We start from the raw sequence: 57,671 nt of genomic DNA on the forward strand, positions 1-57,671 counted from the left end.
GAGAATGGGAGTAAAGTCGAATCCCATTCGGCGTGCTGCTTTTTCCAACACTTTTCCTTTTTCCGTCTGCCCATTGTTATAGTATAAGATATTGGGTCTGCGAATCATAACAATCCCTCCAGGCAGTTTTCATATTTTCATCATATACTATAAGTTATGAATTTTCAACGGGGTTCTTACATCTTTTGTAAATATTAAGGAAGCAGATAAAAGGCTCCGTTTGAGGGAATCATAAGGAGCAATTTACGAAAACATAAGAAGATGATAGAATAAGAGGAGTAAAAAAAGAGGATGGAGAGATGCCAAATGAATGGACTGGAAAAGTATGAAAAAATCCTGAAACAGAGCTGTCTGTTCCGGCAAAAGGACGCAGAGGAGCTGCAGGAACTGGGCAGGCTTCTTGGGGGAAAGATACAGGATTACGGAAAAGGGCAGCAGTTACTGCATGAGGGAGACACGATCGGACAGCTCGGAATCGTGCTGGAGGGGGAAGTGCGGATCGTCCGGATCGATATGGATGGAAATGAAAGGCTTTTTCAGAAACTGATTCCCTCCTATATGCTGGGGGCTGATATTGTCTGCACGCCCAGCCGTCAAAGCCCATATTCCGCTTACTGCAGCCAGGATACAAAAGTGTGGTTTTTTGACTGGATGCCGGGACATGAAAAATGGGAGGAGGAGCTGGAACGGAGACTGATGGAATTTATAGCCAACGAAAACGTCAGAAAATTTTACAGGATTGATATCCTCTCCACAAAAAGTGTGCGCAGAAGGGTACTGAAATACCTGCGCATACAATGCCGGAAGACAGGGAGTAATACGGTGGAGATTCCCTATTCCAGGGAGGAACTGGCAAATTATCTGTGTGTAAACCGCAGCGTGCTCTCCGACGAACTGGGCAGAATGCAGGAGGAGGGAATCATCACCTTCCGCAAAAACCGTTTTACACTCTGCAAAGGGGGATCGTGACGCCCGGTTAACGGAATCCCTGCCGCCGCTGCCTTTCGGCACGGTCGGCGCAGGAGTTTCTTCCTATAATAAGCAGGTGAGGAAGCAAACTGTGAAAATATATAAGAAACAGGGAAGAAATACGGCTGTATCCGTAAAAATGGCCGAGAAAAACCACATATAACAATTTTGCATGGTAAAGTAGTAACAAGAAAGAACTTTAAATTTCCATAATTTGGGGAAGTATTGACAGTTGTGTCTGCATTAGAGTATACTTAATACAATACATTTTGTTACTTTGGGACTGTAAATTGAGAATATGAGGGATAAATTGTGGCGAACATCAGTGTACATCTTTTGGGAAGACCTTATGTTGAGGTGGACGGAGAGCGTGTGAATTTTCCATACAAGAAAGCAGAGGGATTTTTCTATTATCTCTGTGTGAAGAAGACAGCTACAAGGGAAGAAATCATATACGTGCTCTGGGGGGCAGACAATGAAAATGTGGGAAGAAAGAACCTGAGGGAAGCAGTCTACCAGATCAAAAAGCTGCTTGGCAAGGAAATCCTGGTGACAGCAGGCCATACCAGCATCTCTCTGAATCCGGAGTGTATGCCGGATATTGACTGGGACCATATCAGTGAAGAGAATATTCTGGAGAACGAGGAAGAAGGATTTCTCTCCCATTTTATGATAAAGAACAGTTATGAATATGAAGAGTGGATCACCTCCATGCAGGAGCAGTATAACCAGGCATTTATCAAATGTGCCAGGGAAAAGCTGTACGACGCGGATGCCACAAAGGATGTGGATCTGATTCAGAAATACAGCAACATTCTGTTAAAGCATGATCCCTATAATGAGAAGCTCTACTATGAGATCATGGATATCTATGCGGTGAATGGAAACTATAATATGGCGATCAAGCTGTATTACGATTTGGAGAAGGTTCTGGCAGATGAGCTGGGCGTGGAGCCGTCCCCGGAGATCAAGGAACTGTTTCACCGTATTTTCAATGTTAAGGGAAACACCACGGTGGAGTCTGCTGCCTGGAACGCGCCGTTTTTGGGCCGTACCGCTGAAATATACCAGGTCAGTGAGTGTATTGTGGGAACCGGCAAGAGCCGCCATCCCCAATGTGTGGCCATCAGCGGGGAGGACGGAGTAGGCAAATCAGCGCTTCTGGACAAGGCAAAACAGATGGTGCGGGGCTATCAGATGATTCCATTGTATGCTGCCTGCTACCGGGAGGAGTCGGAATTTTTCCTGCGCCCCTGGAATGACATATTCTGGGAGGTGGAGCAGTGTGTGGAGAACGGACTGCTGGAGCGCTCCATCACAGAGGAGGAGCAGGCACAGCTTGACCGTTTCTTTAAGGGAAGCATCCTGGGGGATGAGAAGCCGCTGGGCAGGCTGACATATCAGCTTATGGAAAAAGCCATCCTGGACATGTTCCGCAAAATCGTGGAAAAGCACAAGGTAGTGCTGTTCTTTGACGATATCCAGTGGATGGATGCCATGAGCTTCCAGCTTCTGAACAGGATTCTCCTGACGCTGGGCACAGAGAGGATCCTTCTCATGTGTACTTATAACCAGAACAATGATGTGGAAGTTATGGAATCCCTGGAGAAACTCATGAAGAAAGATTATCTCCATGTTATTTCTCTGAATCCCTTTACGGAGGAGGAGACCATGGAGCTGCTCCACAAATATCTGCCGGAGCTTAACGGGGATGAGCAGAAGCTCAGGAGTATATTCCAGATGACTGACGGAAATGCATTTTTCCTGATGGAGCTGGTGAATCTGATAAAGGAAAAGGGATATACCCTGGAAAAATCCCAGAAGACCAACAATGTGATCAAAGCAAGGCTTGCAGGCCTGCCGGAGACGGAAAATGAAGTGCTGGACTGCATGAGCATGTTTCCTGAGAAGATCAGCATTGAGGAGATAGAGCTGCTGCTTCCGAAGATGGACAGGCTGACCCTGGTCCGTATTCTTGAAAAGCTGCAGGAGCGTCATCTGATCAAGGAAATACTTGTCGGCTGGAATGTGTACTATAAATTTGAACATCAGGTCTTCCGCCAGTTCATATACGAGCGCCAGAGTGAGGGAAAGAAGCGCATGTACCATCAGATGCTGGCAGAGTATTATGAGTCAAAGGCTGAGGGGAAGAAAAATTTTGGGTATCTTCCAATGACGATTCACCACTATGAGAAGTGCCATAACATGGTGAAAGCGTATCAATATAAGATTAAATATCTGAAAGAGTATTATACGATTGTCAATGAGAACTTTCCTGTACTTCATTGGGAGATGGAATATGGCGACGACAATTACGGAGTAACCTTTGAGGCCAATGAACTTCTTGAACTAGCTCAGAAGGTGATCCAGTTTGACGAGGATTCTCATCAGCTGCAGGAAATGAAAAAGGAAATGTACTATGTCAAGGGCCGTTTTGACATCGCTGTGGGAGATTACGCATCCGGTATCCGCAATATTGAGGAGAGCATGAAGCTGGCTGAGATGCTGGAGGATAAGAAATCTCTCCTGAATAATTTCAAGCAGATGATTTTCTACGGGATCCAAGTGGAAGACCTGGAGCTGGTGAAAAAATATGTGGACGAGGGCCTGTCCCTGATCAATGTGCAGGAACCGGACGAGAGAGGGGCTTTCATGAGGCTGAGAGGCTGGTATCTGCTCCATGAGGGCAGATATGAGGAGGCCCGCCAGACGCTCACAGAGGCCCGCCAGATATTTGAGGATTACAGTGGAAGAGATTCCCGCTATATTATGAGCATTGCGGCGTGTTATAATTATATCGGGGATGCCTGCCGTGCCACCGGTGATTACCAGTCAGCACTTTCCTACTATAAAATAGCCATCGAAAAGGGAACCGGCAAAGTGGTGACCAACGGACTTGGACAGTTCTATTCCAACGCGGGGCAGATCTATTACCTTCTCGGAAAGATCAAACTGGCCCAGGAGTATCTGGAACAGGCAGTGGCATGTTTTGAACGCCATGGATATTACTGGGGACTGGAACGTGCGGAAGCGTACATGGCTTTAGTCCTTTTGGAAAAGGGAGAGGCAGAGGAAGCCAGAAAGCATTATAAAAAGGGCGTACAGCTCTCACAAAAAATGAATAATCCGACCACTGTGAAGGTTTTAAAGGAGATCAAGAATAAGGCGGGATTCTGAGAAAAGGTTCCCGCCTTAAAAAAATATTTTAATTTAGCCTGATAACACGAAAAAATATTGTTCGCCAATGACGGAATAATGACCGTGACACGAGGAATTTGACGATGAAAGATAATTGTCAGACAATTGTGTTTGTGGATTTTGACATTTATTGACGCTTTTTTGACACGGAGGTGTGTATAATTGCACTATAAAATATAAGGAAAAGAGGGTGCGATATGAGCAATATTGTAATTACTGGTAAAGACCTCACACTGGAACAGATTGCTTTAATTTGTCGTGAGAATGTAAAAATCGAGTTAGCCGAGGAGGCAAAACAGAACATTATCGAATCAAGAAAAGTGGTTGATGACCTTGTTGCGGAAGAGAAGGTCGTTTATGGAATCACAACAGGATTTGGTAAATTCAGCGACGTTGTAATTTCTCAGGACCAGTGCAAGGCTCTTCAGAAAAACCTGATCATCACTCATGCGGTAGGTGCTGGTGATCCGTTCCCCATTGATGTTGCAAGAGGTGTGATGCTGCTTAGGATCAACAACCTGGTAAAAGGATTTTCAGGCATTCGTCTGGAGACTGTTCAGACCATGATCGATATGCTGAATAAAGGTGTGACTGCGTTTATCCCGGAGAAAGGTTCCCTTGGAGCATCCGGAGACCTGGCACCGTTATCCCATATGGTTCTGCCGATGCTGGGCCTTGGTATGGCTTATTACGAAGGAGAACTTCTTCCCGGTGCAGAGGCTATGAAGCGTGCGGGAATTCCTACGATTGAACTGTCCGCAAAAGAAGGACTGGCTCTGAACAACGGAACACAGGCAATGACAAGCGCCGGCTCCCTGGCACTGTACGATGCGCTGCAGCTTCTGAAGGTTGCAGATATCGCTGACTCTCTGTGCTTTGAGGCGCAGAATGGTGTTGTAAGTGCTCTGGATCACCGTCTGCATGACGTACGTCCTCATTCAGGACAGCTTGCAACAGCCAGAAACCTGTTAAGACTTCTGGAAGGCAGCAAGAATACTACGGTTCAGGGTGAGATCCGTGTACAGGATGCATATTCCCTGCGCTGCTCACCGCAGATTCACGGCGCCAGCAAGGATGCAGTGAATTATGTACTGGATCATGTAAATATTGAAATTAACTCTGTAACAGACAACCCGATCATCTTCAAAGAAGATAAGAATGGTATCTCCGGCGGCAACTTCCATGGACAGCCTATGGCACTGAGCTTTGACTTCCTGGGAATCGCAGTTTCCGAGCTGGCTAACGTATCTGAGAGACGTATTGAGCGTCTGGTCAACCCGGCATACAGTGACCTGCCTGCATTCCTGACACCGCACGGCGGCGTTTGCTCCGGATTCATGATCGTTCAGTATTCTGCAGCAGCATTAGTATCTGAGAACAAAGTTCTTGCACATCCGGCTTCTGTTGACAGTATCCCGTCATCCGCTGGTCAGGAAGACCACGTATCCATGGGTACCATCGCTGCCAGAAAAGCAGGAGAGATCGCTAAGAACGTAAGACGTGTTCTGGCTATGGAACTTATGGTTGCATGCCAGGGTATCGATATGCGCGGCAATAAAGGCCTGGGCAAAGGAACACAGGCTGCTTATGACTTAGTCCGCAAAGCAGTAGCCACATTAGATGAGGACCGCGAATTATACGGTGATATCAACTATTGTGAAGAAATTATTAAGGATGGCTCTCTCGTCAAAGCGGTAGAGGAGGCCCTTGGCGGAGCTATAGAAACAAAATAAATTCTTAAACTGTCCTGCAAAAAATAATTTGAGAAAAGAGGGGTAAGTCTTAATGGGAAAGAACGAAAAGAAAGAACGTACAGTTCGTCTTCCGAATTTTTTTGAAGCTATTATTCCAATTGTTGTCATGATGGCACTGATGCTTTATGGCTTCGTAGGAGGAAGCGGATACAGTGATGCCCACATGCCGTTACTGGTATCTATCGTAGTGGCCTGTATCATCGGCTGTCTCTGCGGACACAGCTTCTCCGACATGCTGGCTGGTATGTTGGACAGGCTGAGTGCTACAATGGAAGCGATACTGATTCTTTGTACAGTCGGTATCCTCGTGGCATCTTTCATTATGTCCGGTACAATTCCGGCCCTGATCTATTACGGCCTGGATTTACTGACACCTAAGCTTTTCCTGCCAATCGGCTGTATTATGTGTGCGGTTGTTGGTCTGGCATGCGGTTCTTCCTGGACTGCTACTGCTACCATCGGTATCGCCTTTTTAGGTATCGGTGCCGGCCTGGGAATCAATCCTGCTATCACTGCAGGTATGATCATCTCCGGCGCTTATGTTGGTGATAAATTTTCACCGCTTTCCGATACTACAAACCTGGCGGCAGCGGTTTCCGAAACCGGCTTGTTTGACCACGTTACGGCAATGGTTTCCACCACAGGCCCAACGTTTGTGATCGCTTTGATCTTATACACGATCATGGGTCTGAATATTGATACATCAGGATTTGACGCCTCTGTGGCAACAGATTTACAGGCAGCTCTGGCAGAAGGCTTTAACTTAAGCCCGATTCTGCTGCTTCCGATCGTTGTTATCGTGGTGGTTTGTATTATGAAAGTACCGGGACTTGTGGGTATTTCAATCTCTGTGGGATGCGGTGTTCTCTTTGCCGCAGTTTTCCAGGGTATGCACAGCTTAGGAGAACTGTTCGACGTTCTGCATTATGGTACAACATTTGAATCCACCAATGATTTAGCGAACGACCTGCTGAGCCGAGGCGGTATGGACCACCAGATGTGGACCATTAACCTGATTCTGCTGGCAGTAGCCTACGGCGGTGCGCTGGAGCGCTGCGGATGTGTAGATACACTGTTCGGAGGCCTGAAGAAGAGACTCCACTCTGTGGGAAGTCTGATTCTGGCAACACTTCTGACATCCTTATTCTGCGATGCTACCATGTGCGACCAGTTCCTGGGAATTGGTGTACCGGCTCCGCTGTATGTTGACAAATATGACGAGATGGGTCTGGGACGTAATATGCTGTCCAGGACTTTGGAGGACTGCGGTACTCTGTGGGCAGTTATGTTCCCGTGGACGGGCTGCGGCGCTTACCAGATGGGTGTTCTGGGAGTGCATCCGTTCGCATACTTCCCATTTGCGTTCGTTAACCTGCTGAACCCGATCCTGGCTGCAATCCTTGCGTTCCTGGGTCGTAACATCTTCTGGGCTGACGGTGCTTATACGAATATTTTCGGCAAAACGACAATGCGTAAACCGGCCGCTGCTCCTGCAGATAAGCACGAGCTTGCAGTGAAGAATCTGGAAGCTATGCGTGCAGCCGGCAGGGCACCCAAAGCACAGGCATAATTTATCCGTTGTTGACTGAAAGGAGTATCATTTTGAGTGTTGAGCATCTTCCCTGGGACTCTTTAGAAGGACCGATTTATCATGCAAGGGAACTGAAACCCCGTAAGCAGTGGGTAACATACGGCTGCTGGATCTTGTCCGCAGCTCTGATCATTGGAGGTATTGTGACGCCTTACCGCGTAGCCGCCGTATTTGGTGTGCTGTACATACTGACGCTGTTGATGAAAAAAGATACAGTCATTACCGAGAGGGGACTGGAGATTTTTTATCAGATGAGGATTACCACACATTATGACTTCTGGAGCTGGAAGGAGATTGTTTCCGTGATTCGGGAAGACAGAAAGCATCCGGAACTGGTGGCGCTCCATTTTGGCAGGGGCAACAGAAGTAAACGCCTGTTTTTCACAAAGGCGGATGCGAAACAGATAATGGTGCTTGCAAGAAAGAAAAACTCCAGAGCCGTGGTGTCAGATGCTGATCCGCGGCAGATGGCCGGATACAAAAAGAAGAAGTAGATATTTGTGAATATGTCCAGGAAATCTGTTTTATCAACAGGTCTCCGAATTATAGGGAAGGGAAAGTAAACTCCTCTTACTTTCCCCGGACGAGAGGCTGCGCACTTATGAATAACATAAGTGTGCAGTCTTTTTAAAAGAGATTTTTAACAAATTTTTAAATTGGACAAAAAAAGACTAGATTTATAGGAGAATATGTGATAGAATCAGTGTAATTCAGGAGATAACTGGAGAAGCTATATACAGGAGGTATAAAATATTATGAAGAAATATGTATGCGAACCATGCGGATATGAATATGACCCTGAGGTAGGAGATCCGGAAAGCGGAATTGCTCCGGGAACCTCATTTGATGACCTTCCGGAAGACTGGGTATGCCCAATCTGCGGTATGGGAAAAGATGTATTTATTGAGGCTTAATAAAAAAGGCTGCCGCGTATAACGGCAGCTTTTTTGCGGACTTAACTGTCCACCAGTTTTCCGCCGGGCAGCTTCCGGATCTCCTCCGCATCATTGTAGCTGCTCACAATCTCTTTCAGCCGGAGAATGGAGTCTGTCAGGTATTTGTCCTTGTGGTACACAAAGGAGAAATGCCGGTTCCATTCCTTGTGAGGACCTGTGAATACATACATCTCACCGTTCTGGATCTCCTTTTCCAGAAGGCGGATGGAGATGACTGCCATACAGTTGTTGATCTGTATGGCATTTTTTATGGAATCAGGGGTGCTCTCCTCAAATACGGTATGGATGTCAAGGCCATGGCGCACAATGAAATTCTCAAACAGTTCCCTGGTACCGCTCCCGGGTTCTCTTTTTACAAAGTCATGTCCGTTCAGTTCATTGATGAATAAAGTGTGGCGGCCGAAAAAGAGGTGGTTCTGTCCGCATGCCAGCACAAGCATGTCGTCAATGAGGGGAATGGATACCAGATCCCGGCTCTTGACACGGCCTTCCACGATACCCACATCCAGCTCCATATTCAGAAGTTTTTGTTCTATGATCTGGGTATTGTTCATATAAGAATAGATATCAAGGTCGGGCTGCTCTGCGCGCAGGTCCCGCACCACCCTGGAGAGGATTCCGCTGCCAAGGGTAATCGTGCCGCCGATACGGAGCTTTTCCCGGCGGTTTTCCTTCTGCATGCTCTCCTCCAGGCTTTCAAACTGGGTGACGAGCTGTTTGGCAGTGACATAGAGCTTTTTTCCATCCTCTGTGATGTAGAGCTTTTTTGACAGGCGCTCAAAGAGCAGTGTCTGGTAGTGCTCCTCCAGTTCCCGGATCGCCTGGCTGACGGAGGGCTGGGTGATGAAGAGCTGTTCTGCTGCCAGGCTCATTTTACCGGATTCTGCCACGGCCAGAAATATCTTCAAATGTCTGATGGTCATAAGACGTCTCCTTTATCATAGGTAAATCCTATTAATTATATAAAATTATATTACTTTTCTTATACATGTGCAAGTGTTATACTAATCATAAACCAAAGAGAGCAAGTTGTAACTGTTCAAATCAGGTCTGTGTATTGACTGCGTTGACCGTGCATAAGAGTAGTTACGCAAATTTGAGAAAAGAAGGTATGGGCTATGAAAGTATTGGTTATCGGCGGCGTGGCCGCAGGCACAAAGGTTGCGGCAAAATTAAAAAGAGAGAGCAGAGAGACAGAGGTATTGATTCTTACCAAGAGTGAGGATATTTCTTATGCGGGCTGCGGACTTCCTTATTATGTAGGTGATGTGATTCATGAGAGAAGCCAGTTGATCGTCAACACACCTGAGAAATTTGCAAAACTGACCGGAGCGGAAGTTGAGACAGGTATTGAGGTGACGGGTCTTGACCGTGAAGGCAGAAAAGTGACTGCCAAAGACCTGAAATCAGGTGAGACAAAAGAATATACATATGATAAACTGGTAATAGCAACCGGTGCGTCTCCAGTTGTACCGCCCCTTCCGGGACTTGATATGAAGAATGTATTTATGATGAGAACGCCTGATGACGCGGAGGCCCTCAGAAAAGCAGCGGAATCCGGCACGATCAAGCGTGCAGTGATCGCGGGCGGTGGATTTATCGGTCTGGAAGTTGCGGAGAATCTTCAGAGCCGCGGCATCCGCACCACAGTTCTGGATATGCTCCCGCACATTATGCCGGGATTTGACCCGGAGATGGCAGAGTTTGTGGAGGACCATCTGGCAGACCAGGGAATCATGACACTTCTGGATACGAAGCTGGAAGGTGTGGAAGGTGACGGGACTGTTGAGAAGGTTAAGACATCCAGAAGAGCGATCAAGGCAGATGCCCTGGTACTCTCCCTTGGTATCCGTGCAAATACAGCATTCCTGGCAGATACGGGAATTGAGCTTGCGCCAAACAGAACGGTTCTGGTAGATGACCATATGAGAACCAATGACGAGAATATTTATGCTCTCGGTGACTGCTCCATGGTCACCAACCGTATGACACATGCAAGAGCATGGTCACCCATGGGTTCCTCTGCAAACATTGAAGGCAGGATCGCAGCACAGAATATTGCCGGTGCTGATGTTTCCTATCCGGGCGTTCTGGGAACAGGCGTGGTAAAACTGCCGGGACTGAACGCAGGCCGTACAGGACTTACAGAGCAGGTGGCTAAGGAAGCGGGACATGATGTGGTTTCCGTTGTAGCTGTTGTAGATGACAAGGCACATTATTATCCGGGTGCAGACTCCTTCCTGGTCAAGATGATCGCAGATAAAACGACCGGTGAATTCCTGGGAATCCAGGTATTGGGAAAGGGCGCTGTGGATAAGATGGTGGATATCGCTGTAGTGGCACTGAGCATGAAGGCCACTGTGCAGCAGCTGGAGCATCTGGATTTTGCGTATGCACCGCCGTTCTCAACAGCGATCCACCCCTTCGCACACTGCATCAATATCCTTCTGAACAAAATGTCCGGTTCTTTAGATACCTTTACGCCGGTTGAGTTCGCAGAAGGCAAGGCAGAGGGCTACAAAGTGATTGACGCATCCCTGAAACCGACTCTGGAAGGTGTGGAATTTATGAATCTGGAGGAGATTGACGGTGAAGTGGAAGGTCATCCGAAGGATGAGAAGATGCTTCTTGTATGCGCAAAAGGTAAGAGGGCATATATGCTGCAGAACCGTCTGAGATATTACGGATACACCAATACCAAGGTTCTGGAGGGCGGAAGCACATTCAATGGAGAAGATCTGACAGAAGACTGAAGAATGATGTAAAACATAACAGCAGGAACGCACAAGACAGGCAAGACCAGAAAAGATAAAAAGTTGGAGGAAAGTAGAAATGGCAACATTAACAGTGAGCAAAGAAGATGAGAAAAGAGTAAAGGCCCTGGGCTTTTTGAACAACAAGGGAACGGATAATTTTTCCGCCAGGATCATAACCAAGAACGGAAAAATCACAGCAGAACAGCAGATATGTATTGGTGAGGCAGCAAAACTGTTCGGCAACGGCGGGGTGACATACACCACACGTCTTACCGTGGAAGTTCAGGGAGTCCCATATGAGAAAATTGATGAGTTTCGTGCCTATATCCAGAAATGCGGGCTGGACACAGGCGGTACCGGTTCTAAAGTGCGCCCTGTAGTATCCTGTAAAGGAACCACCTGCCAGTATGGCCTTCTGGATTCCTTTGGACTTTCCGAAGAGATTCATGATGAGTTTTATGTAAACTGGCATGATGTAAAACTGCCTCACAAATTTAAAATCGCAGTGGGCGGATGTCCAAACAACTGTGTGAAACCGAACCTGAATGATTTGGGTATTGTCGGTCAGCTCATTCCAAACTTTGATCAGGATATGTGCAGCGGATGTAAGAAGTGCAGCGTTGTGAAAATCTGTCCCATTGATGCTGTGAAGCTTGTGGACGGGGTCATGGAGCTTGACCGGGAAAAATGTATCAACTGCGGACGTTGTATCGGCACCTGTCATTTTGACGCCATTGAGGACGGCACCTACGGATATAAGATCTATCTGGGCGGAAGATGGGGAAAGAAGATCGCCATCGGAAAGCCTATGAGCAAGATCTTTACAACCAAGGAAGAGCTTATGAGTGTAATTGAGAAAACCCTTCTTCTGTACAGGGAACAGGGAAAGACAGGAGAACGTTTCTCTGATACGATTGAGCGTCTTGGATTTGAGAATGTGGAGGCACAGCTTCTCTCCGATGAGATCCTGGAGAGGAAAGAGGAAATCCTGTCTGCCAAACTGCACGAGGTGGGCGGAGCTACCTGCTAAGATGCCTTACCGGCTGCATAATGACAGCTATGAAAAATGTCTTTCTGCATTGACAAAAGAATTATGGATTGCTATGATTAATAGCAAAGAAACGAAGAGGGTATCTTTTACAGACACCCTCTTTTTTCTCTGCGGGCAGGTGCGGGAATGCGCTGCCCGGGGAAAAGAAAATGAAGACACAGGATACAGAGCAAAGGAGGCAGCAGCGATGAAATTTACAAAGATGCAGGGAATCGGCAATGATTATGTGTATGTGAATTGTTTTCAGGAGACAGTGGAAAATCCGTCGGAAGCGGCAAAGAAGGTCAGTGACCGGCATTTCGGCATTGGGTCTGACGGGCTGATCCTGATCAAACCCTCAGAAAAAGCGGATTTTGAGATGGAAATGTACAATGCGGACGGCAGCCAGGGCGCCATGTGCGGCAACGGCATCCGTTGTGTGGCAAAATATGTGTATGATTACGGCCTCACAGACAAGACAAGGATCAGTGTGGATACGAAAAGCGGCATCAAGTACCTGGATCTGACTGTGAAAAACGGCAGAGTGGCTCTGGTGAAAGTGAATATGGGAAAGCCGGAATTCCATACGGAGAACATTCCCATGAAGCACAGAAAAGAAAAGGTCATCCGTGAGCCGTTGGCTGTGAAGCAGCAGGTCTATGAGGTGACGGCAGTATCCATGGGAAACCCCCATGCGGTGGTGTTCATGGAGGATGTGAAAGGACTGGATATTAAGGAGATTGGTCCTTATTTTGAGAAACACGAGGCATTTCCGGAGGGTGTCAACACAGAATTTGTCCGTGTTTTAGATGAGAAGACCGTGGAGATGCGGGTCTGGGAAAGAGGCAGCGGGGAGACCCTGGCCTGCGGGACAGGAGCCTGTGCTGTGGCGGCAGCCTGCGTGATGAACGGATATACAGAGGAGGAGGTAACGGTAAAACTGCTGGGCGGTGACCTGAAGATTTTCTGGGACAGAAAAGAGGACACCATCTACATGACAGGTCCTGCGGAAGTGGTTTTTGACGGTACGATCGAACTATGAGATTTCGTATGACAACAGAGGACAAGCGCTTCTACGGAAATGTGATGCGGCTTGTCATGCCTATGGCACTTCAGAACCTGATCAACGTGGGGGTTACCTCCACGGACGTGATTATGCTGGGAAGAGTGGGAGAGACAGCGCTTTCCGGCGTTTCCCTGGCGAACCAGGTATATTTTATCCTGTCCCTGATCTTCTTCGGACTGACCTCAGGGGCCTGTGTGCTGACTGCCCAGTATTGGGGAAAGCAGGATACCCGGACCATTGAGAAGGTCATGGGCATGTCCTTCCGCATAGCGATCCTGTCCGCTGCGGTATTCACGGCGCTGGCGCTGTGCGTGCCGGATCTGCTGATGCGGATCTTCACCTCAGACGAGGCGATCATTGCGGAGGGTGTGAGCTATCTTCGGATCGTGGCGTTTTCCTACATACTTGCAGCGTTTACCAATGTATATCTGAATATTATCAGGAGTATTGAGCGTGTAGTGATCGCGACGGTGGTATATGCCACATCCCTGTCCGTCAATATTATCCTCAATGCGGTTTTTATTTTCGGTCTTCTGGGTGCTCCCGCCCTGGGGGCTGCAGGTGCGGCTATCGGCACGCTGTGCGCGAGAGCTGTGGAGGTCATTATTGTCGTATATTATGCCCGGAAGAAAAATGATGTAGTGCGCATCCGCATAAAGGATATGTTCAAAAGATACAAATGGCTGGAAAAAGACTTTTTCGTGTATGCCTTCCCTGTGCTTCTCAATGAGTTTGCCTGGGGCGCAGGCATGGCTGCCATCTCGTCCATTGTGGGGCATCTGGGCAGTGCGTCTGTGGCTGCTCATTCCGTGGCACAGGTGTGCAGACAGTTATCCATGGTCATTGCATTCGGTATCTCCAACGCCACTGCCATCATGATAGGCAAGGCGATCGGGGAGAAGAAAGAGGCGCTTGCCAGGGATTACGGCAGCCGGTTTGCAAAGCTTTCCCTTCTGTTCGGAGCAGCGGGCGGTATCCTGATCCTTGTGATCTCGCCCTTTGTGTGCAATATGCTGAAACTGACGCCTCTGGCGAAATCCTATCTCCAGGTCATGATGGTGATCATGTCCTACTATGTGGTGGGACAGTCCTTCAACTCCACTTTGGTGGTAGGCGTGTTCAGAGCCGGGGGAGACACTATGTTCGGGCTGTTCCTGGACGTGGGAATCATGTGGCTGTGCTCCATTTTCGCTGCGGCTGTGGCGGCCTTTGTGATACACGTACCCATGCCATGGGTTTACATAATCCTGTGCAGCGATGAGGTGATCAAAGTGCCGTTTTCCTGGAAGCGATATAAAAGTTATAAATGGCTGAATAATATTACGAGATAAAAAATATTGAAGCCTCAAGGCTTTCGTGGGGATATTGGATTAAATTCATCTGGATTTTGTGCAATATTCCCACTTCCCTTTCAGAAAGAAACATGATATACTTTGTGATACAAAATCTGGTAATAACAAAAGAATAAAATAATAAGTGACACAAGATGTAGTGCTGCAATGAGGTGAAGGCAATGATTTATGTAATTAAGAAAGATGGAACAAAAGAAGAATTTGACGTTCAGAAAATAGTCAGGGCAGTCAATAAATCCGCGGAAAGGATCATGTACAGCTTTACGGAGAAGGAGATTGACTTCCTGTGCAGATATGCCACAGACAAGGCGGAGTCCCTGGGGAAGAAAGAAATTACGATCCAGGAAATGCACAATATTGTGGAGGGGGCTTTGGAGCAGGTAAACCCTGCGGTTGCCAAGAGTTACCGGGATTACAGAAATTATAAGCATGATTTTATCCACATGATGGACGAGGTCTATACCAAGAGCCAGTCTATCCGCTATATCGGGGACAAGAGCAATGCAAACACAGACAGTGCGCTGGTTGCAACCAAGAGAAGCCTGATATTCAATGAACTGAACAAGGAGCTTTACCGGAAATTCTTTATGAACCGCAATGAGCTGCAGGCATGCAAGGACGGCTATATTTATATTCATGACCAGTCTGCAAGGCTGGATACCATGAACTGCTGTCTCTTTGACGTGGCAAATGTGTTAAAGGGCGGATTTGAGATGGGCAATGTCTGGTACAACGAGCCGAAGACACTGGACACTGCATTTGACGTTATGGGGGATATTATCCTGAGCACCGCTGCCCAGCAGTACGGCGGTTTCACGGTGCCGGAGGTGGATAAGATCCTGGCCCCTTATGCAGAGAAAAGCTACAGAAAATATAAAGAAGAATTTTTGAAATATGTGGACCCGGAGTGGGAGCATGCACAGGACAGGGCTGAAAAGTACGCGTATGACAAGGTACACCGCGACTTTGACCAGGGCTGGCAGGGGATTGAGTACAAGCTCAATACCGTCGGTTCTTCCAGAGGAGATTATCCTTTTGTGACTGTGACACTGGGGCTTGGAACAGAACGTTTTGAGAAGATGTGCAGCATTTCCCTCCTCAATGTGCATAAAGAGGGGCAGGGAAAAGCGGGACACAAAAAGCCGGTACTGTTTCCAAAAATCGTCTTTCTCTATGATGAGGAAATTCACGGAGAGGGCGGCGTAAGCGAGGATGTGTTTGAGGCCGGCATTGCGTGTTCGGCAAAGACTATGTATCCGGACTGGCTGTCTATGAGCGGGGACGGCTATATTTCCAGTATGTACAAAAAGTATAAAAGGGTGATCAGCCCCATGGGATGCCGTGCCTTTTTAAGCCCCTGGTATGAGCGCGGCGGCATGACACCTGCGGATGACAAGGATGTGCCTGTATTCGTGGGAAGGTTCAATGTGGGTGCAGTCAGCCTGCATCTGCCCATGATCCTGGCAAAGGCAAGAGCGGAGAACCGGGATTTTTACGAGGTGCTTGATTTCTATCTGGAAATGATACGCCAGCTTCATATCAGAACCTATGACTATCTGGGAGAGATGAAGGCATCCACCAATCCCCTGGCCTACTGTGAAGGCGGCTTTTACGGCGGGAATCTGAAACCCTCAGACAAGATCAAACCGCTTCTGAAGCCCATGACAGCTTCCTTCGGCATCACGGCCCTTAACGAGCTGCAGGAGCTGTACAACGGAAAATCCATTCGGGAGGACGGGGCCTTTGCCCTGGAAGTACTTCAGTATATCAACAGCAAGGTGACGCAGTTTAAGGAGGAGGACGGAAATCTGTATGCCATCTACGGTACCCCGGCAGAGAGTCTCTGCGGTCTGCAGGTGGAGCAGTTCAGGAAAATGTACGGTATCGTGGAGGGTGTATCCGACCGTCCCTATGTAAGCAACAGTTTCCACTGTCATGTGACGGAGGAAATGACCCCGATTGAGAAGCAGGACTGTGAGGGCCGTTTCTGGGAACTGTGCAACGGCGGCAAGATCCAGTATGTGCGTTATCCCATAGGGTATAACACGGATGCGATCCGTGCTTTGGTGAGAAGGGCAATGGCGCTGGGATATTATGAGGGTGTGAATCTCTCTCTGGCCTACTGTGATGACTGCGGACATGAAGAGCTGGAGATGGATGTCTGCCCGGTCTGCGGTTCCACCAACCTGACGAAGATAGACAGGATGAACGGGTATCTGTCATACAGCCGCGTACATGGCGATACCAGACTGAACACTGCCAAGATGGCGGAAATTGCGGAGCGTAAATCCATGTAATGATGGCTGCCCTTTTTGGGGCAGCCTTTTTGCGCGGAATTTTGAGGTTTTGTGACGTTTTTCCATTTCCTTTTTTTTAGAATTGTGGTACGATTAATTGGATTTCGTTTTGTGCGGAAAACGGGAAAAGAGTAAGACACAGGGGAGAGAAAGGACGGAAAAACTATGAACTCTTATACTTATTTACTGGACCTGGCGCTTATACTGCTGAGCACCAAGGTCTTCGGACTGCTTACCAGAAAAGTGAGGATGCCCCAGGTGGTGGGTGCGCTGCTTGCGGGACTGCTGCTGGGACCGGCCTGTTTCGGGATACTGAAGCAGACAGAGTTTATCCATGAGGTGTCGGAGATCGGCGTGATCGTGCTGATGTTCTGCGCAGGCCTGGAGACAGATATTGATGAACTGAAAAGGAGCGGCAAGGCATCCTTTGTCATTGCGCTGTTAGGTGTACTGGTACCGCTTGCGGGAGGTCTTGGAGTGGCCTGGTTCTTCAACAGGCCGGGCATGATAGAATCCAATGCTTCGGCAAGTATCATGCTGCAGAATATTTTTATCGGTGTTATCCTTACCGCTACCAGTGTGAGTATCTCAGTGGAGACCCTGAAAGAGATGGGCAAGCTGAACACCAAGGCCGGAAATGCCATTCTGGGTGCAGCCATTATTGACGATGTGCTGGGGATTATCGCGCTGACAATCATCACAAGCCTGGCGGATTCCAGTGTAAATGTGGTGGTTGTGTTTGCGAAGATCGTGGGATTTTTCGTGTTCGTCGGTGTGGGAGGCTATCTGCTTCACGTTATTTTTAAAAAGTGGGTGAAGGGTTACGAGAGGGATCTGCAGCGGTTTGTCATTATCTCATTTGTGATCTGTCTGCTCTTTTCCTATTGTGCAGAGAAGTTCTTCGGAGTTGCGGACATTACAGGTGCATTTTTCGCAGGTCTGATCATTACCAAGACAACGCATACCAATTATATTGCAAGGCGGTTTGGGATTTTATCCTATATTCTGCTGTCCCCGGTATTCTTTGCCAGCATCGGTATTCAGGTGGAGCTTCCGGATATGAGTCCCATGATCCTTGTCTTTGCAGTGGTTCTGGTCATCGTGGCAGTGCTCACGAAGATCGTGGGATGCGGAATAGGAGCCAAAGTCTGTCAGTATAAGAACAAGGACTGTATCCGCATCGGTATGGGCATGGTGTCCAGGGGTGAGGTGGCGCTGATCGTGGCAGCAAAGGGCAACGCTGTGGGTCTGATGTCCTCCTCTCTTCTGGGGCCGGTTGTTGTGGTGGTGGTCATCACAACCATCATTTCACCTATTTTACTTAAGCTGAGCTTCAGTGAGAAGAGCGGCAAGGTGGAATATGAGCAAAATGAATATGCAAGGCTTATGGAAGAGGCTGAGGCGGCCGGAAAAAGTGATGCATCCCGTTATGTGGGCGGAAAGCAGCAGGCAAAATAGAGACGGAAGGAAGTACGACAGATGAAGCTGAATCAGGCGGATATATTGCAGAATTACCGCATAACCAGCGTTCAGGAACAGGAAAAAATCCAGCGGCGCCTGGAGGCGCTGGGAATCCTGGAGGGCACAAAGGTAGTGGTTCTGAACCGAAAGCGTAACGGTTCCACTATTATCAAGGTGAGAGGGAGCAGATGGGCGCTTGGCAATGAGATCGCGGAAGGGATAGAAGTGGAGGAGCTGAAAGGATGAAAGAGGAGATTCGTGTAGGCTTTGCAGGAAATCCTAACTGCGGCAAGACCACTTTGTTCAATGCATATACAGGCGCCAACCTGAAGGTAGCCAACTGGCCGGGTGTTACGGTGGAGAAAAAGGAAGGGGAGACATCCTATAAGGGGCAGAAGATGAGGCTCATCGACCTGCCCGGAATCTACAGCCTTACCTCTTATTCCATGGAGGAGATGGTATCCAGAAAGGTCATTCTGGGCGGAGAGGTGGATGTGATCGTAAATGTTGTGGATGCCTCAGCCCTGGAGAGGAACCTGTACCTCACGCTGCAGCTTCTGGAGCTTGGCAAACCGGTGATCCTGGCTCTTAACATGATGGATATTGTGGAGGAGCGGGGGATGGAGCTGGATCTCCACAGGCTTCCCGAGATGCTGGGCAATATTCCTGTGGTTCCGGTATCCGCCAGGAAGAGAAGCGGCCTGGATGTACTTCTCCATGCAGTAAAGCATCATTATGAGGAGCAGGTGGCTGACCCGGTTGTCACCTATAAACCGAATATTGAAATGAAGATCCAGGAGGTTTCCAGGCGTATCGCAGTGGAACATCCGGACAGCGAGAACATCCGCTGGCACAGTATTAAGATATTGGAAAATGATGAGCAGATATTTAAGGACCATCCCATTGATGTGTCCGATCTGCTTGACAGGGATTATGAAAAGCAGATCATCAATCAGAAGTATGAGTATATTGAGACTGTTTTAGAGGAGTGTGTCTTCTATAAAGGCAACAGGGAGTCCCTGACAGAGAAGGCAGACAGGGTCCTGACCCATCCCCTATGGGGTGTTCCCGTCTTCCTGGGAATCATGGCCATGGTGTTTTTCCTCACGTTTACCGTAGGGGACATAGTCAAGGGGCTGTTTGAATCCTGGATGGACCTGGCGTTTACGGTGGCGAGGAGTACATTGGTGAATCTGGGAACCGCAGACTGGCTGGTCTCCCTGATCGTGGATGGTATCATGACGGGTGTGGGCGGAATCCTGACTTTCCTGCCGAACATTTTCATATTGTTTCTGGCTCTTGCTTTTCTGGAGGACAGTGGTTATATGGCCCGCGTGGCCTATGTTATGGACGGAATCATGGGTAAGGTGGGATTGTCCGGCAAGGCGTTTCTTCCCATGGTGCTGGGATTTGGATGTACGGTTCCCGCTGTCATGGCGTCACGCACATTGGAAAACCAGGAGGACAGGAAGAAGACCATTCTTCTGACGCCGTTTATGTCGTGTTCCGCCAGGCTTCCCATTTACGTTCTGTTTGCAGATATGTTTTTTGGAAAGCACGCCATGATGGCGGCATTTTCCCTCTACGCGCTGGGACTTCTCATGGCTATAGCCATAGCACTTGTCATAGGAAAGTTGTGGAAAAGCAGTGAGAAGGCAACCCTGCTCATTGAGCTGCCTGATTATAAGGTGCCAAATGCCAGGACCATCAGGATTTATGTGTGGGAAAAGGTAAAGGATTACCTGACGAAAGCAGGTACTACGATCTTTGTGGCCTCCATTGTCATCTGGTTTATTTTAAACTATGGTATCCATGGCATGACCGCGGATGTGACGCAGAGCTTCGGCGCCCAGATCGGCAAAGTGCTGGCGCCCCTTTTAGTGCCTGCAGGACTGGGAACATGGCAGATCGTGGTGGCCCTGATCTCCGGTCTGTCGGCCAAGGAAGTGGTAATATCCAGCTTCTCCGTGCTCTATGGAGTCAACAATGTAAACTCCGTACAGGGCATGGCTGTGCTCAGTGCATCCCTGGGGTCAGTGGGATTCGGAGCCCTGAACGCCTATTCTCTGATGGTATTCTGCCTGCTGTATACACCGTGTGTGGCAACACTGGCGACCATTAAGAGAGAGACGCGTTCCTGGGGATGGACGCTGAAGATGGTATTCTTCCAGCTTCTTCTGGCCTATGCCGCCTCTGTGGTGGTTTTCCAGGCAGGAAGGCTGCTGTCCTGAAGTTTCCTAATGACAACTTTGTAAAAATAATATATAGTAGGGGTGCGGTACCGGGCTTCGCAGGAGGCTTAAGTGTGCGGCACCTCTTTTGGAACAGGAGGAAATATGGCAGTGACCATAATACTCGCCGCTGCGGTGGCAGTCTATGCCGGGTTTGTGATCCGGAAAAAAGTCAAAGATATAAAAAACGGGAAATTCTGCGGCTGCGGCGGAAACTGCAGGGAGTGCGGCAGGGGCTGCGGCGGGCAGAAGAAGAACGGAGATGAGAAATGAAGATTTTATTGATGGCAGTCAATGCCAAATATATACATTCCAATCTGGCTGTGTACAGCCTGCAGTCCTATGCTGCCCGGCATGGTATCCGGGCGGAGATTGCGGAGTATACCATCAATCAGCAGAAGGATGAGATCCTGCGTGGCGTGTACAGGCAGAAGCCGGAGGTGCTGTGTGTCTCCTGCTATATCTGGAATATCTCCTTTGTGGAAGACATTATGGGAGACATCAGGAAAATACTTCCGGAGACAGATATCTGGGTGGGCGGGCCTGAGGTCTCCTACGACGCGGAGGCATTTTTAGAGCGCTGTCCCTGGGCCTGCGGTGTCATGTGCGGGGAAGGGGAGGAGACCTTTCTGGAACTGGCCTCTTACTACGAAAAGAGAACAGAGAAGGAAAGCAGCGGGCCTGCTGCCATCCGGGGGCTTGTCTGCAGACAGGAAGGGCAAATCGTGCGAACGCCTTCCAGACCCATTATGGATATGGACAAGCTGGTATTTCCCTATGGGGATATGGCTCTGTTCTCACACAAGATCATTTACTATGAGAGCAGCAGAGGGTGTCCCTTTTCCTGCAGCTACTGCCTGTCATCCATTGACAAGAAACTGCGGTTCAGAAGCCTGGACCTGGTGCTTGATGAGCTGCAGTTTTTCCTGGATGAAAAGGTGCCGCAGGTGAAGTTCGTGGACCGGACATTTAACTGCAAAAAAGAGCATGCAATGGCAGTCTGGACATATATCAGGGACCATGACAACGGCGTGACGAATTTTCATTTTGAGATCGCCGCCGATTTATTGACGGAGGAGGAGATCAGCCTGATCGCCTCCATGCGGCCGGGTCTGATTCAGTTGGAAATCGGAGTGCAGTCTACCAATGAGAGAACAATCAGGGAGATCAGGAGAAAAACCAGCTTTGACAAGATAGCGGAAACGGTCAGGAAGGTGCAGAAGGGCGGAAATGTACACCAGCATCTGGACCTGATCGCGGGTCTTCCCTATGAAGATTACGAGAGCTTCCGCCGTTCCTTTGGGCAGGTCTACGACCTCAGACCCCAGCAGCTTCAGCTTGGATTTCTGAAGGTGCTGAAAGGGTCTTATATGCATGAGATGGCAGAGGCCTATGGATGTGTCTACCAGGAGGCAGAACCCTATGAGGTCCTTAAGACAAACTGGATTTCCTACGGGGATGTGCTGAGGCTGAAGGGTGTGGAAGAGATGGTGGAGGTCTATTACAACAGCGGTCAGTTTATCCGCACGGTAAAAGCCATGGAAGAACTGTTTCCGGATGCATTTTCCATGTATGAAGCGCTGGCAGATTTTTACGATGAGAAGGGATACCAGGGAATCTCTCATACACGGATACGGAGGTATGAAATCCTGCTGGAATATCTGGAGGAGAGGCAGCAGGCGGATACGGAGTATTTCCGGGAACTGATGCTGTTTGATCTGTATGCAAGGGAGAATTTGAAGACCAGGCCGTCCTGGGCCTGTGATATGGCACCATATAAGAAGCGGCTGCAGGCGTTTTACAGAGAAGAGGAAGAAAATCCCGTACTGCTTGCTGACTACAAGGGGTATCAGGCCAGGCAGACTATGAAAATGACACATTTGGAAGTGTTTCACTATGATATACTGGGCGGTGAAAAGAAGAGAGGGGAATTCCCGGTACTTTTTGACTACAGGAGACGGAACCCGCTGACGTATGACGCCGCCATGTGTGCTGTGAATCTGGAATCAGGAATTGACTGTCAGGGAGAAGATTATGACAAAAAGGACAAAAGAGATACTTGATAAACTGGATGAAGTCTATACAACAGAATATAAATGTTATCTGAACCATGAAAATCCGGGCCAGCTTCTGATCGCCACCATGCTCAGTGCCCAGTGCACAGATGCCAGGGTGAATATAGTGACCAGGGATTTATTTGTAAAATACCCCAATATGCAGGCGTTTGCCGATGCGGATCTGAAGGAACTGGAGCAGGATATTAAGCCTACGGGATTCTATCACAACAAGGCAAAGAATATTATAGGATGTGCGCAGATGATCTGTGGAAAGTATGGGGGAGAAGTGCCCAGTGCGCTGGAGGATCTGGTACAGCTTCCGGGAGTGGGGCGCAAGACGGCCAATGTGATCCGGGGAAATATTTTCCACGAACCCAGCGTAGTGGTGGATACTCATGTAAAACGTATTTCCAAACGTCTGGGATTCACAAAAGAGGAAGACCCGGAGAAGATTGAGATGGAGCTTATGAAGGTTCTGCCAAAGGACCACTGGATTCTCTACAATATACAGATCATCACCTTCGGACGGCAGATATGCTTTGCCAGGAATCCAAAGTGTGAGGAATGCTTTCTGACAGATTACTGCAGGGAATACAGGGAGCGGCAAAAAAAGAAAAGGAAATAGACGATATGGATGCATATATAGCTCTGGATTTGGAGACCACAGGCCTGTCCCCAAAATCGGACAGAATACTGGAAATAGGTGCCGCCAGGGTGGTAAACGGAGTGGTTGTGGACAGTTACAGCACCCTCATTGATCCGGAAAGGGTGATTCCCGGGAGGATCACAGAGCTGACCGGAATCACGCAGGATATGGTAAAGGGCATGCCGAAGATAAAGGACGCGGTCCCGGGGCTTGTGGCATTCTGCGGGGAGCTGCCGCTTCTGGGCCATAATATCATGTTTGACTACAGCTTTATAAAACACAGCGCAGTCAATAACGGATTTACTTTTGAAAAAGAGGGAATTGATACTCTGAAGATTTCCAGGGCGCTGCTTGCAGATCTTCCGAGCCGCAGTCTCCAAAGCCTCCGGCTCCACTATGAAATACCACAGGAAAATGCCCACAGGGCTCTGGATGACGCGCTGACGGCACATCTTCTCTACCGGAGACTGAAAAGCGAATACGGTGAGGAGAATTCGGAGCTTTTTGCGCCGAAAATACTGAATTATAAGGTGAAAAAGCAGGGGCCGGCCACACCGGCACAAAAACGCCACTTGCAGGAATTAGTAAAATATCATAGAATAGAGCTTAGCACAGAAGTGGAGAGCCTGACTAAAAATGAAGCCTCCCGACTGATAGATACCATTTTAGGGTCTTATGGAAAGATTATGAGGTGATATGACAATGATGAATATGAACAATAATAAGGTAAAGCGCGTGGTAGCAGGCATTGTGGCGGGAATTCTGGTTCTGGCTATGGTACTTCCCATGGCATTGTCCTTTTTAAGCTGACAGACAGAGAGGACAGAAACATGAAGATAGGAAAATTACCGGAACCGGTGCTGATCCGTTCCGTTTTAAAAGAAGTACAACATAGAAGGCCGGAGGTCCTGGTTGGTCCTGCGGTTGGCCAGGACTGCGCAGTCCTGGAGCCGGCCAAAGGGGATGTGCTGGTATTCTCCTCCGACCCCATCACCGGTACCATCAAGGATATGGGCAGCCACAGCGTGCATATCACAGCCAATGACCTGGCAGCTTCAGGGGCAGAGCCTCTGGGGATCATGGTGACCATTCTTCTGACTCCCGAGACAGAGGAGGCACAGTTAAAAGAGATGATGCGCGGCCTGGAGTCAGCCTGTGAAGAGCTGAATATCGAGGTTATGGGGGGACACACAGAGATCACGGATGTGGTGAAGCAGCCGCTCATTTCCATCACAGGTGTGGGCAGGATAAAAAAAGAGGAGGTTCTTACAACCTCCGCCGCCAAACCGGGACAGGATGTTGTCATAACGAAATGGATCGGTCTGGAGGGCACATCCATTGCGGCAAAAGAGAAAGAGAAGAAGCTGCTGGAGCGCTTTGCACCTTCTTTTGTGGAGACAGCAAAGAGGTTTGACCGGTATCTCTCCGTGGTACCGGAGGCAAAAATTGCTAAGGCATGGGGTGTATCAGCCATGCATGATATTACGGAGGGCGGCGTGTTCGGCGCACTCTGGGAGATGGGCAGCGGCTCAGGCACAGGTCTTGATATTGATCTGAAGAAGATACCCATCCGGCAGGAAACTGTGGAGGTGTGTGAGGTACTGGGTCTGAATCCCTATATACTCATGTCCAGCGGTTCTATGCTGATCACAACAGATGACGGATTCGGTCTGGTCAGAAAGCTGGAACAGGCGGGAATCCACGCTGCAGTTGTGGGAAAAGTCACAGACAGCAATGACAGGATCCTCAGAAACGGCGAGGATACCAGATACCTGGACAAACCCCAGAGCGATGAGCTCTATAAAATATATCTTGGATAAAAATCCGCAGGCCGGCTGAAATAAGGTTCTGGAAAAAAGAGGCGTAATGATATGGCAAAATTAAACATTGTACTTTTTGAGCCGGAGATCCCGGCAAATACAGGGAATATCGGAAGAACCTGTGTGGCCACAGGCACCAGGCTGCATCTGATCGAGCCTTTGGGATTTAAATTGAATGAGAAGGCAATCAGACGTGCGGGAATGGATTACTGGAAGGACCTGGATGTGACCACTTATATTAACTATCAGGACTTTCTGGAGCGCAATCCCGGGGCGAAAATTTACATGGCTACAACAAAAGGCCCTCAGACGTATGTGGATGTCCGTTATGAGGAGGACTGTTACATTATGTTCGGCAAGGAAAGTGCCGGTATTCCGGAGGAGATTCTTCTGGACAACCAGGAGACAGCGATCCGTATCCCCATGATCGGTAATATCCGTTCCCTGAATCTGGCCAATTCTGTTGCCATTGTGCTGTATGAGGCGCTGCGGCAGAATCATTTTGACCATATGCAGTTAGAAGGGCATCTGACAAAGTATGACTGGAAGTAAATAGAATATTCCGTGAAAAACGGTGAGAAAACAGAAGACGGCAGACAGACGGTACCGGCCAAAAACCCGGTTCCGGCTGTCTGCCGTTTTTTAATTTTTATTTTCTGTCCCTTTGGAGAGGGTGAAGATAAATTCCGTACCCACACCTTCTGTGCTTATGACATTGATGTGCTGGTTGTGGGAGTTGATGATCTCCTTCACAATGGAGAGCCCAAGACCGGTGCCTTTTCTGTCTTTTCCTCTTGAAGGATCTGTCTTGTAGAAACGGTCCCAGATTTTTGGGAGGCTGCTTTTGGGTATGCCGCAGCCCGAGTCCTTGACAGAGACAAATACGGTCTCATGCTTTATGGTGGTCTCCACCTTGATGATGGAATCCGGCGGGCTGAATTTGCTGGCATTGTCTATCAGGTTGTAGAGAACCTGCTGTATTTTACCCATATCCGCGGATACATACAGGGTCTGCCCGGTGAGCAGCAGTTCAATGGAAATGCGTTTTTCACGGCAGATGCCCTCAAAGGCGGCGGCGGTAGTCTTGATGGTATTGTTGATATCAAAGTTTGTATATTCCAGCATTCTGCCCTTTTCGTCCATGTCGTTCAGGGTGAGGAGGCTCTGGGTCAGTTTGTACAGGCGGTCTGTCTCGTACACCACGATGTTCAGATATTTATTCTGAAGCTCAGGCGGAATCGTGCCGTCCAGAATGGCTTCCGTGTAACCTTTGATGGAAGTCAGGGGGGAGCGGAAGTCATGGGATACATTGGAGACAAATTTTCGCTGGTATTCCCCTGTCTTGTCAAGCTCATCGGACATGTAATTCAGGGTCAGAGCCAGATAGCCCATCTCATCCCTTGTGTACACCGGGATATTGTGCTTCAGGTTACCGGAGGCAAACTGATCAGCTCCTGCGATGATCTTCTTCAGCGGGCGGTAGACCATGAAGGAAAATACAGCCAGCATGAGCAGCATGATCAGAAGTAGGATCAGGATCAGAAGATAGATAATATTCATCACATCGTTCTCCTGCTCCTGCAGAATGGACATGGGAAGATGCATGGCCACATATCCCTGAATGGACATTTTCCAGGTGACAGGTACCATGACACTCAGATGATCCTCTGCAAACTGGTCGTAAAAACAGCCGATCTGGTAGTAGGAGCCGCTGGAGTGCCCGGGATTAAAATGCTCTATGGTCCTGGTCTCATCCTCAGAAAAATCATCGGATGTACTCAGGAGAATCTCACCCTGGGGACTGATCAGCCAGATCTCCGCATCCTGATAGATGGACAGGGTTTTCAGGTTCATGGCAACGCTGTCCAGAGTCGCCTGTTCCTGATAGTATTTGGAGGCTCTGTTTTCTGCGATGGAGGAAGCCTCCCGGTATAAATCTCCGCTGTAGACATCCTCCAGATGGTTCTCCACCATGGAGGGGCCTATCATGGAAACTGTGAAGAAACCGATAAACCCCAGAATCAGGAAGAATGCCACAAACTTGATATAAAGCGATTTTTTCATCCGTTTTTGACCTCGAATTTATAGCCGATACCCCATACGGTGCTGATGGACCAGGCGGGGTGGTCCTTTATTTTTTCCCTCAGACGTTTGATATGTACGTCCACGGTTCTTGTGTCCCCGATATACTCATATCCCCAGATATGGTCCAGGAGCTGTTCCCTTGTAAAGACCTGATTGGGGGAGGCAGCCAGGAAATACAGAAGCTCCAGTTCTTTTGGCGGCATATCCACCTGTTTTCCGTAATATACAACAGAATAGTTGGTCAGGTTGATAGCCAGGTCAGGATACTCCACGTATTTGCCTGAGGGCTGGTTTCCCGGAGCCACAGTGGGCTGGTAGCGGCGGAGGACAGCCTTCACCCTTGCAACCAGTTCCTTGGAGTCAAAGGGTTTGATCATATAGTCATCCGCGCCCAGTTCCAGTCCCAGGACCTTGTCGAAGATCTCCCCTTTTGCGGAGAGCATAATGATAGGAACATTGGATTTGTGGCGGATTTCCCGGCAGACCTGATAGCCATCCATTCCGGGAAGCATTAAATCCAGTAAAATGAGGTTAGGGCCGAAGGAAGCAAATGCCTTCAGCGCCTCCTCACCGTCATTGACAATCATGGTGTCAAAGCATTCCTTGGTGAGGTACAGAGAGATAAGCTCTGCAATGTTGTTGTCGTCGTCAACGATCAGTATTTTCTGTTTCGCAGCCATGATATACCCCCTATGGTTTATTTCTTGAATTCTACGATGGTGACTCCGGCGTCCCCTTCGCCGAATTCAGCCAGATGATAGTCCTTTACATATTTCAGGCGTTTGAGGTAGTTGTGGATGCCTTTCCGCAGGGCGCCTGTGCCCTTGCCGTGGACAATGCGGACACTGTTTAAATGTGCCAGGTATGCGTCATCCAGGTATTTGTCCAGTTCAGCCACAGCTTCGTCCACGGTCTTGCCGAGCAGATTGATCTCTGTGCTGACTGAGGCGGATTTGTTCATCTTTATCTTGCCGGCGCCTGTTCTCGAAAGTGCCGGGCCGGTGATGACCGGTTCGTCCAGAAGCTGCAGATCGGAAATGTGTACCCTGGAGCGCAGGATGCCCATCTGTACAAAGAGCATGCCCTTGGCATCGGGCTTGGAGCTTACGGTTCCCTTTACATTCATACTCAGAACCTTGACGGAATCGCCTAGGGACAGATCCTGGGGGCGGAGCGTGGATGCTTTTTTGGGAGGTGTCTTAAGCGCCACCTTTTTGCCTGCGGAATCCATTTTTTTACGCAGTTCGGAGCGTCTCTGTTCCAGTTCTTTTGCGGAGAGGGTTTCCTTTCCGGCTTTATTGAAGACTTTCATAGTCTGGTCAGCGTATTCCTTGGCTTCCCGAAGAACACGGTGTGCCTCCTCATTGGCCTCCGCCAGGATGCGCTCTTTCCGCTGTTCCAGTTTATCCTGTTTTTCCTCTAACTGGGCTTTGAGGGCCTTGATCTCCTCTTTGTAGGAGGCGATCTCTTCCCGCTCAGTCTCAATGGTGATGCGGCTCTGTTCCAGGCTGGTCAGTACATCCTCAAAGGATTCGTCCTCCTGGCTGATCTGTTCTCTGGCACGGTCAATGATATATTCCGGCAGTCCCAGCTTGCCTGAAATGGCAAATGCGTTGCTCTTTCCGGGAACGCCGATGAGCAGGCGGTAAGTGGGACGCAGGGTCTCCACATCAAATTCACAGGAAGCATTCTCCACGCCGGGGGTGGAGAGGGCATAGACCTTTAATTCGCTGTAGTGGGTGGTTGCCATAACGCGCACACCGCGGTCATGGAGGGAGGAGAGAATGGCAATTGCCAGAGCCGCGCCCTCTGTGGGGTCTGTGCCGGCGCCCAGCTCATCAAAGAGCACCAGGGAATCTTTATCCGCTTTTTCAATAAAATGCACCACATTGGTCATGTGGGAGGAGAAGGTACTGAGGCTCTGCTCAATGCTCTGTTCATCCCCGATATCCGCGTAAACTTCCTTGAAAACGCTGAGACGGGAATTATCAAAGGCAGGTATATGAAGGCCTGACTGTCCCATCAGGGTCAATAATCCGACGGTCTTTAAGGAGACGGTTTTACCACCCGTGTTTGGACCTGTGACTACCAGCAGATCAAAGGATTCGCCCAGGCGCACATCGATGGGAACCACCTGATGCTTTTCGATAAGCGGGTGGCGGGCCTTCTTGATATCAATGATTCCTTCCCGGTTAAATACCGGTTCTGAGGCATTTTGGGATTTGGCCAGCAGGGCGCGGGCAAAGATGAAATCCAGTTCCACCATAATTTTCAGGTTGTCATCTATAAGTTCCAGATTCCCGGCAGCCAGTTCGCTTAAGTTTGACAGCACGATCTCAATTTCCTGCTGTTCTTTTATTTCCAGTTCCCTCAGGTCGTTGTTTAGCTTTACAACCGCCATGGGTTCCACGAAAATGGTGGAGCCGGTGGAGGACTGGTCATGGATCATGCCGGGGACTTGGCCTTTGTGCTCTGCCTTTACAGGAATACAGTAGCGGCCGTTGCGCATGGTGATCACCGCATCCTGGAGATAGGAGCGGGAACCGCCGTTCACAATGGAATTTAACTGGCTGTGAATCTTGTCATTGGTATTTTTCATGGAGCGGCGCACCTGGCGCAGTCCGGGACTAGCGTCATCAGCAATCTCCTCCTCGGAGAGAATACAGCGCCGGATCTCTGCAGACAGAGGAGTCAGGGGCTGTAAAACCTCAAACATGCCGTCCAGGGAGTCTGTGCGCTCGTCCTCATTCTCTTTTCTGGAGTAGGCTTTGGCACGGTTTGTATTTTCCAGAAGAGAGCAGATGGCCAGCAGTTCGCCGGCGCCTAAGGTACTTCCCACTTCCAGGCGTTTCAGAGAGCCGCGGACATCCTTCACTCCGCCGAAAGACAGGCTGCCCTTCTGATAGATACGGGCCAGAGCATCTGCGGTTTCCTGCTGCATGACCTCAATCTTACCGATCTCATCCAGAGGAGTCAGTTCCCGGCAGAGTGCCTTTCCCATGGAGCAGGTGGCAAAGCTCTCCAGCTGTTCTATGATTTTATAATATTCCAGAGTTCGTAATGCTTTTTCATTCATAAAATTCACCTTTTTAAGTATCTGATTAATATGTCCGGTTCTGTCACGGCATAATTTCGCCATGATACAGATACTCTTATTCTAACGCATATCGGGCGGAAAGAAAAGGGACTTTTTGAGGGCAGCAGGAAATAATTTTCGCCTTCTTCATAAATTGTTCACATATATCTGGTAAAATAATTAAAAGTTTATGGCATCTTTTACAGAGCGGCAGGAGATGTGTTATGGATGATGAAAAAAAAGAAGATTTAAGGCACGAGGATGAAAAGCAGGAACAGGACACCGGAGCAGATAATTACGAGTTCCTGAAAGAGACAATCAAAGAGCGCCCTATTGATAAAAAAAAGCTGGCCAGGCACGCCGGCTTTCTTGCAGCCGGAGGGGTTCTTTTCGGCCTTGCGGCTGCGCTGACATTTGCCTATGTGGAACCCAAGATAGAGAAAAACGTACAGAGCAAAGAGGTTCCCTATGTAAACATTCCGGGAGACGAAGAGCCGGGAACCCAGGAGGAGCAGAATCCCCAGGACAATGGGCAGTCAGAGCAGCAGGCAGCAGATGAATCCGCTGAGGACAGCCAGGCAGCTCAGGCGGAATCCAGGGAGATCACACTGGATGATTACAAGAACCTGTACACAGAGATTCTGAAGCAGGCGGAAGAGCCAAAGAAGGCCATGGTGACGGTGATCGGCAGCAAGAAGGATGAGGACTGGTTTCAGACACCTTATGAAAACCAGATATCAGGTCTGATCGTTGCGGATAACGGGCAGGAGATGTTTATACTCACAGAGTACAGAATCGTGGAAAATGTGGACCGGATACAGGTGGTATTCTGCGATGGGAGCGTGGTGGATGCCAGGTTCCAGAAAGCGGATAAGAATACGGGATTTGCCATCCTGAAGGTTCCCGTGTCCGACATCTCAGCAGAGACAAAGGAAAAGATCATAACAGCGCCTCTGGGCAATTCATACGGATTAAATCAGGGAGAACCTGTTATTGCAATTGGAAGCCCGATGGGGTATAGTGATTCTATAGCTTATGGAGTGGTGACTTCGACCACCAATTCGGTGTCTAAAGTGGACGCGGAGTACGGCATTCTCACAACCGATATTGTGGGGAGCGGAGACGGAAGCGGGATTCTTGTGAATCTGAAAGGGGAAGTTGTGGGTGTGATAGCCCAGTCTTTCGCCAAGGCCGACACAAAGAATATCATCACCGGTCTGTCCATATCCCAGACAAAGGATCTGATTGAAAATCTGTCCAATAATAAGGATATCGTTTATATGGGAGTCACCGGGCAGACGATCACCTCAGAGATTTCCGAGAAGAAAGGCATCCCCAAAGGTGTCTTCGTAGAAGGTGTGGAGATAGATTCACCGGCCATGCAGGCCGATATCCGCAATGCGGATGTGATCGTGGAGGTCAACAAAGAAAAGGTGGAGACAGTAAAAGGCTATCAGCAGCAGCTAAAATCCTGCAAAGCCGGTTCTGTCATAGAAGTCAAGGCAATGCGCCAGGGAACCGAAGGCTATGTGGAAGTTACTTTTGAAGTGACTTTGGGGGCATTATAAAAAGAAAGGATTCTGTGTGAAACAGACACACAGAACCGGCAGCGGCATGCATTTTACCGCGCCGGTGGTTGAAATATGAGATTTATCAATGAACTGCACGAAGGCGAAAAGTTAGCGGGAATTTATCTGTGCAAACATAAGCAGCCGGCAGTCACAAAAAACGGAAAACCCTATGAAAATGTGATTTTACAGGACAAGACAGGCACCATAGACGCAAAGATCTGGGACCCTAATTCGCTGGGGATTGATGATTTTGATACCTTGGACTACGTGGATGTTGTGGGAGATGTGACCAGCTTCCAGGGATCTCTGCAGGTGAGCATCAAGCGGGCCCGCAAGGCATCTGAGGGAGAATACGAGCCCGGAAATTATCTTCCGGTCAGTGATAAAAGCGTGGAGGCCATGTATGGCGAGCTTCTGAATTTCGTAAGCCGGGTGAAGAATATTTATCTTTCTCGTCTTCTGCACAGCTTTTTTGCGGAAGATGAGGCGTTTATCAGGGCATTCAAGGGGAATTCCGCTGCAAAAACCGTGCATCATGGATTTATCGGTGGACTTTTGGAGCATACTCTGAGTGTAGTGAAGCTCTGCAGCTATTACTGCAGTACATATCCCATTCTCAATGAAGACTTGCTGATCACAGCAGCCATGCTTCATGATATCGGCAAGACCAAGGAACTCAGCCCGTTTCCCATGAATGACTATACGGATGACGGACAGCTTCTGGGACACATTATGATCGGAGCCGAGATGATCCATGATAAAGCCCGGGAAATCCCGGGATTTCCGGAGAAGCTGGAGAGCGAGCTGAAACACTGTATTCTGGCCCACCACGGCGAACTGGAATACGGATCACCGAAAAAACCTGCGCTTGCAGAGGCAGTGGCACTGAACCTTGCGGATAATACGGATGCCAAGATGGAGACATTGACGGAAATCTTCCGTGCAGCAGGGGAAAATAAGGAATGGCTGGGATATAACCGGCTGTTTGAGTCCAATTTGAGAAAAAGCGGCTGTGAAGAATAACAGGAACAGAATATTTAGGTAGAAAAAGGGGAGCGGCAGTCAGCCATAAGGCAGAAGCCACTCCCTTTTTGGACGAAAGCAGACAGTGAAAAGTTTTCGGATGGAAGGAAGATAGAGATGGAATTTAAGAAGAATGATATGGTCACAGTGAAAATAGAAGACATGAGTCATGACGGTTCCGGCATTGGAAAAGCGGACGGGTATACCCTTTTTATCAAAGACGCAGTGATCGGTGACGAGGTGGAAGCCAAGATCATGAAGACAAAAAAGAATTATGGATTTGCCCGCCTTATGAACGTCCTGGTCCCATCCCCTGACCGCACCGAACCAAAATGCCCGAAGGCCAGGGCATGCGGGGGATGTCAGCTTCAGTTTCTCAGCTATGAAAAACAGTTGGAATTCAAGAAAAACAAGGTGGAAGGCAACCTGCGCCGTATCGGAGGCTTCCGGGATTTTTCCATAGAAAAGGTAATGGGAATGGAGAATCCCTGGAGATATAGGAATAAGGCTCAGTTTCCCTTTGGAAAAGACAAAGACGGCAATATTGTGACCGGCTTCTACGCAGGCAGGACCCATGCGATTATCCCAAACAGAAACTGTTATCTGGGAGTGGAGGAAAATGAGGAGATATTAAACCTTATCATAGAATATATGGAAGAGAACCATGTGGAGCCTTACCATGAGGAGACCGGGAAAGGTCTTGTCCGCCATGCACTGATCCGTTATGGTTTTACCACAAAGGAGATCATGGTATGTCTGATCATCAACGGGGACAGCCTTCCGAAAAAGGACAGACTCATTGAGCGGCTTGTAAAAATTCCGGGAATGACCAGCATTACGGCCAATGTGAACAAGAAGCGCAGCAATGTGATCTTAGGGGAGAAGATACTTCCGCTGTGGGGACAGGGATATATTACGGACTACATCGGTAATGTAAAATACCAGATTTCCCCCCTCTCCTTTTACCAGGTCAATCCGGTGCAGACTGTGAAGCTGTATGAAACAGCGCTTGCATACGCAGGCCTTACGGGAAATGAGACAGTCTGGGACCTGTACTGCGGGATTGGGACCATTTCCCTTTTTCTGGCACAGAAAGCTAAGCAGGTGTACGGTGTGGAGATTGTTCCGGCGGCCATAGAGGATGCAGAGAAAAATGCAGAGCTGAACGGAATCGAAAATGCAGAGTTTTATGTGGGGAAAGCAGAGGAGGTTCTGCCTAGGGAATATAAAGAGAAGGGGATTTATGCGGATGTTATCGTGGTGGACCCTCCAAGGAAAGGCTGCGATGAGGAACTGCTGTCAACCATGCTGGCTATGAGACCGGAGCGGATCGTGTATGTGAGCTGCGATTCCTCTACACTGGCAAGGGATCTGAAGATTTTGTGCAGTGAGGAGTATCGGCTTGAGAGGGTGGCGGTTTGTGATATGTTTCCGGCTTCAGTGCATGTGGAAACCGTGGTTCTGCTGGAGAGGAAAGGGCAGTAAATCAAAGGGGTTCGGGGATTTGGAGTGGATATGTTGGTGTGTTTATGTGGCTGGTTGGGATGAAATATGTTTCCGGCTACTGTGGTGGGGTAAGGAAATGAATGTTTTGGCAAAAGTGTAGATAGACTTAAATGTTGAAGTCAGTATAGTAAACATAAATATATTGTAGAAGGAGACGAAGATGAAAAAAATTGATGAGCTAAATTTAGGATTTTCGGATGCACAAAATTATTCTCGTAGGGATAATAAAAAAATGTTTAATGATATTTTTGTGAAGAATTATTTTTTAGAGAAGCTTATTAACCCTAATATTTATTTTCTGATTGGAGAAAAGGGAACGGGAAAGACAGCTTACTCTGTTTTTCTTAAAAATAATAACTATAAAGAAAATAAAACTATGCTGACGTATATTTCAGCAACAGATTATGATAAGTTTTATAATATAAAGAAGCAGAAGAATTTAGAATTAACAGACTTTGTGGGAATATGGAAGGTTATACTTCTATTGCTGCTAAGTAAAAGCATAACTGATGATGATAAGGTTATTTCAATATTTCATAAAAGTAATATTGATAATTTAATTAGTGCCATTGATGAATATTATATGAATGCATTTACCCCTGAAATTATCACAGCATTAAAAATTGTTGATGAAACAGAGTTAGCAGCAAAGTTAATATGTAAATATTCAGAAGTTGGAGGGAAAACAGGAACAAAACTCGAATTTTCTGAAACACGGTTTCAAATGAATCTATATTATATAGAAAAAAATTTTAGTGATGCAATTAGGAAACTGAAATTAAATAAAAATGTAAATTTATTTATAGATGGTATTGATGTAAGACCAAATACTATTCCATATGATGATTATATTCAATGTATTCGTGGGCTAGCGGATGCGTGCTGGTCTTTAAACACAGAATTATTTCAAAATGTTAAGGATTCAAAAGGTCATTTTAAGATTGTCTTGTTGCTAAGACCAGATATATATTCGGCTTTGAATCTTCAAAACGCAACGAATAAACTAAGGGATAATGCTGTGTTTTTGGATTGGAGAACTACATATAAGGATTATAAAACATCAAATTTATATAAAGTATCAGAAAGAATCTTGGAATACCAACAATCAGAGCAGATAGTGGATATATGGGAAAAGTATCTTCCTTGGAAATTACCAACTACAAATCAGGGAAGAGAATATGACACAGCATTCATGGAATTTCTTAGAATTTCGTTATCAAGGCCGAGAGATATAGTGGTCATATTGCAAATATTACATGAACTTATGTTAAGAGATGGTCTAGGAGATGAAATGGAATTTTCATTTAATATTTATCAGAATGATGATTTTCAAAATGCCTATTCAGAATATTTTATGAGTTCTTTGAAAGATCAGTTATCATTTTACTATTCTATTGAGGATTTTAATCATTTTATAAAGTTCTTTGATTATTTTAGAGATAGTGATTTTTCATATGAAGAGTATTATCAATTATATGAAAAATTTACAGATTATATTTTAACAAACGCGAGTGATATTCCAGAATTTGTAGATGACCCAAAGAAGTTCTTGCAGTTACTATATGATAGTAATGTAATTGCTGCTATTGAAAATTGTGGAGAGCCCAACGCATATTATCATTTTTCTTACAGAGAAAAAAGTATATCTAATATTGAGCCTAAGGTGCCAGTTGATACGAATGTTTCGTACAGATTTCATTATGGTTTATACAAACGCGCGAAATTTGGAAGATTTTAGCCTTTTTAAGGACGGGGTAGAGCAAACTTTCGCCATGTAGTATAAAATTTCCGTCCCACCGCATGTGGAAACCGTTTGTTTGCTTTCGCGGAAATCCAGCTGAATTAAAGGCTTTCGGCGTTTACCAGCAGATATAGAATTGTGTTTTTCTGTTCGAATGGACAGATATATATTCCCTTGTATCGATCATCAGCCGCATCCGTAAAAAATTTGCTCTTATGCGCTCCGTAGGAATGTCGCAGAAGCAGCTTACAAGGATGATATGCTGCGAAGGACTGATCGTTGTTGCGGCCGGATTGGTTTTATCCATTTTGGCAGGCGGTGGTATGGGATTTATTTTGTGCGGATTTTTGAAGCAGGAATTGATGACGTATTTAAAGTATCAATTTCCGGTTGGCATTCTTTTGATCTATTGTATCGTTGTCCTTTTATGCTCACTGGCAATCACTAAAGGAGTATTAAGACGCCAGAGGATATCCCCACAGATAGATCTTTTAAGAGGATGAGGGAGAGGGGCACCAGTTTACGGATGAACCACAGGCAATCTGGATAGTAAGACCAGCGCCGGTGTATTAGGACTGATTCAGAGAACAGGCCATAGGCCACAGCAGTAAGGACAGAGTATAAAATAAATATTAAATATTCCCCATACCTTCTATTTGCATCACCTTTATGGTAAAATATAGATATTCCAAAAGAAAGAAGGTATGTCAATTATGGAAAAAGAAGTATTGGATTTTGTTGTTGGGAAAACACACGATTTAATGAATGCGGCATCATGCAGCAGTGAGGCAAAGACAGCAGCTCAGGCCTGGCTGGATGCACTCGGAACGGAAAATGAGGCAGAAGAAACGAAAAAATACATTGCTGAGCTGGAAGCCGATATTATGCCCATTGACGGCTTGATCGCTTTTGCAGAATCAGATGCCGGAGCACAGGTTTTCGGAGCTGATGTTGCGAAGAACGTTGCAGCACACGCGAAGGAGATCAAAGCAGCCGGAGCAAAATACTGTGACTGCCCGGCATGTGCAGCCGCTGAAGCGATTCTCGAAAAGAAGGATATGATGCTTTAAGCAGTGACCGCATTTCACAGAATTACCGAAGGCGGGCAACACAGCCGGGAATATCAGATTGACAGCCAATACATTTTTGACAGCCAATAATTTCAAAGAGCATCAGTCGGAGGCGATTGATGCTCTGATTTTTTGTATTTATCCCGTGGAGCCATGTCCCTGTAAATGGACAATATCATTTACAGGGGCATGGCTCTGTCTATATAAACATAAAAATACATTGACAAATATAACTGTAACAAATATAATTACATTAACAACATGAATTTATCTAACCTCAAAAGCAGCAGAGTGAGATTCATCCATTTGGGGAATAACAAAAAGGGGTGGGAAAATGGATCATAAAAAAGAGCAGCAAAAGCAGCAGGCAGCCCGGGCCGCGGCTGATTACATCAAAGAGGGCATGACGATCGGACTTGGTTCAGGTACGACCTCCCGTTATCTGATCCGGGAAGCAGGGAAAAGGTATGGGCAGGGACTTCACTTTTACGGAATCGCCACATCAAGGGATTCCGAGCAGCTGGCAGCGTCCCTTGGGATACCGCTTCTTGAACCGGAGCAGGCAGGGAAGATCCATCTGGCAATTGACGGCGTGGATGAGATAGACCGGGAGTTCAGAGCGGTCAAAGGAGGCGGCGGTGCTCTTTTGAGGGAGAAGATCATTGCCTCCTGGGCAGAGGAAGTCATCTGGATCATGGATGAGAGCAAGCTGGTGGAACGACTGGGAGCGTTTCCGTTTCCTGTGGAGACCGTTCCTTTTGGTATGCCCTTTGTAAAACGCAGAATCGCAGATATGGGAGCAGTTCCCGCCCTGCGCATGGGAGATGGAAAATCGTATTTGACGGACAGCGGAAATTTTATACTGGATGTGCAGTTTGCCGAAAATACGGATATTTCCCAGGCGGCAGAGCAGATCCGCAATATGCCGGGAGTTGTGGAGACCGGGTACTTTGGACAGATGTGCAGCCGTATTGCGGCAGGTACTTCATCAGGGGTCAAAGTCATGGAAAACCCGCATAGAGCAGTTTAGGAAGAACAGCAGGTCAGGAGGCGGAAGACATGGGAATCACAAATGGATTTATAGGCACATATGCTTCTGAAAACAGCAGGGGCGTATACCGGTTTACATTCGACACAGACAGCGGGGCGTTAGGACAGCCGGAACTGTTCTATGAGGCAGGGGATGCGAAATGGGTTTCTCTGTACAAGAACACCATGGCAGTTCCCGTGGCAAAGGATAAGGCAGCAGGCACCTGTCTTTTAGACATATCAGAGGGGAAAGCGAAGGTTCTGGGAGAGGTTTTGGGGGAGACGCATACGCCCTGCTATATCCTTCAGGATGAAACTTATGTGTATACCGCAAACTATCATGAGGGTCTGGTCATGATATATGAAAAAAGGTTCGGGGAAAAGGATGCACTGTGTACGGTAAAGAAGATTGCCATAGCACCCCTGGCAGGCTGCCATCAGATTTTATTTCATGGGCCGCTTATGCTTGTTCCCTGTCTGACACAAAACAGAATCCTGTACTTTGACAGGAAAAGGAATTTTGAAAAGGCCGGAGAGCTGCTTTTCCCGGAAAAGAGCGGACCCAGGCACGGGATATTTAACAGGACCCACAGTAGATTCTGGGTCGTCGGCGAGTGGAGCAATGAAGTATATTCCTTTGCGGTGAGGGAAGACAGGTTTCAGCTCCTGGAGGCGTTTCCCCTTCTTAAGAAGGAGGCAGGTGCGGCTGCGGCTGTCCGCTTATCTGGCGATGAACGTTTTCTGTATATCTCTCTGCGGGGAACCAATCAGATTGCTGTATTGTATGTGGGCGGGGAACGTATGGAACTGGTGGAGCGCGTTTCCAGCCAGGGAGAACATCCCCGAGATTTTATCCTCAGTGAGGACGGACAGTTTCTACTGGCAGTAAACAGGAACCGGGGTGGTCTTGTCAGTATGAAAAGGGACCTGAAAAGCGGAAAAATTGTAAAAATAACAGGACAGGCGGAGATTCCGGAAGGGGTTTCTGTAATACTGGAGGAAATATAAGGAGGCACACCATGCGGAAAACAGATATAGGAATCATAGGCCTGGCAGTGATGGGCAGAAGCCTGGCGCTGAACATGGCGGATCACGGCTTTCAGGTAGGAGGCTATAACAGAAGTAAAGAGGTGACAGAAGCTGTCATAAAGGAACATCCCCATAAAAATCTCATCCCATTTTATACTCTGGAAGATCTGGTGGGATCACAGGAACGCCCCAGAAAATTCATGATGATGGTAAAAGCGGGCAGACCTGTGGACGCAGTGATCGCCCAGTTGGAGCCTCTTCTGGAAGAAGGGGATATTCTCATTGACGGTGGAAATTCTTTTTTTGAAGACACCAGAAGACGAACAGAAGCACTTGGAAAAAAGGGCATCCACTATTTCGGCGTTGGTGTTTCCGGCGGGGAAAAGGGCGCGCGTTTCGGTCCGTCCATTATGCCGGGGGGGAATGCCCGGGCTTACCGGGAGATCGCGCCCATTCTGGAGGCGATTGCCGCAAAGGCCCAGGGTGAGCCCTGCTGCGCATACATGGGACCGGACGGTGCAGGCCATTATGTGAAAATGGTGCACAACGGAATCGAGTACGCGGATATGCAGCTCATCGCAGAGGCTTACCTGCTCTTAAAATACGCAGGCGGGTTTAACAATCAGGAGCTGGCAGAGGAATTTTCAAAATGGAATAAAGGAGAATTAAAAAGTTTCCTTATCGGCATTACAGCGGGTATCTTCGGGGAGGCAGACGATTTTTCAGAGGGACAGCTTGTGGATTACATTGTGGACAGTGCCGGGCAGAAAGGCACCGGAAGGTGGACAAGTCTGGAATCTCTGAAACAGGGCGTGAATGTGTCCATGATCACCGCGGCCTGCAATGCAAGGATTATGTCAAACCGGCTGGAACAGCGCGCCGAGGCGAAAAAAGTCATCCCGGGTCCCCAAATTACGGAGGCGGTGCCAAAAACAGACTCCCGCAAGGAGACATTTGCAGATCTGGTCAGGGAAGGGCTTTATGCGGCCAAGATTGTGGCCTATGCACAGGGATTTGATCTGCTCTTTCATGCCTCCGCGGAATACGGATGGAATCTGGATTTCGGAAGGATCGCGGCTATATTCCGTGCCGGCTGTATTATCCAGGCAGAGTTTTTAAATGACATCACAAGAGCATTTGAGAAGAATCCGAAACTTAACAACCTGATCCTGGATGAATTTTTCCTGGATAAGATCAGCAGAAACCAGGAGAGCCTGCGAAAAGTGCTTTCCTGCGGTATCCTGTCAGGCATTCCCATGCCGGCCATGAGCCAGGCCGCTGCTTATCTGGATGCATTCCGGGGAATGCCCGTGGGGGCCAATCTGATTCAGGCACAGAGGGACTGTTTTGGTGCCCATACCTATGAGCGGACTGACAGGGAAGGCACTTTCCACCATGAATGGGGGCAGGGATATGAATAAAAAACTTACGTTTACTATTTTCGGAGGGACCGGTGATCTGACGTTTCGAAAATTGCTTCCGGCACTCTACAATATGTCGGTTTCCAATAAAACAGAATCCGTGGGACAGGTGATCATCATCGGCAGAAGGGACTATACCAGTGAGCAGTACCGGATGATCGCCAGGGACTGGGTGGAAAAGTTTGCCCGCCTTCCCTACACGGAGCAGGATTATGACAGGCTGGCAGCAGGGATTTTCTACTATAAAATGGACTTTACAGATGAGGAGGCCTATGCACAGCTCAATGCATTTTATAAAGAGATGGAGGCAGGCAGCCATATTTTCTATTTTGCAGTAGCACCCAGATTTTTCTCTTCCATTGTGACAGGGCTTGTCCATGTGGAGCATGCCTGCCGGGGAAAAGTGGTGCTGGAGAAGCCCTTCGGTGAAAATCTGGCGGCAGCAAAAGAGCTGAACGAGAAAATGGAGCATTTCTTCCATCCGGATCATATTTACCGGATCGATCATTATCTGGGAAAGGAAATGGTGCGGAATATACAGACCATACGGTTTGCCAACCCTATTTTTTCAGGTGTGTGGGATGCAGAGCACATAGAATGCATACAGATTTCAGCCCTGGAGGAAGTGGGCGTGGAGACCAGGGGCGGATACTATGACCACAGCGGAGCCATGAAGGATATGGTGCAGAATCATCTGTTTCAGATACTTTCCATTGTAGCCATGGAACAGCCCGGGGAACTGATGCTGGCAGGAGAGGAGATGCACAGGGAACAGATCCGTGTGCTGTCCTCCCTGCATACGCCGGAAAATATCGAGGACAGTCTGGTCCTGGGGCAGTACAGGGGATACCGGGAAGAGAAAGCAGTGGCAGAGGATTCCGTGACCGAGACCTATGCTGCCCTGAAGGTCTTTCTGGATAATGACAGATGGAGGGGCATGCCTTTTTACATCCGTACCGGAAAGAAGCTGGGACATCGGGAGATGCAGGTCCTTGTGGTCTTTAAATCCGCCGCGCCTCAGGTGGAGTCTAATATTTTGAACATTAAGATACAGCCCACAGAGGGCGTTTATCTGCAGTTCAATATTAAAAAGCCCGGCGAGGAGGATGAGATTGCCCAGGCAAAAATGGATTTCTGCCAGAGCTGTTCCTTCATCAACCAGATGAACACACCGGAAGCATATGAGAGGCTGCTGGGTGCCTGTGTCAGAGGAGAGCGGTTCTGGTTCTCCCAGTGGGATCAGATCGAGGCGAGCTGGAAATATGTAGATGACATACGGAAGAGGTATCATGAAAAGAATCTTCCCGTCTATGAATATGAACCGGGGACTTATGGTCCTGGCGCAGCGGAAAAAATGCTGGAGATGTCAGGGGATTTCTGGCTGGATTGAGAAGTGTCTTTGGAAGCAGGTCTATCCAATATATGATTGGGATATTCATATGTAAAGGCGGCACCTAACTGAGGTGTCCGCCTTCAAATACAGGGGCATTTGTCCGCCCCGCGATCAGTTTTCTGTGAGCCTTTCGTATCTTTTCCTGATACATGGCCAAAAGTCCGGGAAATTCTTTCCACTTTTCCAAATCCGCGTTTTGAGATAATTTTTCTTCCAGCAGATAGGCCTGGATGACCAGATGGTAATAGAGCTGGGAGTCCATGGATTCGGAGCGGCATATTTTATCCAGAAGTTCCGTGACGGATTTATATTTATTCCATAACTGCCTCGTTGCTTTGGCGCGGCTGTAAGGGAGGATAATGCAGTTCAATATATAAGCCGCGGCTGCTCCTGCCAGAATGTAGCCAAGCCGGATCAGGAACATACTGCTCACAGCCTGAAAACCGAAACTGCCCGTAAAGACAGCGCCTCCCAGGGCACCTATGGTGGAGCAGGCGAAGGTTTCCCTGTAATCCGTAAAATAAAAGGACAGGTATCCCGAGAGCATCATGGCAGCCGTCCGTCCGGCCGGGGACGGGATCAGAGAATAGATCACAACAGATAAGATACCGCCGGTTATGGTGGCGAGTATACGCTTTTTCATTTTGGCGGGAACATCGTCTGCGTAGGGCAGGGAGACAGAGGCCAGGGTAAACAGAAGCCATTTGCCGTGAGGCAGGCCGAGATACTGTACAAGCAGGGTGGCGCAGGACAAAACAAACGCGGTACGGAAGGCATAGACGGCTCTTACAGGGCTCAAATCAAGCGCTGCCTGCAGACGCACCTTAAAGGAGAGGGCGGTTTTCCTGTAATGTGTTTTGTTCAGCGGGTCAGTCATGTGCAGGAGTCTGTCCTGTGTATACTGCAGGGTGCTGCGGAACAGACGGTCTGTTTTACTGTCTCCGCTGTCAGGAAAATCAGAGAAAACGGGGAGCGGAAGTTTTACGGTATCCCTCTGCAGAAAGGCGCGGAAGGATTTAAGCTGGTCAGAGGTGTACAGCAGAATCGCCGTTTCCCGGTCAGACAGTTTCTCCGGCAGTTCATGGACCAGCATCAGCAGGTGTTCCAGTCCACGTCCCGCGGCGATCATGGAGAAGCTGGCGTCGGACACACACATGACTTTTTTCCTGCGCTCGTATACGGTTCTGCCAAGGCGGCAGAGCTTGCTGCGGATATCCGCAGGATTCGGTTCCTCCTCTGTCTCGCCCAGCCGATTGGCAATGAGTAGAGAGATGTCATCGATCATTTCAGTCAGCACATCTTTTGCAGTCTCCACCACTCTTTTTCTTCCCATGATCCACTGATACAGCATAATAGACACAGCGCCGGCTGCCATACCCAGCATTCTTTTCGGAAGCTGCGGTGCATTTACCGGAGAAATAAATATAAGGAATAAATAAGATAAAATATAAGGAAAATATATATGATTTGAATATTCATATGTAAAAGCATACAAAATTACCAATAATGTGATAAAATTAATGACAAAGGACAGAGGAGCGGGTAATGTGCTGACCCAGAATGCGGCAGCCGCCATCCAGACAAGTACCAGCGCCTGAATGAAAAGATGCCGGAAGGGTGTGGCAGTCAGGTCACGCACCATGGAGGCTGACATCATGATGGTAAAGATGACACCCACAATGGAGTTTTCGGGGCCGAATAAAATTTGAAATATGTTCACATAGAAAATGATGAAGATAAAACTCAGTGTGCTGAAACGAAAGTTATCTTTTATCACATTCGTTATGTTCCGTTTACTTTTTGACATATATGTCTGCGTCTCCTTTTCTGATTCTTTTAACGTGTAAAAACTGCTGTTACAAAATCAATATATATTGTAATACAAATATGATAGTCATATTTTATTTACTAATTTATTAGAATAGCACGATTCCATATATTTGTCAACGGGGAGAAAAAGGATGAAGACTGAAAAGATATCGGAACAATTTGTTCAAAATCTGCTGCTTGTGATGCCTAACTGGCATGCCAAGCTGATCAAACCATTTAAGGACACACTGAACCGGGAGATGAGCCTGGAAACCTATTACTGTCTGGAAACCGTGAAGAGGTGCGGTGCCATTACCATGACAAATCTGGCCCGGGAACTGAAGGTGCCCAAGCAGCAGGTCACCAAGCTGATCGACAAGCTGAGTGAATATCAGTTCGTGGAGCGTGTGAGCAATGAGAGGGACAGAAGGTCTGTCCGGATTCAGCTTACGCCGAAGGCCTCCGCTTATCTGGATGAGTATTATCTGAAAAACAGGGTCTTTATACAGATGCTGGAGGAGCAGCTTACAGAAGAGGAGCTGCAGCGGCTGAATGAAGCCGCCCGGGTTCTGAATGAGATACTTCCTAAGCTGAAATAACGGCATTTCCCCTAAATGCAACCGCCGGATGCGGGATTATACACAGGGATTGCTGGCACGCAACTGCCGTGTCTGTTATATTTGGGGAAAGAAAAAGGAGGAACAATAAATGGATATATCAGAAAAAATACTGCAGCTCAGAAAGGCAAAAGGCTTTACCCAGGAGGAACTGGCAGAGAAGCTCAATGTTTCCAGACAGTCCGTTTCCAAATGGGAATCAGGCCAGTCTGTGCCGGAACTGGAGAAACTTGTGACTCTTTGCGAAGTCTTCCAGGTGTCCGCAGATTACCTGTTGAAACCCTCAGAACTGGATCAGCTTTCCATAAAAACGGAGATGCTGGAAAAACAGCAGCAGGAGCTTGCCATGGAGAGCAGGAAAAGGAAAGAGAAACAGTTCTGCATTTGGAGCTGTGTGGGGATTTATCTTACGGCATTTGCACTTTTGATACTTCTTCGGAATATTTCTTTAGAGAATGATTTCCTCTGGAATATCTTTCCGGGATTTACGCTGCCGTTCATAATACTGGCGGTGGCCACAGCCGCTGCGATCATGGTCTGCCTGCGCCACAGAAACAGGCATGGGGCTGATTCGCGGCAGTGATCATTAAGGAATATTTTTACGGGCAGGTTCTGCGGTTCTAACCGAATCGGCAAAACCTGCCTTTTGTGATTTTTTGTAACCATTTTGGAAGAACAGGTACTAATTAGAAGAGGGGGTGGGAATATGCAGGAATTTCAGGAACTGTACGAAAAATATAGCCGGTATGTCTACCACTTTTTGCTGAAACTCACCAACTCCAATGCGGACCTGGCAGATGAACTGACCCAGGAGACCTTTTTTCAGGTATACCTTTCACTTCCGAAATACAAAGGAGATTCCGGTATTCTCACCTGGATCTGCGGAATTGCGAAAAATGTCTGCCGCAGATATTATAAGAAGAATCCTGTCACAGTGGAGTTTTCTGGGATTGAATCTGAGCTTTTAAAGGGTGGTGGATTTCCGGGCATGGAGGAGAAAGCGGAACAGAGGGAGCTGTATACCCGTGCGGTGCAGGAAATCATGGAAATGAAAGGAAAATACAGGGAGGTACTGATTTACCGCCTGTTTTTTGATATGTCCTTTCACGAGATTGCTGAGATCATGGGGATAAAGGAAAATTCAGCGAAAGTGATCTATCACCGGGGGAAAAATATGATCCGCGGTAGAATGGAGGAATATGGGGATGACAGATAAAAGTTTTTGTCCGGCGGTTAAGGATTTGCTGCCCCTCTATGAAGACGGGGCTTTGAGCCGGGAGACAGAGGAACTGGTCAGCGGACATTTGAGGCAGTGCGGGGCGTGCAGGGCGTATTATGAAGAGATGAAGGGAGAGGAGCCCAATCGGGAGGAGGAAACTGAAGAGAGGATGCGGTACCGAAAGATTGCAAAGCGCATCCATTACAGACGCTTAGGGGCCGCAGGTCTTGTCCTTTTGTTATGTATGGGTATTTTTATTGTAACAACCAGCATGTTTCAGAGAGCCATTGTCTCAGGGGACTGCATGGCGCCCACAGTCAGAGACCGGGAGACTTATATCATGAATAAATGGGCGTACAAAACGGGTGCACCATGCCGCAGGGATATCCTTGTATACGAGAGAGACGGAGTTTTCTATATCACCAGAGTGATTGGGCTTCCGGGAGAGCAGGTGGAGTTAAAACAGGGCAGCGTGTACATAGACGGCCGGTTATATGAGGAATCCGGAACGTATCCCGGGGACTGCTCCATGGAGCTGACAGAGCTTGGAGAAAATGAATATTTTGTGCTGGAGGATAATCGGCAGGCGGCAGACGGGAAAAATCATATAATCAGGAAAAGTGACATTGCCGGCAAAGTGATGGTCACACATTGAGGAGGGCAGATGAGAGAAATCATCAAATTGAATCAAATTTCAAAGGTATATAACCATAAACAGATCCTGGATCAGGTCGACCTGTCCATATACGAAGGGCAGTCCATTGCGTTTACGGGGCATAACGGCAGCGGAAAAAGCACCATGCTCAAAATTATCGCCGGGCTTGTAAGACCTTCCGGCGGGAAGGTGGTTTACAGGGAAAAACTGCTGTTTCACTACGTGCCGGAACGTTTTCCGAAGATGAATCTAACGGCATGGCAGTATCTGAAGAGAATGGGGGAGATAGACGGGATACCCGGGAAGGTTCTGGCGGACAGATGCGAAAAATTGTTTGCTGATTTTTTCCTGACAGAGATGGTACATACCCCCATGAAAGATCTGTCAAAGGGTACCTTGCAGAAGATTGGTGTAATACAGGCTCTTCTGCGGAGACCACAGGTGCTGCTGTTGGACGAGCCGCTGTCGGGACAGGATATGGACTCCCAGATGGTATTCATTCAGAAAATGAATGCCCTCAGAGCGGAAAAGGTAACGCTTCTCATGTCCTGCCATGAAAAATATCTGGTTGAAAGTCTGTCGGATACGGTAATGGCTGTGGGACACGGACAGGTGAATGAGGTTGACATAACTGCAGGGCTTTTCGCCAAAGAATATATCCTGTGGTTTGAAAGGCAGGAAAATGCTTCTTGGCCGGAAGAATACCGGCCATATATCCAGATAGCGGGAAAGGGCTGCAGAGCAAGGATTCCGGAGCATGAGAGCAGCCGGATGATAGTGGAGATGATCCGGCACGGATGGAAACTGAGGGGGATGAGTGATGCGCAGGTTTAGCGGATTAGTAAAATATCAGATGCAGCAGTATTTCAGTACAAGCAGGTTTGCCATGCCCTTTGCTGTACTTATGATCTTACTGTACAGTATCTATTCCTCCAGACCTGTGGGGGTGGTGGACAGTCTGATGGTTTCCTGCGTATTTTTATTCCTGCTCATGGTGTGGATCGGGGTTACGGCCTGTGACATGGAACATGAGGTTTCAGAACAGATATTGATCCTGCGGGTACAGAGTGCCTGGAAATATTATAGCAGCCATGCATGTTTCCTGTTTCTGATTGGAATGATAAGCAGTGCCATAGCCATTCTCTTTCCTGTGATCATGGATCTGTGCAGCCGGGGGCAGCTTTTTGAACGGCCGCTTAAGGCGGCTGATCTGCTGTACGGTTTCCCGCTTATGTCCGTAAGTGCCTTTTTGGGAGGCGCGCTGGGAGAAATCTCACATCCCGGATTGAACAGGAACAGGAAAACAACCATTCTATTTACCTTCCTGCTGGCAGTCACAGCGGTAACAAAGGCAGCCATACTGAAAAATGTTCCGGTGCTGGCTGTTCTTTTATGGGTGGTTCCTCCCATATCGGATGTGACGGCAATGTTCGCGGGGGAATCTTGTTTTTCTGTAAATAAATGCAGTACGGCATTTATTATTCTGCTCATATCTGGTATGATTTGGACAGTAGTAAAAATCATGGGACTGAAGAAAAAAGGATTTTAGGCGGCAGAAAGGAGAGCACTTTGAGGAAAACAGTATTATATATTGCGGAAAGTCTTGATGGGTTCATCGCGGCGCCGGACGGAGGTGTGGGCTGGCTGACAGAGCAGCATCCGGACGGCCTGGAGGAGGGCAGTTACCCGGAATTTATCAGGACCGTGGACACGGTGCTCATGGGATATACAACGTATCACCAGATCGTTACTGAGCTTTCACCGGACAAATGGGCCTATGAGGGGATGCATACCTATGTGTTTACCCATAAGGAGATTCCGGATAAGCCGGGAATCTCTTTCACGGATGAAGCCCCGGAGGATCTTGTGGAGCGCCTGAAGGAGCAGCCGGGAAAGGATATCTGGATCTGCGGAGGAGCAGAGACAGCCGGTCAGTTGATTCGGAAGGACCGAATTGACTGTTACTGGATCACAGTGATTCCCGTGATTTTGGGAAAAGGCATCCGTCTGTTTGACGGGGAGAATCCGGAGCTGCAGCTTCGTCTTATTTCCGCTGAGAGTTATAACGGCATGACGGATCTGGTATACCAGAGGAGATAGGAAGAGGGCAAAAGAGGAGGATATAAGATGAAGGGATTTCAAAGGGAGGACAGGATGTTTTCCCTGTGCGGGCTGAACTGTATGCTGTGTCCAATGCAGATTGGCGGGTACTGCCCCGGCTGCGGAGGCGGCGAAGGAAATCAGTCCTGTGCCATTGCCAGATGCAGTCTGGAGCATGACAAAGTGGAATACTGTCACCAGTGCGGGGAATACCCCTGCAGCAGATATGACGGGATTGACGAATACGACAGTTTTATCACACACCGCCACATGAAAAGAGATATGCAGAAGGCAGAGGAGGCGGGAAGCAGGGCATACGGGGAAGAGCAGGCAGAGAAAGCGGAGATTTTAAGATATCTTTTGGAGCATTATAATGACGGAAGAAAGAAAAATTTTTACTGTGTGGCAGTGAATCTTCTGGAACTGCAGGATATCAGAAATGTGATGAAGGAAATTGCAGGTATAGAAGGCCTGGATGAGCTTTCGGAAAAAGAGAGAGCTTCCTGTGCGGCAAAACTTTTCCAGGCAGCCGCCGCCAAACAGGGGATAGAATTGAAACTGAAGAAAAAGCCGGGAAAGAAGAAGTGAAAAGCCGGCTTTTTTCTATTTTCATTTATCGCATATTTTGATAAAATGGAACACAGAACGCGGGTTTAGCCGGAAAGGGGCGGACAACGTGGAAGAAAGAGACAAGAGATAAGAAGGCAGGAAAAGAAAATGGAAGGAAAGAAAAAGAGAATTCTCCGTGCATTCCGCGCGGCATTTCCCTATACCATCCCTATTTTTGCAGGGTTTTGGTTTGTGGGGCTGACGTATGGTATTTATATGAATGTATCGGGGTTCAGTTTTTGGTACCCTATGATCATGAGCCTGACAATATTTGCAGGCTCCATAGAATTTGTGGTGGTCAACATGCTGCTTGGGGCGTTTAACCCGCTTCAGGCTCTTGTGATGACTCTTATGATAAATGCAAGGCATTTATTTTACGGCATTTCTATGCTGGACAAATACAGGAACACGGGCTGGAAAAAAGGATTTCTGATTTTCGGAATGTGTGACGAGAGCTTTACCATTAACTATACGGCAAAGATACCGGAGGATGTGGATGAGGGCTGGTTTATGTTCTTTGTGACGCTGTTGAATTATCTCTACTGGTTTTCCGGCGCCACTTTGGGAGGTATCTTCGGTTCCCTTCTGAAATTCAATACAGAAGGGCTTGATTTTGTTATGACGGCCATGTTTGTGGTCATCTTTATGGAGCAGTGGCTGAAGGAGAAGAACCATGTCAGTTCCCTTCTGGGGCTTGGCCTGTCTCTTCTGTGCCTGCTGGCGTTCGGGGCGGAGAATTTCATGATCCCTGCCATGCTGGCCATTATCAGCGTGCTGACGCTGCTTAGGAAACCCATTGAGAAAGAAAGCGAGGAAGTTTGCCAATGACTCTTACACAGCAGATCATAACCATAGCCATGGTGGTGCTTGGAACCGTACTCACACGTTTTCTGCCTTTTCTGCTCTTTCCGGCAGGAAAGCCTACCCCGAAATACATACAGTATCTTGGCAAAGTGCTGCCCGCTTCTGTTTTTGGGCTTCTGGTCATTTACTGTCTGAAAAATGTCAGTATTTTCACAGGCAGCCATGGGATACCGGAACTTCTGGCAATCCTGCTGGTGATCGCGCTGCATTTGTGGAAACGGCAGATGCTGTTGTCCATAGCGGGAGGCACTGTGTTTTATATGCTTTTGGTCCAGAATGTTTTTTGAGAAAACGTATTGACTCTCCCACACTGTTACACCCTATACTGTAAGTGAGCTCAGAAATTCACATATGTGAAAGGTGGAAACTATGTTAAAGATTGGAGATTTCTCAAAGCTGTCGAGAATCAGTATCCGCATGCTGCGGCATTACGATGAAACAGGCCTGTTAAAGCCGGGAAAGGTGGATGCGTTTACCGGATACCGGTACTATGAAGAATCCCAGCTTCTGGACGCAGAGCGTATTCAGGTGCTGAAGAATATGGGCTTTGGCCTGTCCGTGATCCGGGAGATCATGGGAAAGTATGCAGACGCGGAGGAGCTTAAGCATTTCCTGGAGATCAAGAGGCAGGAAACCGCGGAACAGGAGCAGATACTGAGGCAGCGGAAACATCTGATCGACAGTACCATTGAATGGATGAGAAAGGATGGAAGCATTATGGGATATGATGTAAGTCTGAAGACGCTGCCGAAACGGTATGTAGCCAGTGTACGTCAGGTCATTCCTGCCTATGAGGAGGAGGGAAGACTGTGGCATATCATGAGGGATGAGACGGCAGATATGGAGCTGCGCTTTGACAGCCCCTGCTATGACATGGCTGTCTTTTATGACGGGGATTATAAGGAGAGCGATGTGGATGTGGAGGTACAGCGGACGGTCATCGGCACATACCGGGATACCGAACATGTAAAATTTAAGACCATGCCCTCAGTGCAGTATGCAGGCGCGGTTTTTCAGGGACGGTATGAAAAGATCACCCGGGTAAACGAAGCTGTGGCCAGGTGGTGCGCGGATAACGGATATGAGTTTGACGGGGTGGGATTTAACATTTACCACGTGGGACCAAAGGATACAGAGAATCCGGAGGAATTTGTGACGGAGGTTTGTTATCCGGTAAAAAAGAAACAGTAACAGGTGATGCGGGAGCTTCCTTTTTGAGGAAGCTCCTTTTGCTTTCCATACAATGGCATTCCATATTAATAATTAATTAATATGCATTCATATTTCCTTATGTTATAATGAAATTGTTTTGAAATTATATAAAATTTAATTTTAATCCAATAGAGTAAGAAGCAGGAGGTAATCATGGCAGGTGGAAGAAAAGCCGTGGTTTTTTTGGCACTCTGTATTCTGATCTGCTGCGTGGGAGGCTGCCAAAATGACAGAAAAGACGTGGAAGTAAAAGTTTGTAAAACCAGTATTTTTTCATGGGAAGAGGAATACATGCTTCCGGGTGCGGAGGAAGAGGTGCAGAAGGCTATGGAAATGCTGGATTGTGAGGCCATATACCAGCAGGTTCCGGCAGATACGGATATGGATGTGATAAAAGATTATCTGAGACGCCGCAGAAAGGCAGGCCAGGATGTCTACTATCTGGCCGGGGACTCAAAGTGGGCAGTTCAGAAAAGCGGGGAGTCCATGCTTACGGCTGTTGATACTGTGGGCAGATGGAATGAAGAGGCGGAAGCGGACGGAGAATTCTGCGGCATTGTGTGGGATGTGGAACCCTATCTTTTGGAGCGGTGGGACACAGATCCGGTCACGGTAATGGCGCAGTTTGTGCAGAACGCCGCCAAAGCGTATGAGGCGGCAGAGAAGCGGAATCTGCTTGTGATCCTCTGCATCCCCAATTTTTACGATTCCATGGGTCTTGAACAGTCACTGGAGAAGCTGATCCGGACGGGCTGTGACGCTGTAGCTGTCATGAATTATGATAAAACAGATGAGGCGGGCCAGATATGGGGCGAAGCAGAGATCGCGGAAAAATACGGAAAGGGAATCATCCATATTACGGAAATGCAGAGGCCCGGCACCCATGATCTGGAACCCAAGAACACCTATTACGAAGACGGGATAGAAGCAGTTAAAGAGAGCTGGGAGCATCTCAGGGAGGAGATACCAAATGAGAATCTGGGATTTTCCTGGCACTATCTGAAACCGGTGCTGGAACTGCTGGAGTTGGACACATTCCAGGAGAAAGGGGAAAATACATGAGAGAAGTATTGCGTCAGGAGAAGAAGTATCTGATGTCATATGATCAGTTCAGAAGGCTGGACAACACATTTGAGAAAGTACTGCATCCGGATCCCCACAACGGGGTGAGCGGATATGCTGTCCGAAGCCTGTATTTTGATACACTGCAGGAAAGGGATTTTTACGAGAAGGAAGACGGGCTGGAGATCCGCAGAAAGATCCGTCTGCGGACCTATTCGCCCACCTCTGATTTTGCTATGCTGGAAATGAAGCAGAAGCAGGGGGATAATCAGAAAAAGAGGTCTCTGCGCGTATCCAGAGAAGATGCCATAGAACTGTCCCGGGGCAGGTACGGGTGTCTGCTTAAGTATGAGGACCCCTTTGCAAAGGAATGCTACGGGCTTATGAATATGATGCTGTACCGTCCGAAATCCATTGTGGAGTACCAGAGAAAAGCCTATATAGCAAGTGAAAATAAGACCCGCATCACCTTTGACTTTGATATCAAAGCCACGGAAAGTGACTTCCGCATTTTTGCGGCAGATCTGAACCAGAATCCTGTGATGGATAAATACCTGGTGGTGATGGAAGTAAAATACAGCGGTTTTATGCTGAGTTATATTAAACAGATGGTTAGCTTGGAGGGAAAAAGCCCACTTTCCGTGAGCAAATACAGTCTTTCCAGAAGCGCCAGCCTTCATTTTTTATTCTGACATACAGCAGCCGGGCTGCAGAAAGAGAGGAAAAAGCATAAATGAAAAATTATCTTTATTCTATGTTTGAGGAGACAGGTTCTCTGAATACAGAGCAGATCATTCTGAATATACTCGTAGCGGTGATTCTCGGAGGCGTTATTTACCTGTCCTATTATTTCACCCATGCAGGCGGAGTGTATTCCAAAAAATTCAATGTGTCCCTCATAACCCTTACGGTCTTAACCGCCACTGTCATGACGGTTATAGGCAACAACATTGCCCTGTCCCTCGGTATGGTAGGTGCGCTGTCCATTGTGAGATTCAGGACGGCGATCAAGGATTCCCGGGATACTACTTATATTTTCTGGACCATCATTGTGGGAATCTGCTGCGGTGTGGGCGATTATGTGGTGGCCTGTGTGGGCAGCGGTGTGGTGTTCCTGGTCCTGTTGGTTCTGGGAAGAGTGAAAAACGACAACAGGATCCTTCTCATCATCCGGGGCGCGAGGAATATGGAGCGCAGGATGGAAGCCATTGTATTTGACTATTTTGAGGCAAAGGCCATGCTGAGAGTCAAGAACACAAGCCGGGAATCCATTGAGCTTATATATGAGATGCCCAGAAAGATATATCTTCTCTCCAATAAAAAGGAGAAGAGTATTGCGGAGATGCTGTATGAACTGGAATCTATCGAATATGTCAATATTGTAACTCAGAATGATGAGATCAGCGGGTAACAACAATGAAAAGTAAATGGTTATACGTGGGAGCAGTTCTGCTGTCACTGCTTGCAGTGCTGGGAATCGCGAAATTCATAGAACCTGAGAATGTGAGGGTACAGCAGCATCTGTCTTACAATACAGAGGTAGAGGACACCAATCTGTCCATAGAACCGTCCTCCTTTTCCTCCCGCCTTCCGGTGGTCAGCATTGAGACAGGCGGGCAGGCCATACCGGGAAGACCGGAGGAGGGCCAGAAAGTAAGCCAGGTGAAGAATACCTTTATCCATGCAGAGATGAAGATCATGGAAAATAAAGGGGAGCTAAATACTCTGCAGGACACGCCCCAGGTGGAGTCAGATATACAGATCCGTGTCAGGGGAAATTCCTCCCGGCTGTTTGATAAGCCCGGGTATCTGTTTAAATTCACGGATGAGGACGGCATGGACAAGGGATATGAGGTTATGGGAATGGAAAAGGACAGTACCTGGGTACTGCACGGCCCTTATCTGGATAAGACCCTGATGCGGAATTATATGTGGTATAACCTCTCGGGCCAGATCATGGAATGGGCACCGGATGTGCGTTTTTGCGAGGTGTTCTTGAACGATAAATACCAGGGCGTATACGTGATGGCAGAACAGATCAGTGTAGGGGAAGGCAGAGTAGAGGTGACTGAGTATGACGGGAAATCCAATGCCTCCAGCTATATTGTCTGTGTGGACAGGGAGAGTGTCAATGATGTGGATTATCTGGATAACTTCACAGAGTACGCAAGGCGGATGACGAGCAAGGTGGAGGTTAAATATCCGGGTGCCAGAAAGCTGACACCGGAGATCACGGATTATATCAGCCGGGATTTTTCAGAGTTTGAGAAGTCCCTGTATTCGTATGATTATACATCCAGGCGCTATGGCTATCGGAACTTTATAGACGTAGATAATTTTGTGGATTATTTCATTATCAATGAGGTGACGCAGAATACAGATGCCGGTATTTTTTCCACCTATTTTTACAAGGATATATCGGGTAAGCTGAAGACAGCGGTCTGGGATTTTAACAACTGTTGTGATAACTACATGGAATACCAGCAGTCCATGGCAGGTTTTTTTATGCAGAACAGAACATGGTTTTTCATGCTTGCCAAGGATGAGGCGTTTACCGAAAAGGTGATCGACAGATACAGAGAACTCAGAAAAGGGATACTCAGCGATGACCATGTAAAGGCATATATGGAAGAGGTACAGGAATACCTGGGATGTGCTATAGACCGAAATTTCCAGGTATGGGGATATACCTTCGAACCGCAGAACGACCTTCTGAAAGGGGAAGGGCGGCAGATCAGCTCTTATGATGAGGCAGTGGAACAGTATGAAAAACGCCTTGTCAGCCGTATGGGCTGGATGGATAAGCATATAGATGCCCTGTACTCCTACAGCCACGAGTCTGTCAACAAAAAATTTAATGATTAGAATGCGTTGTAACGGAGGAAACATACTTTGAAGAAATTTTTGATCGGTGCTGTTTCGCTGATAATTCTGGTTCTCTTTTTGAACACGGCATATTACCGGTGGGGATTTTATATTGATTTTCGGCCGGACAAAGAACCGGATACTTTTACAACGGTCAGCGGTAAAGAAATCCTGGTGGATGAAGGAAAAGGGCCCAAGCCATTTGAGATAAAAGGGGTAGATCTGGGTGCCGGAATACCGGGACATTTTGCCACGGAGTATGCCATTGACAAGGAAACGTATCTGAGATGGTTCCGCATGATCCAGGATATGGGGGCAAATACCATCCGTGTGTATACCATTCTTTCCAGTGATTTTTATGAAGCTGTGTATGAATATAACAGGGATAACCCGGAGCCTCTTTACATTATCCACGGGGTATGGGTCAATGATTATATACAGAATTCACACGTGGATGCCTTTGATGATTCCTTTTTAAAAACTTTTAAGGAGGACTGCAGGACTTTGGTAGATATCATCCACGGCAGGAAGAAAATGAACCTGGGATACAGCACATCCAACGCCAGCGGTTCCTATACAAAGGATATCTCCCGGTGGGTGCTGGGATATATCATGGGTGTAGAGTGGGAGGATGTGACGGTTGCGTATACGGACCATATGCGCCGGGAGAACAGTTCCTACCGGGGGGAGTATATGTATACGACCGAAGATGCCACACCCTTTGAAGCCATGCTGGCAGAGGCCGGTGACCAGATCATCATGTATGAGAGTAAAAAATATAAAGAACAGCGCCTGGTGGCATTTTCCAACTGGCCTACAACGGACCCCATGGACTATCCGGAGGAGATCAACCAGTTGTTTATGAAATGTGCACAGGTGGATGTGGAGCATATTGCCTCCACAGATAAATTTCTTTCCGGTCAGTTTGCGTCCTACCATGTGTATTCCTATTATCCGGACTATCTGAGTCATTATGATTCCTGGAAAGAGGAGATACCTTATGCGAAGGACTATCTGCAGGAGGACGGCAGCTATAACACCTACGGAATCTATCTGGAAATGCTGAACCGCCATCATACCATGCCTGTGGTCATATCCGAGTTTGGCGTGCCCACGTCAAGAGGCAGGGCACAGCTTGATTTTCACACAGCCCGTTCCCAGGGATATATGTCGGAGAAAGAGCAGGGAAATGCCCTGGTGTCCAGCTATGAGGACATCAAAAAGGCGGGGTGCGCGGGGAGTATTATCTTCTCCTGGCAGGATGAGTGGTTCAAGAGAACCTGGAATACCATGGCAAATGTAGACCTGACCAAGACGGCCTATTGGAGTGATTTTCAGACAAATGAACAGTTTTTCGGACTGATGTCCTTTGACCCCGGGGAAGAGGAGAGCGTCTGCTATACGGACGGAGACACAGAGGAGTGGAGCAGGGACGATATACTCTCAGAAAACGGAGATTACACCTTGTCCATGAAATACGATGAGAAGTTCATCTATTTCCGTATCCACAAGGAGAATCTGGATTTTGAAAATGAGAAAATCTATATTCCGCTGGATATCACGCCCAAGTCAGGGAGTTATTATGCGGAGGGCGAGGATGTAAAATTTGACCGGCAGGCTGATTTTCTGGTTGTATTGGACGGAAAAGAGAACAGCCGTGTTCTTGTACAGCAGCGCTATGATGTCTTCCGGGTGGTGTACAGTGAGGCATATGGGGAGGATAACCCGTATTTTGAAGTGCCGGATAAGGATACTCCTGTTTTTGACAAGATATATATGGCACTCCAGATCGGCAATGTGAATGCAGCGGACGAGGAGGATAGGATGTCAGAAAAGTTTGAGACGGGAAGACTTACCTATGGAAACGGAAATCCCTACGACCGGGATTACCATTCTGTGTCGGATTTTATTGCCGATGGGGATGATATTGAGATCCGGCTTCCATGGGATCTGCTGAATTTCTCCAATCCATCCCAGATGCAGGTCCATGATGATTATTATGAGAACTATGGAATCGAAAATCTGTCCGTGAAAGGGATATATGCCGGAATCGGAACAGAGGCGGGGAAGGATAACAGGATTAAAATGAACCGGAAGGAGCTGAAGGGGTGGGGGAAGGATCCCACGTACCATGAACGGCTGAAGCAGTCCTATTATATGATACAGGATATCTGGAACAGATAAAAAACACGAAGGAGGAGACAATGCACATACTTTCAATCAAACCGGAAGTGATTTTATATGTCTATATGGCAAGCTGTGTTGCTGTCCTTGTGTTTAATGTACTCTACATTTTTATTGACAAGTACAGGGGGCGGCGTCTGGAGCACCAAAGCCTGGAGATGGTAGATGAGATTACGGGACAGATACAGCAGATGGAAGCCGGCGTTGATGTCCGGGAGGAATATTTTACGGGGCTGATACGGAGGCTGAAAAAACTGGAAAAATTAAGAGCCTTTGAATTATCCATGGAGGAGATACGAAGACAGATGCCGGCCGGGCGAACGGAAAAGTATCTGGAACAAATGCGC

The 57,671-nt window shown here is 47.8% G+C and carries 53 protein-coding genes (2 of these 53 running past the window's edge); 47 read left to right on the forward strand and 6 right to left on the reverse strand.

Going from position 1 to position 57,671, the window contains the following annotated elements; translation table 11 throughout:
• Positions 1-108, reverse strand: the 5' end (the start) of a protein-coding gene (locus LC508_RS24075) for a DUF3783 domain-containing protein (RefSeq protein WP_052099662.1). It extends 297 nt beyond the left edge of the window; the window shows 108 of its 405 coding nt (coding positions 1-108); it begins with the start codon at positions 106-108; its stop codon lies beyond the left edge, outside the window.
• A gap of 198 nt (positions 109-306) precedes the next feature.
• Here LC508_RS24075 and LC508_RS24080 point away from each other — a divergent pair, with 198 nt between their 5' ends.
• The 6 genes from LC508_RS24080 to rd all read left to right on the forward strand — a co-directional run bounded on the left by LC508_RS24080 (position 307) and on the right by rd (position 8,426).
• Positions 307-969, forward strand: coding sequence for a Crp/Fnr family transcriptional regulator (locus tag LC508_RS24080; protein WP_158587375.1), 663 nt, complete (start codon positions 307-309; stop codon positions 967-969).
• A 312-nt stretch (positions 970-1,281) separates the two neighbouring features.
• Positions 1,282-4,146, forward strand: coding sequence for a tetratricopeptide repeat protein (locus LC508_RS24085; protein WP_103731816.1), 2,865 nt, complete (start codon positions 1,282-1,284; stop codon positions 4,144-4,146).
• Between the two features lie 218 nt (positions 4,147-4,364).
• The gene (hutH, locus tag LC508_RS24090; protein ID WP_033143094.1) at positions 4,365-5,900 is read left to right on the forward strand and encodes a histidine ammonia-lyase; all 1,536 of its coding nucleotides are present in this window, start codon (positions 4,365-4,367) and stop codon (positions 5,898-5,900) included.
• Positions 5,901-5,952: 52 nt separating this feature from the next.
• Positions 5,953-7,491, forward strand: coding sequence for a Na+/H+ antiporter NhaC (gene nhaC / locus LC508_RS24095; RefSeq protein WP_033143095.1), 1,539 nt, complete (start codon positions 5,953-5,955; stop codon positions 7,489-7,491).
• 32 nt (positions 7,492-7,523) lie between these two features.
• Positions 7,524-8,006 carry a hypothetical protein gene (locus LC508_RS24100; protein WP_033143096.1) on the forward strand — a complete coding sequence of 161 codons (483 nt, stop codon included), beginning with the start codon at positions 7,524-7,526 and terminating at the stop codon, positions 8,004-8,006.
• Between the two features lie 261 nt (positions 8,007-8,267).
• Complete coding sequence (gene rd, locus LC508_RS24105; RefSeq protein ID WP_033143097.1) at positions 8,268-8,426, forward strand: rubredoxin; 159 nt, start codon at positions 8,268-8,270, stop codon at positions 8,424-8,426.
• Between the two features lie 41 nt (positions 8,427-8,467).
• Here the strand turns inward: rd and LC508_RS24110 are convergent, their stop codons facing one another.
• Positions 8,468-9,391 (reverse strand): LysR family transcriptional regulator, encoded by a 924-nt coding sequence (locus LC508_RS24110; protein WP_103731635.1) that lies wholly within the window; start codon positions 9,389-9,391, stop codon positions 8,468-8,470.
• A 195-nt stretch (positions 9,392-9,586) separates the two neighbouring features.
• Here LC508_RS24110 and LC508_RS24115 point away from each other — a divergent pair, with 195 nt between their 5' ends.
• The 14 genes from LC508_RS24115 to LC508_RS24180 all read left to right on the forward strand — a co-directional run bounded on the left by LC508_RS24115 (position 9,587) and on the right by LC508_RS24180 (position 25,736).
• Positions 9,587-11,221: an FAD-dependent oxidoreductase gene (locus LC508_RS24115; protein ID WP_103731634.1), complete on the forward strand. Its 1,635-nt coding sequence runs from the start codon at positions 9,587-9,589 to the stop codon at positions 11,219-11,221.
• A 79-nt stretch (positions 11,222-11,300) separates the two neighbouring features.
• A complete protein-coding gene (locus tag LC508_RS24120; RefSeq protein WP_033143100.1) occupies positions 11,301-12,254 on the forward strand; it encodes a 4Fe-4S binding protein in 954 nt (317 codons plus the stop codon).
• 208 nt (positions 12,255-12,462) lie between these two features.
• A complete protein-coding gene (gene dapF / locus LC508_RS24125) occupies positions 12,463-13,296 on the forward strand; it encodes a diaminopimelate epimerase (RefSeq protein WP_033143121.1) in 834 nt (277 codons plus the stop codon).
• Complete coding sequence (locus LC508_RS24130; protein WP_033143101.1) at positions 13,293-14,651, forward strand: MATE family efflux transporter; 1,359 nt, start codon at positions 13,293-13,295, stop codon at positions 14,649-14,651. Before dapF ends, LC508_RS24130 begins: the two co-directional genes overlap by 4 nt.
• A 182-nt stretch (positions 14,652-14,833) precedes the next feature.
• A complete protein-coding gene (gene nrdD, locus LC508_RS24135) occupies positions 14,834-16,969 on the forward strand; it encodes an anaerobic ribonucleoside-triphosphate reductase (protein WP_103731633.1) in 2,136 nt (711 codons plus the stop codon).
• A gap of 165 nt (positions 16,970-17,134) precedes the next feature.
• Positions 17,135-18,427: a cation:proton antiporter gene (locus LC508_RS24140; protein WP_033143103.1), complete on the forward strand. Its 1,293-nt coding sequence runs from the start codon at positions 17,135-17,137 to the stop codon at positions 18,425-18,427.
• A 21-nt stretch (positions 18,428-18,448) separates the two neighbouring features.
• The gene (locus LC508_RS24145) at positions 18,449-18,676 is read left to right on the forward strand and encodes a FeoA family protein (RefSeq protein WP_033143104.1); all 228 of its coding nucleotides are present in this window, start codon (positions 18,449-18,451) and stop codon (positions 18,674-18,676) included.
• Positions 18,673-20,661, forward strand: a complete 1,989-nt coding sequence (feoB, locus tag LC508_RS24150) for a ferrous iron transport protein B (protein WP_103731632.1) — start codon at positions 18,673-18,675, stop codon at positions 20,659-20,661. The genes LC508_RS24145 and feoB overlap by 4 nt, the downstream gene beginning before the upstream one ends.
• Before the next feature lie 105 nt (positions 20,662-20,766).
• Positions 20,767-20,934 carry a FeoB-associated Cys-rich membrane protein gene (locus tag LC508_RS24155; protein WP_103731636.1) on the forward strand — a complete coding sequence of 56 codons (168 nt, stop codon included), beginning with the start codon at positions 20,767-20,769 and terminating at the stop codon, positions 20,932-20,934.
• A complete protein-coding gene (locus LC508_RS24160; RefSeq protein ID WP_103731631.1) occupies positions 20,931-22,724 on the forward strand; it encodes a B12-binding domain-containing radical SAM protein in 1,794 nt (597 codons plus the stop codon). Before LC508_RS24155 ends, LC508_RS24160 begins: the two co-directional genes overlap by 4 nt.
• Entirely contained in the window at positions 22,696-23,343 is a 648-nt protein-coding gene (gene nth, locus LC508_RS24165) for an endonuclease III (protein WP_054352810.1), read from the forward strand. The genes LC508_RS24160 and nth overlap by 29 nt, the downstream gene beginning before the upstream one ends.
• A 5-nt stretch (positions 23,344-23,348) precedes the next feature.
• Complete coding sequence (locus tag LC508_RS24170) at positions 23,349-24,059, forward strand: 3'-5' exonuclease (RefSeq protein ID WP_033143108.1); 711 nt, start codon at positions 23,349-23,351, stop codon at positions 24,057-24,059.
• 135 nt (positions 24,060-24,194) lie between these two features.
• The gene (locus LC508_RS24175; protein WP_054352811.1) at positions 24,195-25,184 is read left to right on the forward strand and encodes an AIR synthase family protein; all 990 of its coding nucleotides are present in this window, start codon (positions 24,195-24,197) and stop codon (positions 25,182-25,184) included.
• 51 nt (positions 25,185-25,235) lie between these two features.
• Positions 25,236-25,736 (forward strand): tRNA (cytidine(34)-2'-O)-methyltransferase, encoded by a 501-nt coding sequence (locus tag LC508_RS24180; RefSeq protein ID WP_033143110.1) that lies wholly within the window; start codon positions 25,236-25,238, stop codon positions 25,734-25,736.
• A gap of 90 nt (positions 25,737-25,826) precedes the next feature.
• Here the strand turns inward: LC508_RS24180 and LC508_RS24185 are convergent, their stop codons facing one another.
• Genes LC508_RS24185 through LC508_RS24195 form a run of 3 tightly spaced genes read right to left on the reverse strand, consistent with a single transcriptional unit; the run spans position 25,827 to position 30,345 of the window.
• Positions 25,827-27,248, reverse strand: coding sequence for a sensor histidine kinase (locus LC508_RS24185; RefSeq protein ID WP_103732984.1), 1,422 nt, complete (start codon positions 27,246-27,248; stop codon positions 25,827-25,829).
• Positions 27,245-27,949, reverse strand: a complete 705-nt coding sequence (locus LC508_RS24190; protein ID WP_018592951.1) for a response regulator transcription factor — start codon at positions 27,947-27,949, stop codon at positions 27,245-27,247. Before LC508_RS24190 ends, LC508_RS24185 begins: the two co-directional genes overlap by 4 nt.
• A 17-nt stretch (positions 27,950-27,966) precedes the next feature.
• Positions 27,967-30,345, reverse strand: coding sequence for an endonuclease MutS2 (locus LC508_RS24195; RefSeq protein WP_118593989.1), 2,379 nt, complete (start codon positions 30,343-30,345; stop codon positions 27,967-27,969).
• A gap of 224 nt (positions 30,346-30,569) precedes the next feature.
• Here LC508_RS24195 and LC508_RS24200 point away from each other — a divergent pair, with 224 nt between their 5' ends.
• The 10 genes from LC508_RS24200 to zwf all read left to right on the forward strand — a co-directional run bounded on the left by LC508_RS24200 (position 30,570) and on the right by zwf (position 42,125).
• The gene (locus LC508_RS24200) at positions 30,570-31,913 is read left to right on the forward strand and encodes a S1C family serine protease (protein WP_033143112.1); all 1,344 of its coding nucleotides are present in this window, start codon (positions 30,570-30,572) and stop codon (positions 31,911-31,913) included.
• A gap of 75 nt (positions 31,914-31,988) precedes the next feature.
• Positions 31,989-32,939: a 3'-5' exoribonuclease YhaM family protein gene (locus LC508_RS24205; RefSeq protein WP_103732993.1), complete on the forward strand. Its 951-nt coding sequence runs from the start codon at positions 31,989-31,991 to the stop codon at positions 32,937-32,939.
• A 117-nt stretch (positions 32,940-33,056) separates the two neighbouring features.
• The gene (gene rlmD, locus LC508_RS24210; protein WP_103732994.1) at positions 33,057-34,424 is read left to right on the forward strand and encodes a 23S rRNA (uracil(1939)-C(5))-methyltransferase RlmD; all 1,368 of its coding nucleotides are present in this window, start codon (positions 33,057-33,059) and stop codon (positions 34,422-34,424) included.
• A gap of 181 nt (positions 34,425-34,605) precedes the next feature.
• Complete coding sequence (locus LC508_RS24215) at positions 34,606-36,183, forward strand: P-loop ATPase, Sll1717 family (protein ID WP_186970941.1); 1,578 nt, start codon at positions 34,606-34,608, stop codon at positions 36,181-36,183.
• 185 nt (positions 36,184-36,368) lie between these two features.
• Positions 36,369-36,689, forward strand: a complete 321-nt coding sequence (locus LC508_RS28795) for an FtsX-like permease family protein (protein WP_408612337.1) — start codon at positions 36,369-36,371, stop codon at positions 36,687-36,689.
• A 210-nt stretch (positions 36,690-36,899) separates the two neighbouring features.
• Entirely contained in the window at positions 36,900-37,256 is a 357-nt protein-coding gene (locus LC508_RS24225; RefSeq protein WP_033140741.1) for a hypothetical protein, read from the forward strand.
• Between the two features lie 334 nt (positions 37,257-37,590).
• Positions 37,591-38,286, forward strand: a complete 696-nt coding sequence (gene rpiA, locus LC508_RS24230; RefSeq protein WP_033140742.1) for a ribose-5-phosphate isomerase RpiA — start codon at positions 37,591-37,593, stop codon at positions 38,284-38,286.
• 29 nt (positions 38,287-38,315) lie between these two features.
• The gene (locus LC508_RS24235) at positions 38,316-39,293 is read left to right on the forward strand and encodes a beta-propeller fold lactonase family protein (protein WP_033140743.1); all 978 of its coding nucleotides are present in this window, start codon (positions 38,316-38,318) and stop codon (positions 39,291-39,293) included.
• 11 nt (positions 39,294-39,304) lie between these two features.
• Entirely contained in the window at positions 39,305-40,735 is a 1,431-nt protein-coding gene (gndA, locus tag LC508_RS24240) for an NADP-dependent phosphogluconate dehydrogenase (RefSeq protein ID WP_103732585.1), read from the forward strand.
• The gene (zwf, locus tag LC508_RS24245; protein ID WP_103732586.1) at positions 40,728-42,125 is read left to right on the forward strand and encodes a glucose-6-phosphate dehydrogenase; all 1,398 of its coding nucleotides are present in this window, start codon (positions 40,728-40,730) and stop codon (positions 42,123-42,125) included. Before gndA ends, zwf begins: the two co-directional genes overlap by 8 nt.
• 64 nt (positions 42,126-42,189) lie before the next feature.
• Here the strand turns inward: zwf and LC508_RS24250 are convergent, their stop codons facing one another.
• On the reverse strand, positions 42,190-43,935 hold the full coding sequence (locus tag LC508_RS24250; RefSeq protein WP_118593982.1) for an FUSC family protein: 1,746 nt from the start codon (positions 43,933-43,935) through the stop codon (positions 42,190-42,192).
• A gap of 154 nt (positions 43,936-44,089) precedes the next feature.
• Between LC508_RS24250 and LC508_RS24255 the strand changes: the two genes are divergently transcribed.
• From LC508_RS24255 to LC508_RS24335, 17 genes are all read left to right on the forward strand, one after another.
• Positions 44,090-44,536 (forward strand): MarR family winged helix-turn-helix transcriptional regulator, encoded by a 447-nt coding sequence (locus tag LC508_RS24255; RefSeq protein WP_033140747.1) that lies wholly within the window; start codon positions 44,090-44,092, stop codon positions 44,534-44,536.
• 109 nt (positions 44,537-44,645) lie between these two features.
• Complete coding sequence (locus tag LC508_RS24260; protein ID WP_033140748.1) at positions 44,646-45,137, forward strand: helix-turn-helix domain-containing protein; 492 nt, start codon at positions 44,646-44,648, stop codon at positions 45,135-45,137.
• Between the two features lie 123 nt (positions 45,138-45,260).
• On the forward strand, positions 45,261-45,770 hold the full coding sequence (locus tag LC508_RS24265) for an RNA polymerase sigma factor (protein ID WP_033140749.1): 510 nt from the start codon (positions 45,261-45,263) through the stop codon (positions 45,768-45,770).
• Entirely contained in the window at positions 45,760-46,428 is a 669-nt protein-coding gene (gene lepB / locus LC508_RS24270) for a signal peptidase I (protein ID WP_158587284.1), read from the forward strand. Before LC508_RS24265 ends, lepB begins: the two co-directional genes overlap by 11 nt.
• Positions 46,429-46,437: 9 nt before the next feature.
• Entirely contained in the window at positions 46,438-47,262 is an 825-nt protein-coding gene (locus tag LC508_RS24275; protein WP_054352817.1) for an ATP-binding cassette domain-containing protein, read from the forward strand.
• Entirely contained in the window at positions 47,249-47,977 is a 729-nt protein-coding gene (locus LC508_RS24280) for a hypothetical protein (RefSeq protein WP_054352818.1), read from the forward strand. The genes LC508_RS24275 and LC508_RS24280 overlap by 14 nt, the downstream gene beginning before the upstream one ends.
• A gap of 20 nt (positions 47,978-47,997) precedes the next feature.
• Positions 47,998-48,528 (forward strand): dihydrofolate reductase family protein, encoded by a 531-nt coding sequence (locus LC508_RS24285; RefSeq protein WP_033140752.1) that lies wholly within the window; start codon positions 47,998-48,000, stop codon positions 48,526-48,528.
• A 27-nt stretch (positions 48,529-48,555) separates the two neighbouring features.
• On the forward strand, positions 48,556-49,116 hold the full coding sequence (locus LC508_RS24290; RefSeq protein WP_103732630.1) for a DUF3795 domain-containing protein: 561 nt from the start codon (positions 48,556-48,558) through the stop codon (positions 49,114-49,116).
• A gap of 129 nt (positions 49,117-49,245) precedes the next feature.
• Entirely contained in the window at positions 49,246-49,965 is a 720-nt protein-coding gene (gene azlC, locus LC508_RS24295; protein WP_103732631.1) for an azaleucine resistance protein AzlC, read from the forward strand.
• Complete coding sequence (locus LC508_RS24300; RefSeq protein WP_278308773.1) at positions 49,962-50,288, forward strand: branched-chain amino acid transporter permease; 327 nt, start codon at positions 49,962-49,964, stop codon at positions 50,286-50,288. The genes azlC and LC508_RS24300 overlap by 4 nt, the downstream gene beginning before the upstream one ends.
• Before the next feature lie 82 nt (positions 50,289-50,370).
• Positions 50,371-51,192, forward strand: a complete 822-nt coding sequence (locus tag LC508_RS24305) for a MerR family transcriptional regulator (protein ID WP_054352820.1) — start codon at positions 50,371-50,373, stop codon at positions 51,190-51,192.
• A gap of 174 nt (positions 51,193-51,366) precedes the next feature.
• Positions 51,367-52,275 (forward strand): hypothetical protein, encoded by a 909-nt coding sequence (locus LC508_RS24310; RefSeq protein WP_103732997.1) that lies wholly within the window; start codon positions 51,367-51,369, stop codon positions 52,273-52,275.
• The gene (locus LC508_RS24315; RefSeq protein WP_033140758.1) at positions 52,272-52,967 is read left to right on the forward strand and encodes a polyphosphate polymerase domain-containing protein; all 696 of its coding nucleotides are present in this window, start codon (positions 52,272-52,274) and stop codon (positions 52,965-52,967) included. The genes LC508_RS24310 and LC508_RS24315 overlap by 4 nt, the downstream gene beginning before the upstream one ends.
• A 41-nt stretch (positions 52,968-53,008) precedes the next feature.
• On the forward strand, positions 53,009-53,686 hold the full coding sequence (locus LC508_RS24320; RefSeq protein ID WP_033140759.1) for a DUF4956 domain-containing protein: 678 nt from the start codon (positions 53,009-53,011) through the stop codon (positions 53,684-53,686).
• A gap of 5 nt (positions 53,687-53,691) precedes the next feature.
• Positions 53,692-55,140: a CotH kinase family protein gene (locus LC508_RS24325; RefSeq protein ID WP_103732996.1), complete on the forward strand. Its 1,449-nt coding sequence runs from the start codon at positions 53,692-53,694 to the stop codon at positions 55,138-55,140.
• A 27-nt stretch (positions 55,141-55,167) separates the two neighbouring features.
• Positions 55,168-57,324 carry a hypothetical protein gene (locus LC508_RS24330; protein WP_033140761.1) on the forward strand — a complete coding sequence of 719 codons (2,157 nt, stop codon included), beginning with the start codon at positions 55,168-55,170 and terminating at the stop codon, positions 57,322-57,324.
• A 20-nt stretch (positions 57,325-57,344) separates the two neighbouring features.
• A protein-coding gene (locus tag LC508_RS24335) for a HEAT repeat domain-containing protein (protein WP_054352825.1) crosses the window boundary here: on the forward strand, positions 57,345-57,671 show its beginning. It continues 819 nt past the right edge of the window; the window shows 327 of its 1,146 coding nt (coding positions 1-327); the start codon lies at positions 57,345-57,347; its stop codon lies off the right edge, out of view.

The organism is Blautia parvula (assembly GCF_020215665.1).
GTDB classification, from domain to species: Bacteria; Bacillota; Clostridia; order Lachnospirales; family Lachnospiraceae; genus Blautia; species Blautia celeris.

Excerpts from the sequence above, each read along its gene's own strand:
- LC508_RS24080 (WP_158587375.1), top strand. The coding sequence starts at position 307 with ATGAATGGACTGGAAAAGTATGAAAAAATCCTGAAACAGAGCTGTCTG.
- hutH (WP_033143094.1), top strand. The coding sequence starts at position 4,365 with ATGAGCAATATTGTAATTACTGGTAAAGACCTCACACTGGAACAGATT.
- nhaC (WP_033143095.1), top strand. The coding sequence starts at position 5,953 with ATGGGAAAGAACGAAAAGAAAGAACGTACAGTTCGTCTTCCGAATTTT.
- rd (WP_033143097.1), top strand. The coding sequence starts at position 8,268 with ATGAAGAAATATGTATGCGAACCATGCGGATATGAATATGACCCTGAG.
- LC508_RS24110 (WP_103731635.1), bottom strand. The coding sequence starts at position 9,391 with ATGACCATCAGACATTTGAAGATATTTCTGGCCGTGGCAGAATCCGGT.
- LC508_RS24115 (WP_103731634.1), top strand. The coding sequence starts at position 9,587 with ATGAAAGTATTGGTTATCGGCGGCGTGGCCGCAGGCACAAAGGTTGCG.
- LC508_RS24120 (WP_033143100.1), top strand. The coding sequence starts at position 11,301 with ATGGCAACATTAACAGTGAGCAAAGAAGATGAGAAAAGAGTAAAGGCC.
- dapF (WP_033143121.1), top strand. The coding sequence starts at position 12,463 with ATGAAATTTACAAAGATGCAGGGAATCGGCAATGATTATGTGTATGTG.
- LC508_RS24130 (WP_033143101.1), top strand. The coding sequence starts at position 13,293 with ATGAGATTTCGTATGACAACAGAGGACAAGCGCTTCTACGGAAATGTG.
- nrdD (WP_103731633.1), top strand. The coding sequence starts at position 14,834 with ATGATTTATGTAATTAAGAAAGATGGAACAAAAGAAGAATTTGACGTT.
- LC508_RS24140 (WP_033143103.1), top strand. The coding sequence starts at position 17,135 with ATGAACTCTTATACTTATTTACTGGACCTGGCGCTTATACTGCTGAGC.
- LC508_RS24145 (WP_033143104.1), top strand. The coding sequence starts at position 18,449 with ATGAAGCTGAATCAGGCGGATATATTGCAGAATTACCGCATAACCAGC.
- feoB (WP_103731632.1), top strand. The coding sequence starts at position 18,673 with ATGAAAGAGGAGATTCGTGTAGGCTTTGCAGGAAATCCTAACTGCGGC.
- LC508_RS24155 (WP_103731636.1), top strand. The coding sequence starts at position 20,767 with ATGGCAGTGACCATAATACTCGCCGCTGCGGTGGCAGTCTATGCCGGG.
- LC508_RS24160 (WP_103731631.1), top strand. The coding sequence starts at position 20,931 with ATGAAGATTTTATTGATGGCAGTCAATGCCAAATATATACATTCCAAT.
- nth (WP_054352810.1), top strand. The coding sequence starts at position 22,696 with ATGACAAAAAGGACAAAAGAGATACTTGATAAACTGGATGAAGTCTAT.
- LC508_RS24170 (WP_033143108.1), top strand. The coding sequence starts at position 23,349 with ATGGATGCATATATAGCTCTGGATTTGGAGACCACAGGCCTGTCCCCA.
- LC508_RS24175 (WP_054352811.1), top strand. The coding sequence starts at position 24,195 with ATGAAGATAGGAAAATTACCGGAACCGGTGCTGATCCGTTCCGTTTTA.
- LC508_RS24180 (WP_033143110.1), top strand. The coding sequence starts at position 25,236 with ATGGCAAAATTAAACATTGTACTTTTTGAGCCGGAGATCCCGGCAAAT.
- LC508_RS24185 (WP_103732984.1), bottom strand. The coding sequence starts at position 27,248 with ATGAAAAAATCGCTTTATATCAAGTTTGTGGCATTCTTCCTGATTCTG.
- LC508_RS24190 (WP_018592951.1), bottom strand. The coding sequence starts at position 27,949 with ATGGCTGCGAAACAGAAAATACTGATCGTTGACGACGACAACAACATT.
- LC508_RS24195 (WP_118593989.1), bottom strand. The coding sequence starts at position 30,345 with ATGAATGAAAAAGCATTACGAACTCTGGAATATTATAAAATCATAGAA.
- LC508_RS24200 (WP_033143112.1), top strand. The coding sequence starts at position 30,570 with ATGGATGATGAAAAAAAAGAAGATTTAAGGCACGAGGATGAAAAGCAG.
- LC508_RS24205 (WP_103732993.1), top strand. The coding sequence starts at position 31,989 with ATGAGATTTATCAATGAACTGCACGAAGGCGAAAAGTTAGCGGGAATT.
- rlmD (WP_103732994.1), top strand. The coding sequence starts at position 33,057 with ATGGAATTTAAGAAGAATGATATGGTCACAGTGAAAATAGAAGACATG.
- LC508_RS24215 (WP_186970941.1), top strand. The coding sequence starts at position 34,606 with ATGAAAAAAATTGATGAGCTAAATTTAGGATTTTCGGATGCACAAAAT.
- LC508_RS24225 (WP_033140741.1), top strand. The coding sequence starts at position 36,900 with ATGGAAAAAGAAGTATTGGATTTTGTTGTTGGGAAAACACACGATTTA.
- rpiA (WP_033140742.1), top strand. The coding sequence starts at position 37,591 with ATGGATCATAAAAAAGAGCAGCAAAAGCAGCAGGCAGCCCGGGCCGCG.
- LC508_RS24235 (WP_033140743.1), top strand. The coding sequence starts at position 38,316 with ATGGGAATCACAAATGGATTTATAGGCACATATGCTTCTGAAAACAGC.
- gndA (WP_103732585.1), top strand. The coding sequence starts at position 39,305 with ATGCGGAAAACAGATATAGGAATCATAGGCCTGGCAGTGATGGGCAGA.
- zwf (WP_103732586.1), top strand. The coding sequence starts at position 40,728 with ATGAATAAAAAACTTACGTTTACTATTTTCGGAGGGACCGGTGATCTG.
- LC508_RS24250 (WP_118593982.1), bottom strand. The coding sequence starts at position 43,935 with ATGTCAAAAAGTAAACGGAACATAACGAATGTGATAAAAGATAACTTT.
- LC508_RS24255 (WP_033140747.1), top strand. The coding sequence starts at position 44,090 with ATGAAGACTGAAAAGATATCGGAACAATTTGTTCAAAATCTGCTGCTT.
- LC508_RS24260 (WP_033140748.1), top strand. The coding sequence starts at position 44,646 with ATGGATATATCAGAAAAAATACTGCAGCTCAGAAAGGCAAAAGGCTTT.
- LC508_RS24265 (WP_033140749.1), top strand. The coding sequence starts at position 45,261 with ATGCAGGAATTTCAGGAACTGTACGAAAAATATAGCCGGTATGTCTAC.
- lepB (WP_158587284.1), top strand. The coding sequence starts at position 45,760 with ATGACAGATAAAAGTTTTTGTCCGGCGGTTAAGGATTTGCTGCCCCTC.
- LC508_RS24275 (WP_054352817.1), top strand. The coding sequence starts at position 46,438 with ATGAGAGAAATCATCAAATTGAATCAAATTTCAAAGGTATATAACCAT.
- LC508_RS24280 (WP_054352818.1), top strand. The coding sequence starts at position 47,249 with ATGCGCAGGTTTAGCGGATTAGTAAAATATCAGATGCAGCAGTATTTC.
- LC508_RS24290 (WP_103732630.1), top strand. The coding sequence starts at position 48,556 with ATGAAGGGATTTCAAAGGGAGGACAGGATGTTTTCCCTGTGCGGGCTG.
- azlC (WP_103732631.1), top strand. The coding sequence starts at position 49,246 with ATGGAAGGAAAGAAAAAGAGAATTCTCCGTGCATTCCGCGCGGCATTT.
- LC508_RS24300 (WP_278308773.1), top strand. The coding sequence starts at position 49,962 with ATGACTCTTACACAGCAGATCATAACCATAGCCATGGTGGTGCTTGGA.
- LC508_RS24305 (WP_054352820.1), top strand. The coding sequence starts at position 50,371 with ATGTTAAAGATTGGAGATTTCTCAAAGCTGTCGAGAATCAGTATCCGC.
- LC508_RS24310 (WP_103732997.1), top strand. The coding sequence starts at position 51,367 with ATGGCAGGTGGAAGAAAAGCCGTGGTTTTTTTGGCACTCTGTATTCTG.
- LC508_RS24315 (WP_033140758.1), top strand. The coding sequence starts at position 52,272 with ATGAGAGAAGTATTGCGTCAGGAGAAGAAGTATCTGATGTCATATGAT.
- LC508_RS24320 (WP_033140759.1), top strand. The coding sequence starts at position 53,009 with ATGAAAAATTATCTTTATTCTATGTTTGAGGAGACAGGTTCTCTGAAT.
- LC508_RS24325 (WP_103732996.1), top strand. The coding sequence starts at position 53,692 with ATGAAAAGTAAATGGTTATACGTGGGAGCAGTTCTGCTGTCACTGCTT.